This is a genomic window from Candidatus Bathyarchaeota archaeon A05DMB-5, assembly GCA_019685655.1.
GTDB lineage: Archaea > Thermoproteota > Bathyarchaeia > Bathyarchaeales > Bathycorpusculaceae > DSLH01.
The window spans coordinates 114,285-169,363 of the sequence record JABFQP010000002.1 but is presented as its reverse complement, the minus strand read 5'-3'; the positions used below and the strand labels follow the sequence as shown (position 1 = coordinate 169,363).

The following is a 55,079-nucleotide window of genomic DNA, read 5'->3' as shown; positions in this document are numbered from 1 at the left end:
CGGGTTCAAAAATGTCTCTTTTGGATGCAAAAGCTGAAGGCGCTGATGTGCGCGTTGTTTATAGTGTCAGTGATGCTGTAAGATTAGCTGAAAAGGAGCCGAATCGAGAATTCACGTTTTTTGCTGTAGGCTTCGAAACCACAGCGCCTTCAACAGCTGTGGAAATCCAAGGCAAGCCGTCCAAAAACCTTTCTTTTCTGGTTTCTCATCGTGTAATTCCGCCAGCCATGAAGCTCTTGGCTGAAATGGAAGACTTAAACTTGGACGGGTTTATTGCGCCGGGTCACGTGAGCACCATAATTGGACTGAAATCCTACGAGGTTTTCCCGCAAAAATATGGCATGCCAACAGTTGTGGCTGGCTTTGAGCCGCTTGATGTTTTGTTTGGCGTTTACATGATTCTGAAACAGTTAAAAGAGCGCACTCCACGCTTAGAAAATGAATATACACGCGCAGTGACTTGGGAAGGCAACACGAAAGCGCAAGAGTTAATGCAGAAAGTTTTTGGTGTTGTGGATGGTAACTGGCGTGGACTTGGCACGATTCCCTCTTCAAAATGCGTGTTTAACAGCGAGTATGCTTTTTGCGATGCCCATTTGAAGCATGACGTGAAGGTTGAGCATGGCGTGGACATACAGCGCGGGTGTAAATGCCATCTTGTCATTATCGGCAAAATCAAGCCTACGGAGTGTCCGCTATTTCTGAAGGCGTGTATTCCGCAAAAACCAGTTGGCGCTTGCATGGTGAGCATAGAAGGAACATGCAGAATATGGGCAAGAGAAATGGCTACTGAATCAGCAAGTTAGCATATTCTTGGCACGGGGTCTCCAACAGGTCTAGCGATTATTCTTTTTCCTCCGACGATTGTTTGCATGGCTACACCCTTGAAGTCTTTTGTGGCTTCACCGATGATTTCCGCTTCTTTCCCTTCCTTAGTCTTTTTCAGAAGCTCCAGCATCTCTTCAGCCTTCTCTTTCACAATCCCTATGATTATTTTTCCTTCGTTTCCAATTTCAAGCGGGTCCAACCCAAGCATTTCACAAGCTGCACGCACATCTTCTCTTATTGGAATTTTATCCTCTTGAACAAGTATGCCCACATGAGATTTTTCGCTGAACTCGTTTAAAGCGTCGGCTAATCCGCCTCTCGTTGGGTCTTTCATGGCTACGACACCGCCGACATTGCTGAGCAAGCGCTGAATCAAACGGTTTAAGGGTTTAACATCCGATTTTATGTCACTTCCGAAGCTTAGCCCTTCTTGCGCTGACAAAACAGCCAAACCATGGTCGCCAATTGTTCCAGACAATATTAACTTGTCTTCAGCTCTAAGGTTTGAGTCGAGAATCCACCGCGCTTCAAAATCATTTCTGAATTGCTTAACAACTTTGAGATTTTTCTCTAAAGCGTTGTTTCTTCTACCAATCCCTGAAACATTTATTACGCAACCGCCTAAACTTCCCTTTTCAACGACCTTAGTGTCGCCCGTCACAATGTTTACGCCCGCTTCTTTACATGTCTCTTGCATACTAGCTAGGATTTTCTCAAAATCGTTTAAGGCTAAACCTTCTTCGAGAACAAAACCGCAAGTTAACGCGTAAGGCTCAGCACCCAAAACTGCAATATCGTTGACTGTGCCAGAAACCGCGAGGCGTCCGATGTCTCCACCTGGAAAGAATATGGGCTTAACAGCGTGGGAGTCGCTTTTCAAAACCACGTCGCCAACAACCGCCGCGTCATCAAGTGCCTCAAGCGGGACATCAATATTGTTAGCTCCGCCAAAATACTTCACAATATAATTCTTGACTAGGTCGTGCATGACTGTTCCGCCAGCACCATGTAACATAGTAATATGTCCGTTCTTAACCGTCAACAATTTCCACTCTCGCCTTAAACTCTGAATACTTTACAATACAAGTTGAACATAAACACATCGTAAATGTGCCTAAAACTTCACCATTCAATTTTTAAAGTTAGAATAAACTTTCTAATAAGTCATGCAACAAACAAAAGGGTATCTTCTCATAGTCGCTGCTTCAGTCATATGGGGAACTATGGGAATTTTTGGAAAACTCGCTTTCGCTTATGGAATCGACCCGATAACATTAACTGCCTTGAGAATCGTAATTTCCTCTTCAACAATGCTGCTTGCGCTACTCTTGTTTAGGAGAAGTCTTCTCAAAATCGAGAAGAAAGACCTTCCACAACTAATAATATTTGGCGTTTTAGCCGTGGCTCTTCAGAGAGTCGCCTATTTCTACACTGTCGACTTGACAACCGCGACGATAGCGGCAGTAATGTTTTACACGTATCCCGTTTTCGTCACAGTCCACGCATCAATATTCCTAAAAGAAAAAATAACTTCCACGGTAATACTTGCGATAGTCTTGGCGTTCTCGGGCGTTGCGCTTGTCGTTAAGGCTTATGAAGTCGCGTGGTTAAACACAAACCTTTTGGGTCTAGCTTTTGGCATACTTACAAGCCTATTATTTGCGTTATACTTTTTAATGTGCAGAACATTACGAACCCGCTACACAAACTGGACCCTACTACTATATGGCGACGGAATAGGCGCAATCGCTCTAATCCCAACACTCTTCCTTTCTTCATCCCAAATCGTCAATTATCCCCCACAACTTTGGACGCTAATAATCATAATCGGACTTTTTCCCTCTCTCACAGCCTATCTTCTTTTTTCCTACGCTTTAAAATACGTTGAATCCGCAAAAGGAAGCATACTATCCGTCATAGAGCCTCTTTCAGCTGCTGCCTTCTCAATAACAATTCTCGGAGAAAAATTTGAAATATGGCAAGCGGCAGGCGTGGCACTCGCGTTAACTGGAATAATCCTACTCTTCTACAAGCCGAAACCCAAAAATTGAATATGCACTTCCTTCTATACCATCAAAGGCGCTACCTCTTGCAAGCCAAAATTATCGATATCACCCGAAACAAAAACTACGAAAACTATCTTTATAGATGCTTGGCGCCGATGCCGTTCAGAAAATATAAATCAAGAAATGAATACTTGGAGAAAGCAATCGCTAAGGGTTTCCATAAGAAACTTTTAACGTTCAACAATAGAATAGTAGGACAGATAGAGTATGCATCGCCAGAAGCGTCTGGTTATCCCATAATGGGCGATGACATAATAGTATTAAATTGCGTCTGGGTTCTGCGAAAAGCAAAAGGACACAGCTTTGGCAAAGTCCTCATTGAAGATATGGTGGATAACGAAAAATGCGCTGCTGGCTTCGCTACCATAAGCTTAGAAAATCATTGGAGCCCATGGTTTATGAAGTGGCAAATGGAAAAGTTTGGCTTCAGACCGGTTGATTCAATTAAGGTTTCGCACAAACTAAAGCGTAAGGAACAAAGTTTCGGCATATATCTTATGTGGATGCCGATAAAAGAAAAAGCAAAACTTCCTGCATGGGATAAACAAAAGATTCTGGAAGGACTAACCTTTTGTCTTGCACATCCGCTTTATCGCCCGCAAACATTCAAAGGAAACATTTTTGAAGAAAAAACATGTTTTAGAAGACGTAAGTTAGTCTGAAAATCGTTTACGTTAAAGGAAAACCATATAAATCGCCATGTAGCTGTTCAATTGCACAGTTGGAGAGAACACAAATTGCCAAAATGGGGATACTCAATAACAGAAGAAGCATTAGACCCAGAAAAAACCGCGAAAGCAAGCGGGCGAGAAGTTAGAGTATCCCATAAATCCGCTCGCGAAATCTGCAGAACAATCAAAGGAATGATGCTCACAAAAGCAAAACAATACCTTAAGGACGTAATAGCCAAAAAACAAGCAGTCCCCTTCAGAAGATTCAAGAAGAAAGCGGGTCACCACCACGGACTAACAAAGGCCTACGCAGGCAAATACCCAGTAAAAGCAGCAAAATACGTGCTAAAAATACTTGAAGGCGCAGAAGCAAACGCTGAATACAAAGGTTTAGACACCGACAGACTACGCATAATAAATGCATCCGCGTTTCCAGGAATTAAAGTAAAACGGTACATGCCACGCGCTTCTGGAAGAGCAACGCCGGACTTTGAAACTCTATGCCACATTGAAATAGCTTTAGAAGAACAACCAGAAACAGGGGTAGAAACGTAATATGGCAGTCGTTAAACATTTTGTAACAGAATCCATAAAGAAAACAGAAATTGACGAGTTTTTACAGAAAAAGCTCGAGAGAGCCGGATACGGCGGAGTAACAATTTCAAAAACTCCGCTTGGGACACACGTAGTAATTTATGTGATGCGTCCTGGGCTGGTCATAGGACGTGGTGGAGAAACAATAAGGGAACTCGCGGCAATTTTGGAAGAAAAATTCAAAATTTCCAACCCGCAAATTTCTGTTTCTGAAATTGAGATTCCAGAATTAAACGCTTATGTTGTCGCTTCTCGTGTGGCTTCCGCCCTACAAAGAGGCGTGCATTTCAGACGCGCCGGATTCTGGGCTCTAAACCAAGTCATGGACGCTGGAGCTTTAGGCGCGGAAATAATCATAAGCGGAAAATTAAGAACCGAAAGAGCAAGATTTGAGAAATTCCGAACTGGATACTTACCCAAGACTGGAGACGCAGCACTGAAATACATGCGCAAAGCCGAAGTTCACGTTCAATTGAAACCCGGCATTTTCGGCGTGAGAGTAAGAATAATGCCCCCCGACGCAAAGTTTCCAGACAAAATCCAAATAGTGGAGGAGGCTCCACCGTCAACCGAAGAAGAGATTCCAGAGGAGACCATTGAAGCCGCTACAGAAGAAAAAACAGAAGAGCCGACAGCAGAAGCTACAGCAGCAGAAGAAGAAAGCAAAGAAGAAGCAAGTGAAGAAAAGGAGGAAACAAAGTAAAATGCCAATACTGCGGGTCAAAGAGATAAGGGGCATGTCCAGCGAGCAAAGAATGGAAAAACTTGACGAGCTTAAAACAGAACTTGTTAGGCTAAAAACGATGGTTAAAGCAGGCGGCACAATAGAAAACCCCGCGAGAATCCGAGAACTACGCAGAACAATCGCTCGGATACTAACAATAGAAAACGAGCAAAAACTCGGACTTAACAAAGAAAGGAAAGAGGAGAAAAAGAAACAATGAAAGTAACGCCTGACATAATCCGCTGCGAATTTATAGGAAACGAAGCCAAAGTTGCCAAAAGCACACATCCGGGGTATTTGGGGATTTCTGGAAAAATAGTAGATGAGACACGTAACACTTTTACGATTTTACATAAAGGCGAAAAGAAAATAGTCATTAAGAACATGGCGGTTTTCCACTTTAAATTTCCCGATGGCGCAATCGTGGAGATTGACGGCAAAATTCTCTCTGGAAGACCGGAAGACCGCCTTAAAAAGCATGTAAGGAGGCTGTGGTGATGTCGCTAGTTTTTAAGAAGCCTAAGAAAACTTGTAAGGACCGAAATTGTCCTTTTCACGGTGAACTCCCAGTTAGAGGTCGCGTGTTAGACGGCGTTGTTGTTAGCGCAAAAATGGATAAAACGGTCATAGTGAAACGTGAATATCTCCATTATGTTCCTAAGTTTCTAAGATATGAAAGAAGACACAGTTGCATTCCGTCCCACGCTCCGCCATGCATAGACGTGAAAGAAGGCGATAGAGTAGTAATAGCTGAGTGCCGCCCAATAAGCAAAACCGTCTCGTTTGTCGTGGTTGAAAAGATGGAGGAGAAGTAAAAATGGCGGCGAAAGCGAAACAAAGAGCATTAGTCGCTAAGGGAATGCTCGGGCATGGACCCAAAATTTCAAGAGGATTACAACCTCCCGCAATATTGAGATGTGCTGACAACAGCGGAGCCAGAGACCTAAGATTAGTTCAAGTTATGGGTTACAAAGGAAGGCTGCGGCGTTATCCATCAGCTGCAGTCGGCGACAAAATAACCGTTTCCGTTAGACATGGAACGCCCGACATGAGAAAGAAAATCTTTCAAGCAGTAATTGTTAGACAAAGAAAACCCTACCGCAGAGCCGACGGCGTCTGGGTTCAATTCGAAGACAACGCGGCAGTAATAATAACGCCCGATGGCGAGATGAAAGGCTCCGAAATTCGCGGTCCAGTGGCAAAAGAGGCAGCGGAAAGATGGCCAAGAATAGCGAGCGCCGCCAGCATCATAGTGTAGAGGGAAGAACATGCAAGCCATAAAGCCAGTAACAAAACCGTCGAAACAAAGAAAAATGGTGTTTCAAGCCCCACCCCACATACGCTACAAACTTTTCGCTGCGCCTTTATCGTCTGAATTACAAGCTTCACAAAAAGTTAAAACTTTGCCAGTTAGAAGCGGCGACACAGTCCGCATAATGCGTGGAGACCATAAGGGATTCGAGGGGAAAATAACCAGCGTGGACCGAAAAAAATACAGAATTTACGTTGAAGGCTTAACAAGAGAAAAAGTTGACGGAACTACAATATTTGTTCCCATACATCCTTCCAAAGTCATGATAACCCGTTTAAGTCTCGACGACAAATGGCGAAAGAAAATCTTGGAAAGAAAAAGGGCAACACGCGAAAAAATTGAAGAAGTAGTGGAAAAACCTCCGAAAAAAGTCGCCGAAGTAAAGGAAAAGGTCATCGAAGAAAAACCGCCAGAAAAGAAACCGCCAAGAAGAAAGAAAAAGGTAGCTGAGAAAGCAAAAGAGGAAAAAACTGAAGAGAAGACAGAAAAACCCGAGAAAAAGGAAAAACCCAAAGCAAAGAAACCAAGAGCCAAACGTAAAACAACAGAAAAAACTGAAGGAGGAAAATAGCTTGGGAAGAAAAGGAGGCTCAACAGGACTAAAACGCAAACCAGCACCGGGATTTTGGCCAATCCATAAAAAAGAGAAAGTGTGGGTTGTAAAACCGTCGCCTGGACCGCATTCGCTTGACAAATGTGTGCCTTTGACCGTGGTTCTCCGTGACATTCTAGGTCTCGCAGAGACTAGGAAAGAGGCTAAAACAATAGTTTCGCAAGGAAAAATGCTTGTTGATGGAAAAGTTAGGCGTGAAGACGACTTCCCAGCTGGTTTGATGGATGTTATTTCTTTACCAGACGCTGAAAAGTACTTTCGTGTTTTGCCTTCAAGAAAAGGTTTGATTCTTCACCCAATCAGTAAGGATGAAGCAAACTTCAAACTATGCAGGATAGAAAACAAAACCGTTGTTAAAAATGGGCACGTGCAAATTAATCTTCATGATGGCTCAAACGTTCTCGTTAAAGTTGCTGACCCTAAAAACCCACAAGAAGACGTTTACGAAACCTTCGGCACACTAAAGATAGGTTTTCCAGAAAGACAAATTCTTGAGCATGTAAAACTGAAAGAAAACGTTCTAGCCATAATAACAGGCGGAAAAAACATTGGAAAATACGGTAAAATAGTTGAAATCGAAAAAGTGAAAGGTAAAAAACGTAAGAACGCTCTCGTAATAATTGAAGATGAGAAGGGCAATCGATATCAGACAATTTTGGATTTCGTTTTTGCAATAGGCGAGGCTCAGTCGCTCATATCATTACCGGAGGCAACCTAAAATTGTCTGAGGACGAAATTCGCAAAGCATGGATTGAGCATCCTTCTCTTAAGCCGAAAATAGAGAAAGTTGTCGTTAACATCAGTGTTGGCAAGTCTGGCGAGCCATTGGAAAAAGCCACGAAAGTTCTGAAAGAATTAACAGGTCAGACTCCTTGCAAAAGAAAAGCCAAGAAAACCGTAAGAGATTTTGGCATTCGAAAAGGAGAACCCATAGCGTGCATCGTGACCCTCAGAAAACAAAAAGCAATAGAATTTTTGAAGAAAGTTCTACCAGTAATCGATAACAAACTCTCCAAAGGATGCTTTGACCAGTATGGCAACTTTTCCTTCGGCATAAAAGAACACATCGAAATTCCCGGCGTAAGATATGACCCAGACATAGGCATATACGGCATGGATGTTTGTGTTTCTCTCATTCGCCCCGGATACCGCGTCAAAAATCGGCGCAGAGAAAAGTCGAAAATTGGTTCAAAACACATTTTAAAACCAGAAGAGGCCATGATGTTTGTTAAAGAAACTTTAGGAGTTGAAATCGTCTAGGTGAGGAAATTAAATGGGTAAGCAGAAACCGAAGAAAGAAAGAAAATATGGGAAAGGAGCAAGACCTTGCAGTAGATGTGGATCTTACGGACCGGTTATTCGACGTTACAATTTATATTTGTGTCGGCATTGTTTTAGAGAAGTAGCCAAAAAACTTGGATTTAAAAAATATGAGTGATGAGGAAAAACACGATGGACACAGTGGCTAATGGTTTGGTAACAATCATAAACAACGAGATGCGTAATAAGCGCGAATGTGTAATTAGTCCAGCGTCTAAACTCTTGGGTCGAATTTTAAGAATTATACAATTAAATGGTTACATTGGGGAATTCGAATTTATAGATGACGGCCGCGCTGGGAAGTTTAAGGTTCAGCTTTTGGGAAGAATAAACAAGTGCGGCGCTATCAAACCACGCTTCTCAGTTAAAGTGGAAGAGTTTGAAGAATGGGAGAAAAAGTTCCTTCCTTCTAGGGGCGTTGGCATATTGATAGTGTCAACACCTAAAGGTGTTCTTTCTCATACAGAAGCAAAGGAAAAACGCTTGGGAGGCAAACTGGTAGCTTTTGTGTATTAGAAGAAAGGTGTCTTGAAATGCGGATGGTCGAAGTCTCAAGAACTATTCAAATTCCGGATGACGTGGAAGCTACAGTGGAAGGTAGGAAGGTCACACTCAAGGGTGCAAAAGGAACATTAACCTCTGACTTTTCACATGCACCAATATCAATTGAACTGGATGGCAAAACCATCCGCGTTTGGGCTAAATGGCCACGCAAAAAGGAAACAGCCCTTGTAGGCACCGTTTACTCGCACATTCAAAACATGATAACTGGGGTTAGAAAAGGCTTCACATACAAGCTCAAAATAGTTTTCTCGCACTTTCCTATATCAGTCAAAGTTCAAGGAAAAACCGTACTAATCGAGAATTTCACGGGAGAAAGAGGCTCGAGAAAAGTCAAAATTGTTGGCGGCGCTCAAGTTAAAGTTCAAAGTGAAGACATAATTGTTCAAGGTATAAACCTTGAAGACGTAAGCCAAACAGCAGCAAACATAGAACAAGCAACCAAAGTGAAAAGGAAAGACCCACGAGTTTTCTTAGATGGCATATACGTGTATGAACGAAGCGAGGGAATGTAAAAATGGCGGCATCAGAAAAAACCTTGAAACTTAGAGAACGCATAAAAAAGAAGAAGCCTGCCTTTGTAAGACAAGAAAGTTGGCGTTACATACGCCTAAAGAAAAACTGGCGCAAACCAAAAGGCATTGATAACAAAATGCGGAAAAAAGTCAAAGGGTGGCCAGCAACTGTAAACGTTGGATATAGAGGACCAAAAGCGGCACGGGGACTTCATCCCTCCGGCTACAAGGAAGTCCTAGTTTACAATACAGAAGATCTTAAAGAAATCGACCCAAAAATGCAAGCCATTAGGATTGCGCACACGGTGGGTAAAAGAAAACGCGCAAGAATTCTTGTTGAAGCAAGAAAAAAGAAGATAACAATTTTGAACCTTAAAGAAGCCAAAGAAGAAGTTAAAGAGGAAAAAATGACAGAAGAAGCGGAAGAAAAGGAAGAAATGGAAAAAGAGGAGGCTCTTGAGGAAGAGAAAGAAGCTGAAGAAAAGAAAAAGGCTGAGAAGCCGAAGCGCAAGCGAGAAAAAACGCGTAAAAGCAAAAGGACGGTAGAAAAACAATGAGTCTCAAAAGTCAACGGCGTCTAGCTGCTCAAATACTGAAAATTGGACAAAACCGCGTCTGGATAGACCCTGAAAGAATAGACGATGTGGAAGCTGCAATAACACGCGAAGAAATTCGAAAACTAGTCCACGAAGGAGTTATCCAACCTCTTCCAGAAAAAGGTGTAAGCCGTGCAAGAGCACGAGTTCTGCATGAAAAGAAAAAGAAGGGACGACGCCGTGGACCAGGCAGCACTACGGGCTCGGCATACGCTAAAATCTCAAGAAAAGAAGCTTGGATGAACAAGATTAGGGCTTTGAGAAAAAGACTTCGTGAATTAAAGGAGAAAAAGATCATCACTGAAGATACCTATCGAAAACTCTACAGAATGGCAAGCAGCGGAAGATTTGAGTCAGCTGCTGAGTTAGAACGCTATCTAAAAGCGCAAGAACTTTGGAGGAAACGTTAATGGCTAAAAACTCACGCTATTGCGTTCCATTTAGACGAAGAAGAGAAGGAAAAACGGAATACAAAACAAGAAAAGCTCTAATCCTTTCTGGAAAGCCTCGGCTGGTCGCCCGTGGCGCTCTCCAAAATATGGTTGCGCAGATAATCGTAGCTAAACCTAAGGGTGATGAAGTTCTAGTTTCAGCCCACAGTAGGGAACTAACCAAAAACTACGGGTGGGCAGCTCCGAGAGGAAATCTGCCCGCAGCTTATCTAACCGGACTTCTCTGCGGACTGAAAGCCAAAGCACAAGGCATAGAAGAGACAATTTTAGACATAGGACTGCACACGCCTTCTAAGGGCGCAAGAATTTTCGCTGTTCTAAAAGGAGCTCTAGACGCTGGAATAACCATTCCCCACGAGGAAGAAAAATTGCCAGACGACAAAAGATTAAAAGGCGCACACATTGCAGAATACGCAGAAAGTTTAACATCCAACTCAGAAATTTACCAAGCTAAATTCTCAAAATATCTGGAACATAAACTTTCACCCGAAAAACTTCCTGAACATTTTGCGAAAGTTAAAGCGGACATAATTGCCGCGTTTAAAAGCGGAGGTAAAAAGACTTGACACAACGACAAAGAGAAAGGCATCAGTCAGGAAATCTTGAACAATGGGTTCCTAAAACTCGCCTTGGAAAAATGATTCAAGAAGGCAGAATAGCGTCCATCGAAGAAGTTTTTATGGGCGGCTTACAAATCCGCGAGCCACAAATTGTAGATGCATTACTTCCAGACTTGCAAGAAGAAGTCATCAACATAAACCTAGTTCAAAAACAAACAGACGCTGGTGAAAAATCAAGATTTAAAGCCATAGTCGCCGTTGGAAACAGAGATGGCTACATAGGTTTAGGCTCTGGAAAAGCAAGCCAAGTTCGAACTGCCATAGAAAAAGCCGCATCTCAAGCTCGCTTAAACCTCGTTCCAGTTAGGAGAGGATGTGGAAGCTGGGAATGCGGATGTGGAAAACCGCATTCAATACCTTTTCAGGTTAAAGGAAAAACTGGAGCAGTAACCATAGTTATTGTTCCTGGTCCTCGAGGCTTAGGACTAGTGGCAAGTGAAGTTGCGAAAACAGTTCTCAGTCTAGCGGGAATAAAAGACTGTTGGACCAGAAGTTACGGTGCAACAAGAACTATTCCCTCTTTTGCCTATGCTGTTTTTGATGCATTGAAGAAAACTTACAGCCTAATAACTCCGATGGATTGGGTGAAATAAGTGGTGGAAGAAAAAAATGGACAAAAATGCATCGTAGCTGTGAGAATTCGCGGAACAATCAGTGCACCACGAGAAGTTAGGGAAACCCTTCAAATGTTGCACTTAACAAGAAATAATTATGCAGTTTTAATTGATGACCGCCCATCCTTTCTCGGAATGCTCACCACCGCGCAAAACTTCATAACATGGGGCGAAGCCACACAAGAAACTGTGAACATGCTGATGAAAGAGAAAGGAAAGCTTCTCGGAAACAAAAAACTAACGGATGAATATGCGAAAAAGACTGGTTACAAGTCTCTTGAAGGACTTGCAGAAGCAGTTTTCGATTGTCGCGTTGAATATTGGAAGCTGCAAAATATACAACCAGTATTTAAGCTGCACCCACCAACGAAGGGCTTCAAAGGAAAAATAAAAAGAAGCTATGGGGTAAGTGGCGAGCTAGGCTACCGCGGAGAAAAAATCAACGAACTGATAAAGAGAATGATATAAGCCTTTTGCGATACATTTTATAGATACTTTAGAGCTACTTTTGGGATGCGTTCCGTTGAGGAGAAAGTGAGATTGAGCGCGAAATGGCGAAGAAGCAAAAAACATTCAAAATGGCTGGACATTCTTAAAAATGCAAATCAAACCAGAAGCAAGAAACCCCGTCAACTACTTCCAATTAGAAACTTGGAGGTTAAAAGACAAGCTCATCTCTACACATTTCGAATACCTAAGGTGCACATGGAAAGAACATGGAGAGAACCTAAACCTCTCATAGACATCCTTGAAGAAAACGACGAAATAATCGTCATCACCGAATTCACAGGATTCAACAAAGAAAACTTGAAAATTCACGTGAAAAACCAAAAATTAACCTTATCCGCAGAAAGTCCAGAACGCAAATACTATAAAAGTTTAAATCTTCCTAAAAGAGTGATTCCAAACAAAATACACACGAAATATAAGAACGGCGTGCTCGAAATACGACTGAAGAAAGATGTTGAAGAAAAAACCATAGACAAGCTGGCTGGTTAAAGAAAATGCCGCATAAACTCAGGAAAATCAGGAAAAAACGCGGTTCCAGAACTCAAGGCTACGGCAGAGTAGGACAACATAGAAAATCTGGGTCTAAAGGCTACCGCAAAGCTGGACGACACAAACATGGTTGGTCATATGTTATACGATACGAACCAGACTATTTCGAGAAAAAAGGGTTCACTTCTCCTAAGAGTCTCAGACAAAAAGGAAGTATAATAAACGTTGGAAAACTCGACGAAATAGCTGAGAGAATCTCTATTGGTAAAGAAAAAGACAAAATTTTGATAGATTTAGAAAAACTAGGCTACACTAAACTTCTCGGCACCGGCAAAGTCACAAAGCCACTCATTATTAAAGTATCATCTTGCTCCAAATCTGCCGCAGAAAAAATAAAGAAAGCAGGCGGAGAGGTTCAAATGGAGGCTGTAGAGCTACAGGAGTAGTTGTTAGTACATGGCGGGCAGATTTCTAAACCTTTTTAAACCAATTGCAAGGATTATTCCAGAAATTAAGGCCCCGGAGCGAAAGGTGCGTTTTAATGAGAAACTTTTCTGGACAGCGCTTGTTCTAATAGTATACCTAGTCATGTCCGAAATTCCATTGTATGGTATTCCCTCTGGACAAGCACCAGAACTTGCAGCTCTCCGTGTAATCTTTGCTTCTCATAGTGGTACTCTTATGGAGCTCGGTATAGGTCCCATAGTCACGGCGGGTTTGATATTGCAACTTCTAGTAGGCTCTGCCATGATAGAATGTGACATGTCAAATCCAGAAGACAGAGGCTTGTTTACCACGGCCAGCAAAGTGTTTTCTATTGTTCTTACGGGCGTTCAAGCTTCCGCATATATAATTGGTGGAATGTATGGTCATTTGGAAGGACCCGTGGCTATAGTAGTTTTTCTGCAGCTTATAGCAGCAGGAATAATTGTTCTACTTTTAGATGAGCTTCTACAAAAAGGCTGGGGATTCGGCAGCGGAATAAGCCTTTTCATAATGGCCGGGGTGGCCCAGCAAATATTCTGGGACAGCTTTGCGTTAACACAATTTGACCAATTTGGTGCTCGCGGTTTCTTCGTAGCCCTCACACAAACTTTGGCAAGCGGACAATCAGTAGAAGGTCTCTTAATTAGGGGAGGAAATCCCTCCATAATCGGTTTCATAGCTACAATTGCGGCTTTTCTAGTCATAATTTATATGGAAGGAGTAAGAGTTGAGCTTCCTTTATCGTACGCTGGCTATCGTGGCTTCCGTAGCCGATATCCAATAAAACTGCTCTACGTATCTAACCTTCCAGTAATTTTTGCATCCGCCCTTTTCGCAAACATATATCTGTTTTCGCAGATCTTTTATAGCATGCTTAATCCGTACAACCTCAACCCCGTGATTAATCTCTTGGGAACGTTTACTAGAGATGCAAATGGCAGACCTCAACCATCCGGCGGTCTTGTATATTATGTTACTGCGCCTCGCAGTTTAGATCAAGTCATGGCAGACCCCCTCAGGGCTATGGGGTATCTTGGGATTCTTGTTGCTTTTTGTATTATCTTCTCGCTTACGTGGCTTGAAGTTGGCGGGTTAGGGCCATCCACTGTGTCTAAGCAGCTTGTTGATGCGGGCATGCAGATTCCTGGATACAGACGCTCGGGAAAAGCTGTAGAGTCTATTCTTAAGCGCTATATTCCAACAGTAACTGTTCTGGGTGGAATAATTGTAGGATTAATCGCCGGCATTACAGACTTCTTTGGAGTTTTTGGTTCTGGAATGGGTATTCTGCTTTCAGTGGGCATAATCTACCAGTATTATGAAATATTGATGCAGGAAAGAGCTTCAGAAATGTATCCTGCCTTTAGACGAATCTTTGGTGAATAAATCGGCTAGTGGCATGATGACTCTAATGTTTCTTTTAAGCGATTTGATAAAAATAGTTATTAACGAAAAAGACGAACAAAAGAAGTGACTGCGGAATCTAATGAATGTGGAGGGTGACGGATGAACTTCATTGAGTGGTTGTTGATGCCGGAAGCGCCTGGAGCCACAATAATAATTATGTTTGTTTGTGTAACCATTTCACTTCTCAGCTCATCCGTTAACCGTCTTCTCATAGCCAAACTTGTTGGTTGGGAACAATATCGAATGATGCAGAAAGAAATAGCGGAGCATCGTGCTTTGAGCACGCAAGCATTCCGAACAAAGGATAAGAAATTACTTGAGAAATTGAAAAAGAAAGAATCAGAAATCCTTAGCATGCAGAAAAAAATGGCCAGACCTCAGCTGATCCTTTTTCTTCTTTCATTCTCTTACATCTTCATTTGGTTGTTCGTGCTAGGTCCGGCATATGCTGGTAATGCCATCGCAATAATCCCCGGCATTGGTAAGATAGATCTGTTTTGGTGGTACTTTATATGTTCCTTTGCTTTTGGAACTATTTTTTCGCGTGTTCTAGGCATCATGCCTATAGAATAGAGAGTGACGAGTTATGCCTCAACCTCATTTGCGTACGAGAGGCGAAAAGCAATTCAAGGTGACGTTACCTGGTGGTAAAAGTAGAATTCACTACAAAAAGAGGGTTCCTTCTGTAGCATTATGCTTTATATGTAGCCGACCTTTAGATGGAATATCACGGATGACAACTGTGGAAATAAGAAAACTTAACAGAAGCAAAAGAAGAATCTGGCGGTTCTACGGCGGACAAGTATGCGCTAACTGTGTAAAAAAGGCTATAAGACAATTTGCAAGAACTGTCTAACACAATTTCTGGAGAATAACAATGACCGCAAACAAAAAACTAAAGAAGAAAAGCGGGAAATCCATAGTTCTTTGCATTAGCGGAATGGCTGGAAGCGGAAAAAGCACATTAGCAAAAAAGCTTGCTGAAAAATATGGACTAAAATATTATTCTGGCGGGGACGCACTAAAAATTCTTGCAGAGGAAGAAGGCTACCGAATTTTGAAACATGGTTGGTGGGAAAGTAGAGAGGGATTGCGCTTTTTAGAAAGAAGAGAGAAAAATTTGAAGTTTGACAAGGCGGTTGACGAGAAACTTTTGGAACTAGCAAAACAAGGGAATGTAATTTTGGATAGTTGGACGATGCCTTGGCTTGTTAAGAAAGGTTTTAAAATATGGTTAGAGGCTTCTCCTGAAAAGCGCGCGGAAAGAATAGCGAAAAGAGACCAGATAAGTGTTAAGGAAGCCTTAAAGGCGTTGCGAATTAAAGAGAGAGGTACAAAGGCTATTTATGAAAAGCTTTATGGTTTTAAACTTGGAGACGATTTTCGTCCTTTCCATGTAATTTTGGATACTGAACACCTGGATGCGGATGAAGTGTTTGAAGTCTTGTGTATGGTAATTGACAATCTCTGGCAATTAGAGAACAACAAGAGTTTCTGATACTCCATTTTTGTCGTAGGTAAAAGCAAAGGTTTTGTCCTATTATTTTCTGGTTGGCGGGTTTTTGCGCAAATTTTAAAAAGGTTCTAGAATTATCTTCTAGATTATTTTTCTATAATTAACTTTCAATTTGCCCGTGCAAAAGTGAGTAAGGATGAGCGAAAGCAAATTGAGGCTAAATCACGTTGTCTTCGGAATTTTAGCAAGTGCAATAGTTTCTTGTCTATTTTTCTTTTCTTCGTGCATTAATGCCGAATCTGCTTTTACCTTGGCGATATTCAATTTTCTTTTTGTCTCCCTGATTTTTCCATTATCTGGGACATTGGAAAGAAAATTTTGTATTCTTGCAATCGGTAATGTCATTTGCTTCGTCTGGAACTATATTTTCTTTTTACTCGTCACAGTCTCTGCTTTTTGCTTTGGTGATTTCCTTAAAAGTCTATACATCATTTTGAATCCTTTTTTGAACGCGTTATGGATGGTTTCATTTTGGTCAATGAGCTTGACGTTTCTAAGCACTTCTAAGCAAGAGGTTTAAACTTTGATAATCGCAATTGTAGACTCATTTTTTCTTCTGTTGGCAGCTATAATGGTAACTTACCTTATTCGACATTATATTTTCACCTTTGCAGTTCTCAAGAGTGCTCAAAAACCAAGAAACTCCACTACTATAGAAAACATCGCGCACCAGCCTAGCGTGTCGATTCTAATCCCTGCACGCAATGAAGAAAAAGTGATTGGAAGGCTACTTCAGAGAGTAACTGAACTAACCTATCCAAAAGATAAGATGCAAGTAATAGTTATTGATGATGCCTCAGCAGACAAAACTGGAAGAATAGCGGATGATTACTCAAAAGCCTATAGCTACATTGAAGTTATACATCGAAAAAAAGAGGAAGGAGGACGTGGAAAACCGTCAGCTCTAAACGTTGGGCTTAAGCATGCAAAAAACGAAATTGTACTTTGCTTCGATGCAGACTACTATCCACAAAGAGACATCATAGAAAAACTTGCAAGCGTTTTCTCTGACCCAAAAGTTGGAGCAGTGCAAGGCAGAGTCACAGTGTTGAACGAGCCCCAAAATCTGGTAACAAGACTCGTGGCTTTAGAAAGAATAGGTGGATACCGCATAGACCAACAAGCCCGCCACAACCTTGGACTAATACCACAATTCGGAGGCACAGTAGGCGGTTTCCGCCGTAGCCTCTTAGAACGTTTAGGCGGGTGGGACGAATCCGTCTTAGCTGAAGACACAGATTTGACTTTTTGCGCTTATCTTTCCGGCTACAAAGTTTACTATGTGAATGACGCTGAATGTTACGAAGAAGCAGTTGAAAACTGGCGTGATTACTGGAAGCAGAGGTATAGATGGGCAAAGGGGCACATGCAGTGTTTTTTCAAACATTGGCTTAGCGTGTTAAGAAGCGATAAATTAAGGGTTAGAGAGAAGATTGATGGTTTACTTTTGTTGAATGTTTATTTCATGCCAGTTTGGGTTTTGCTTTCGTGGGTCATAGGAATTCCGCTTTTCTTCGTTAAATGTTCCCAAGGACTTAGCGTGCAATGGGCGCTTATGCCAATCGCACTTTATAGCTTGGGCGGAAATTTCGCGCCATTTTTTGAGGTAGGCGCCGGCGCATATTTGGATGGTAGAACAAGAGCCAACCGATTGATTCCGCTACTGATTTTCACTTTTCTGTATAACATCCTCATATGCACGAAAGCTTTCATCGACTTGCTAATATCAAAAATCACTAGGAAAAACACTAATCACTGGGAAAGAACAAACCACACAGGAAATGGCGATTGCTACCTCATAAAGTAATCACTTCAAAGAAACTGGCAAACAAAAACTGTAATGCATACATTTTCTCTTGATTCTGTTCCGCAACTCTTTTAAATTGAACGTATGTAACAACATCATCAGCATGGAAATTTTCAACATCGAGGATGACAGCGTTAAAGAAAAGCAAGTTTCTGAAGCATTGAGACTCTTATGGAAAGAATGTTTTTTAGAAGACATTGAAGCATTTTCTTAAAAGCAAACATGACAAAGGATTCAAGTAACGATAATCTGCAATTTTGAAAAGATTTTAATACAAACTGCGAGGATTAGTTTTAGAGGTAACAATGATTCTGAATCAGACTTCGATCACATTTATCTTATTGTTTTCCGGAGTTATCATTTTCATAATTATCATGCTATTACCTGCGCTTTTTGAACTGAAAAAACCAAAAGATGCGGGACCAAGAATAATAATGAATGACATAATCATTATGCAGTATCTACCGAAAAAGAAGATTCTTCCTTTACAAAGCATGGAAGAAGAAAAATTCGGATTAGATCAAGCAATTGCCAAGAAAATAACTGAAATTATCGCTATTTTGCCAAATTTAGAGACATAAGATTACTTTTTCTTTAAGAAGCGACCGGCGTTTTTCCATTGCTCCTTAACAATTCGGAGGTTACCCGCAACGCTTCCGTGGATAGAATAGAAAATATAGCACATATAAGTGCAGCTATTGCAGTTGCTGTATATTCTCCGTAGGTTCTCAAATTTTGGGCTGTTCCATGCGTCTGGCAAGTCAAATATGGACGCCACTGGATTATGCAAGTGACATCCGGCAACTCTGCCAAGATGATCTATCACAAAAAAATTCTGTAGTGCACGACACTTCCATGTTCTTTCTCCTGTCAAGTAAAGATTCTTTATAGCGGCCAGCAATTTAGAGGTCATAAAAACTCTGCTGTTTTTCTTCTTCAATGCCAAAAGAGAATCGCAAAGGTCAACCATTGCTTTGTTGTCAACAATTGCGAATTCATCGTTTTTCTTGCCTATTTTAAAGATTTGGTCAGGGTCGATGGAGAAATCGTAGGAGTACAAGCAATACCAAACTGGAATATTTCTGTTGAGAAAGTAGTTTGTGAAATCTAAAATTTCGTATAAATTAAATTGTGAAATAGTTGGCGAAACACTGACGGAAATGCCTTCTTCTTGAAGTTTTTCAACGGCTTCCACCGCATTTTTCCACGCATTTCTTACGCCTCTGACATAGTCGTTTTTTTCTGGGTGTAAGCTGTCAATTGAGATTGCAACGAAATCAGCATGTCGCAAAGCGTCAATTTTTTTTGCAGCCATGCTTCCATTATCGTAAACTGTTGTGATGAAGAATTTGGAGGCGTATTCTATGATTTCGTCTATGTCTTCCCGTAAAAGTGGGTTTCCGCCAGATAACACAACTTCCATTACTCCAAGTTTGCGGAGAATGTCTAATCCCGCTTTTACTTTTTCAGTCGGCAATTCTCTATTGTCTTGTTCTCGCCAAACATTGCATCCTTTACAGCGGTAATTACATTTTCTCGTGATCATCCATTGCACATGATATGGTCTGTTAGGTGTTAGAGAACGGACCATAATGCTAGTAGCTTTTTCTAAAGTCATCACCGATTATGCACGCCACGCGTTATATTTGAGCAAGTCAAGCAATAAAATCAAAGAAACTATTTAAGAATATAAGGTTAAGCCGCATGGAATCCGTGATAGATGTTGCTACAAGCCATTTTTGCTATTAGATCTAATAGTTAAAGATAAATCACTGTCTTTTTAAATAATCTAAAATACAAGCAATGATCTAAATATCCAAATCTTGGTAGAAGCCGAGGACAACTTCATGAAGTCAATAGACGTTGTAATGCTTACAAAAAACAGCGAACATATACTGAACAGATGCTTAGCGTCAATTTATGAAAACGTCCCTGTCAAACGTTTGATAATTATTGACGGTTCTTCAACAGATAACACGTTAAGCATCATCAATAAGTTGAATAAGAAATATGGAAATATTAAGATTATCACTGAAAACGGTTCAAGGGCTAAAGCGAGAGAGAGGGGAATAAAAGAAGTAGAGACAGAATGGTTCATGTTTGCAGACAGCGACGTAATACTCTGCAAGGACTGGTTTGCAAAGGCTGAAAAATGTATTGCGGATGATGTTGGTGCAATTTGGGGATTAAACATTGATGTAATACAAATGGTGAAAAACAAATTTTTGCTACATTCTCTTATGCTGGTTGCGAGAGATTGTTTTAATCTCAGAGGAGGAATGCATGACACGCTCATTCGGCGCGAACTTGTAGAAGACATTAAGATTCCTGAGAAACTGCACGCTTATGAAGATGCGTATATTGTGAATTGGATTAAGAAGAAAGGCTACAAGGTCGTCATAGGAGATGATATTTACTGTTTGCATTATAGGCCATATGAAGATTGGAATTTGAAAGAAAGTATTTCGTTAGCTACATTAGAAATAAAATGCGGCTTAGCATATAGCCATATTTTTAGATACGCTTTCTACTATCCATTCTTCTTGTTTTACTGGTTTTTGCAGTTGTTAAATAAGCAATCAGGAAATTTTTCATCTCTGAATGGCGGCCCAAAGGTGATCAGATAAAGGTCTTGGTAAAGCACTGATTTTGCTATCTTTCCTTATGATTATACGCTTTTGTGAGTTCTTTGAGAATTCGCCAATAATAGATGCACGAATCTGTTGTTCTTCTAAGCGTTTAGTTATTTTTGTTGCAAATTCTGGTTTGGCAGAGATTAGTAAGGCTCCAGAACTGATTAATTGAAAAGGATCAATTTTAAAGAATCTGCATATTTCCAAAGTTTCCTTACTTACGGGGATTTTTTCTTCGAAGATTTTGAAACCTAGGTTTGAGGCATCTGCTATTTCGTGTATTCCTCCCGCTATGCCTCCTTCTGTTGGGTCGTGCATGGCATTGACGCCGCCTGTTTTGTAGGCGGTTATGGCTTCTTTGACGACGCTTATTTGGTAGAAAAACTGTTTGGCTTTTTTCAATAGTGATGCATTAACGGCTTTTTTTAATTGTTGTTCTTTATCTGAAGCAAGTATGGCGGTGCCTTCGATTCCCGCGGTTTTAGTCATTATTAATTTGTCTCTGGGTTTAGCGCCGCCAGCTGTTACATATTTTCCTTTTTCTGTTACGCCCATTGCGCAACCCACAACTATTGGGTATGATAGTCCAGGAGTTACTTCGCAATGTCCGCCAGCGATTGTCATTCCTAACTGTTTTGCGGCTTTATCCATTTGGACGCATATGGTTTCAATGGTTTTTTTGTCTGCTTTTTCTGAAAGCAGTATGCATGAGAAGAAAAATGCTGGTTCTACACCAAATGTTGAGATGTCGTTTGCGTTGATGTTTACTGCGAGCCAGCCTATGCGTTCTAATGCTCCAGTGATGGGGTCCATTGAAACAATCAGCGATTTATCTCCAGCATCTATCACGGCGCCATCAATTCCAACGGATGGACCTAGAACGACTTCTTTGCGTTTTACGCCTAAATTTTTGAAAACGACTTCTCTTAGGATGTCTATGGAGATTTTACCAAATAGTAGTTCCATATTAACCCTCCGTGGACATTATTGTGGTTTTAGCTTTTAAGTTGTGGTAGACGCTGCAAAACAATTTTCGCTACAGGTATTGCGATGATTAACCCAATAAGCATCTGCCCAATATTTACTGGAATCTCAGTTATAGCTACTACTTCGATTTTGAAAAGTGGATAAATTAGGAACATTTGGTAAAGGAAATACCCCAAAACCATGACGAAGCCGCCGACGATTACGGAAAAAATTGTCCATCCAAACTCCGGGTCGCTTAAACGGCCTAAGGCAGCTATGGCTAGGGCTGTTATTATTCCGAGCGTTATCCATACTTCTGGAGGGACATAAAAGGCGAATGTTCCCCAGCCTAGTGTTAGTTCTACGTCGCCACTGTAGCGGGTAGTGCCAACCCAACCGAGCAAGAAACCAGCAACGATACCTAAAGCTAAAGTTAAAAACTTCCATTGAATCTTGGTGCAGAACTTCGGATTTTTGCTTTTAAGTGTTCCTACAACAGCGCCTTCACAAGCCTTAATTATAAGCGTGGCTGGCGCGTAGTGTGGATAACCTAAGATTAGGTCAGCTAACATGGAGCCTACTCCGCCGGCGAAGGCTCCCACGAAAGGTCCGAAAAGAAGAGCGGAAAGAAAAACCATAGACTCGCCTATGTTAAAGAATCCCTCTGTTGCAGGTACGTATATGGAAAAAAGTATTGTTACAACGCAAACAAGCGCTGTGAAGACCGCTGTGACCGCCAAACTACGTGTTGAAATCGTTTTCTCCGTTAGCATCGCCATCACATTTTAGTATAGTTGTAACTATACTATATTAGTTTTTCGAGTCAAAGCAGAAGTTTCACAGCATCTATTACATGTAAAACTTTTTTGCCTCGTTGCGTTATTTTAAAAAATCTCTTCCTTTCTTTTTCGTAGCCAGTTATTAATCCTTTTTCGGAAAGCTCGTTGAGGTGTTGATAGATTGCTGCTCTTGTCATTGTTTTGCCTAACTTTTTCCACAAATCATAACCGTACGTGTCTTTCTCGTAAAGGGCTCGCAATATTTTCTCCTTTGTGCTCAGTTCTAAGCCGAGGACCGCTGTTTTTTGTTTTTTGGTCAATGCTTGGAGCACGTCTGTGGCTTTGAGTCCGCTTCCTGTAATTAAGGATACAACATTGTCTGTTTTGCTTATTTTTCCTTCTTCAACGAGTTTTTTCAATGCTGCGATTGTAGTGGAGCTTGCTGGTTCTGCAAAAATTCCTTCTAATTTGGCTATTTGAAGCTCTGCTGCAAAAATTTCTGCGTCCGAAACGGTCAAGGCTAAACCATTCGATTCCCTTAAGGCTTTTATTGCTAATTCTCCTTGCAACGGTTCTGCTACTAAAATAGCTAGTGCACGAGTGGATGGATTTCGTGCTTTCTCAACTTTGGCACGCTTTTCTGTTAATGTTTTAACTATAGATGCGCAACCTTCTGGTTGGACGCCGACCATTTTAGGCAAGGATTTTATTATTCCAAGTTGTTTAAGCTCTTTAAACCCTTTCCAGAGTGAGTAGATGGTTCCACCACTTCCTATAGATACAATGAGCCAATCTGGAACGCCCAACTGCTCAGATATTTCATAGGAAATTGTTTTCTGAGCTTCAATTGAAAGAGGATTCAGCTCCGCTGTAGCTTGATACCAACCGGTCTCCTTGGCTAAAGCTTGGGCTTTGCGTATGGAATCGTCAAGGAGTTCGCCGAATTCTTCAATAACTGCGTCGTAAGCAAGCATTTGGGCTAGTTTTCCGACATCAACTAGCTTAGGTACTATCACATGGCATGTTAATCCTGCCTTTGCAGAGTAAGCAGATAGAGAGGCGCCCATGTTTCCGTTGGATGCGCAGACTACCGCTGTATGATGGAGGTCTATGGCGTTGGATATGAGGAGAGCGGCTGCACGGTCTCTGTAGGAGTTTGTTGGGTTGCGGGTTTCATCTTTCAAATATAACTCTTTCAATCCTATGCTTTTGGCAAGTCTCTCTGCTTTGTGCAGCGGTGTTCCGCCCTCGCCGAGGCTTACCATGTGCCGTACTGGTGGAAGCAGAGGCTTGTATCTCCAAAAACGTAATTGCCCGGAAAATTTGACTTTACTATTTCTAGATAAGCCACCGTCGTATTCTAATGGTCCTTCGCATTTGTCGCACTTAATTTTTGATGGGTAGAGTGGGAATTTTGAACCACACTGGACGCATCGGAGGCTCATGATTTTGCTCCACTAAATTGGTGTCAATAGTTATTCTGGTCTGAATGCTTTTTAATGTTTACAATTTTCTCTTGTGAGACTGTAGAATGGGAAAACCTAAATGTGAGTGTTATGTTGATAGATAGCAACTTGCGAGTTGACCATCATGAGTGAAGGAAAAGTGAAAGAAGATCCGGTTAAGATGCATAAGGACGCGAACACGCTTTATGAGACTGGCAAATACAAAGAAGCTATGGAGCTTTTCCTGCGAACCGCTGAGCTGTATCATAAGGTGCAGAACTATTTTGATTCCACCTCTATGCTTTACAAGGCTGGTGAGTGCGCTTATGCATTAAAAGATTATGAGGCTGCTGTAGAACATTTCCTTAAATCCGCAGACTTGTCTTTTCAAAAAGGATTTGACAGGTTCGGAGTAAGCGCGTTGGAATACGCCCGAGACTGTTATACAGCGATGAACAAGAAAGCGAAAGTCAAAGAAATCGAGAAAAAAATAAAGGAAGTTAAAGCAAAGCTGGAAGCAACATTCTAAAAGACATCCGCTCAACTATCAACTTCTTTTTTCACGGCTTATCTAAAACAACTTTTATCTCTTAAGTTAACAAATGAAGAATTAGAGATGTTTTAAAGGTAAATATTATGTCTACCTCCTTCAAGGCTTTGGCTGAATTGGGCGAAAAACTAGAAGCCACAACCAAAAGGCTTGAAATGATAGACCTTGTCTCGGATTTTCTGAAGAATCTCGAGCCACAAGAAGTTGAGCCTGCGATATCTATGCTTTTGGGCAGGGCTTTTCCGAAATGGAGTCCGCGGACACCGGAGGTTAGCTGGGCAACTTTGAGCGGTATAATAAAGCGCATCGCCGGCATTGAATGGAGTGTTTTTTCTGAAGCTTTCCGTAAGACTGGCGATGTAGGTTCAGCTACGAAAATTGTTTTTGAAGAGAGTAAGGTTAAGAGGCAAGCGACTCTTTTTGAAAGAACATTAACTATTTTAGAGGTTAGGCGCAGTTTAGAATCCATTGCTGAAGTTTCTGGGTATGGTTCAAGAGAGAAGAAGGAACGCTTAATAGAATCGTTGCTGAGTTTAGCTTCGCCTCTGGAAGCTAAATATTTGATTAGAATCTTCATAAGTGGAATGCGGACTGGCTTTTATGAAGGGTTAATGGAGCAGGCAGTTTCGAAGGCTTTTCAGATTCCGCTTGAGGCTGTGCAGAAGGCAAGCATGACTTTGGGCGATATTGGAGAAGTTGCTGCAATAGCCAAGACTGAAGGGAAAGAAGGTTTAACGAAAATTAGCTTTAAAGTTTTCAGACCCGTAAGCTTAATGTTGGCTCAGATGGCGAAGGACATTGCTGAGGCTTTGAAGGAGCATGGTGGCAAAACAGCTTTTGAGTACAAGTTGGACGGCGCCAGAGTGCAGATTCACAAGCTTGGTGATGATGTAAGAATTTTTAGTCGTAGATTAACAGACGTAACCGAAAGCTTGCCCGAAATAGTTGAAATGACGAGAAAGAACGTTAGCACAAAAGAAGTGATATTGGAGGGTGAAGTGATTGCTGTTGATGCAAGTGGCAATCCTATTCCTTTTCAACATTTAATGCGAAGGTTCAGGCGAGTCCACGCGGTTGAGGATATGACTGAAAAGCTTCCAGTCAAACTTTACCTCTTTGACATTCTATATCTCAATGGAGAAAGCTTAATCACTCTTCCTTATCTGCGACGAAGACAAATTTTAACCGAAAACGCTGGCGAAATACCATTAACAAAACAGTTAATCACCGACAAAACTGAAGAAGCTGAACGTTTTCTTAAAGAGGCAATAGACGCTGGACATGAAGGGTTGATGGCAAAGAAACCCGACAGCCCCTACACGCCTGGGATTCGTGGAAAACGGTGGCTAAAGATAAAGCCTGTTCTTGAACCTTTAGATTTGGCTATTGTTGCGGCTGAGTATGGTTATGGCAGAAGGCGTGAGTGGCTTTCAGATTATTATTTGGCGGCGCGGGATACTGAAAGTGGCGAGTTTTTGACTGTGGGTAAAACGTTTAAGGGCTTGACGGACGAGGAGTTTGCTGAAATAACTAGGCGACTTAAGGAGTTAGCCGTGAAGAAAGAGCGTGGTAGAGTGGTTGTTGTTCCAAAGATAGTTGTTGAAGTAACATATAATGAGATTCAGAAAAGTCCAAAGTACAAGTGTGGCATGGCTTTGCGTTTTGCGCGGATAAACCGCATAAGATATGACAAGGCTCCAGAAGAAGCAGACACAATACAGAAAGTTAGAGAAATTTATGAGAGGCAGTTTTTGAAAAAAGGCAGATATAAGGCTGAATGACGCAATAGTAAGCGAGGAGAGCAAAACAGATGCCTAAAATTCGAAAGATTCCTAAGTTTGAAGAGTTTTACAGTCGCCAAATAGTATTGAAAGAGTTTGGCAAGAAGGGGCAAGAAACGCTTGCACGATCGAAGGTTGCAGTGGTCGGGCTTGGCGGTTTAGGCACTGCTTCATCGCTTTATTTGGCTCTTGCTGGTGTTGGGCACTTGCGTTTGATAGACCAGGACACTGTGGAATTGCATAATCTGCACAGGCAAGTCTTGTATAGTGTTGATGATTTGAGTTATCCGAAGGTTGAGGTTTCTGCTAAAAGATTGAAGAAGATTAATCCGCTGGTGAATGTGGAGGCTGTTCCTGAAAACTTGAATACAAGCAATGTTGAAAGGCTTCTGTATGATGTTGATTGTGTTGTTGACGGTTTGGATAACATGCGAACGCGCTATATGATTAATCGTGCATGTGCAAAATTTAAGATTCCCTACGTTTTTGGAGCCGCGATTGGAGTTGAAGGGAATCTTTCGGTTTTTGCTCCACCTGAAACGCCATGTTTAGAGTGTGTTTTTCCAAGCGTCAGCGATGAGGAGTTGCTGACATGCGATGTGCGCGGGGTGCTTGGCGCAACGCCTGGAATCATTGGGACAATGCAAGCGATGGAAACCATAAAAGTTTTGGCTGGGATGGGTTCTCCTTTGAAGAGCAAGTTTATGATTTGCGATTTTAACGACATGTATTTTACAACAATTGACATTTTCAAAAGAGACGGCTGTCCAGCATGTCAAGGCGCCATTACTTTAGGAGTTAAGGATAAGCTTGTTTGGTTGTGCGGGCGGGAAACAGTTAACGTGAATCCAGAAAAGCCGTCAAAACTGAATCTTAACGAAGTCTACGAAATGGTTAAGCAGCATTTTAGGGTTCGCGTAAAATCTCACTTTGCAATTATTTTTGATTATAAAAATTTTGAAATTAGCCTTTTCAACAGTGGACGCATGTTAATAAAGAATGTTAAAGACGAGAAGTCAGCTTTGGAAGTTTACAATGAAGTCAATAAGAAGCTTGGGATAAGCTAAACAAACATTTATAGGTGTTAATTCAGAGTTTTATGATGCCGGGGTGGCCGAACGGTTCAGGCGGCGGCCTGCAGAGCCGCTATATGTGGGTTCAACTCCCACCCCCGGCTTTTTAAGCTTGCTTGCACAGAGTTGCATAAACAGCGAAAGTGTTATTTTTGGAATTAAACTATTTATAAATGAGGGAGAGGAGGACGGCGTAAGAATGCACAAGAAGGTTACGTTTTTATCTATGCGTGGAATTCTGTTGCTTTTACTCCTTCTTACAATAGTATTTTGCTTGACAGTTTACATTTCACAGAGTAATGCACAACCGCCCAATTCCTATCCAGTGGCATCCTTCACTTATTCACCGAGCCGACCACAAGTTAACGAGACCGTGACCTTCTATGCAAACACAAGCTACGACCTTGACGGCTATATCGTATCCTACTATTGGAATTTCGGAGACGATTCCTACTTCCAGTATTATTATCCAACCGTTTCACATGTTTACCAATCTCCGGGTAGATACACCGTCACCTTAACCGTCTACGATAACACTGGACTAAATGGAACTCACACGGAAACTGTTGTAATTGGCGAATTCTTGCGAGAACCTCGACCCTTATACATCGTCGCCGTAGTTGGAACTGGGCTAACCGCAATAACATCTCTGTTAACAAATTTCAGTGAGCTGGGGCAATCCTTCAACTCAGCAGTCTCAAGACTACCAGTACCTGAACAACTTAAGGAATTTCTTAAATTCTATAGCGAAAAACTGTTTGAGACAGTTGACTGGGTAGAGCTCGAAGCACTCAGAAAAATGCCCTTTTACACAGTAAACGAGCTAGCAACATTTGGTATATCAGCTTTAACTGTAACGATTGTTTATAGTTTTGTTGAGACAAACGGCTTTCCTGGATTCTTAGACCCGGCCATTCTTGCTGTTGTCATACCATCAACCCTACTTTCTGTATGCTTAGTCTTCATTATGAGCGAGTTTTTCGAGGCTGTTTGTGCACGAGCCTTTGGAGTTTATCGACAATTTAAGCTTTGGTTGTTTGGGCTTGCCGCCTTTCTGATTTCTGGTTTTCTATTTTTGTTTCCGTTTGCATCTCCAAGTATAACAAGATATCGAAGCGGAGAAATCTCAAACAAAACTAAAGCGTTAATTGTACTGTCAAAGATGCTTTTGTTGTTAACGTTGTTGATTCCGTTCACCGTTCTTTCAATGACAGGTTTCCATATAATTGGTGACGCTGGTTTACTGCTTACTCTGATGATGGTTTGCTACTCTCTTGTGCCCTTGAAACCGTTACCAGGCGCAGCAGTTTTCGATTATAGGAAAGAAGTTTCTTTGGTTGTGTTTAGTTCAGCCGCATTGCTTTTCTTGGGGCATACATTCTATTTTCTTCCTCAATTAACATACTTGATAATAGGGGCGGTTTCCGCGCTTCTGGTGACAATCATTATTGGTCAAATAGCATACACGCGAAAGACAGAAAATGAAGAATTTCCTCCTCCACCTCCTCCTCCAGAGTATCTTCCACCCCCTCCTCCACCACCTTAGCTCATCTCAGTTCAAAAGCTATCCAAAATTCAGTCTTTTCTGTAATTTGCTGCGATTACCTTAAAAATAAGAGTAGAGAGATAACTTCAACCCTAAGGAGATTCTTTATGGTTGTTAAAGTTGCTGTGATGGAACTCGGTTCTGATGTTAGAGAATCCTTTAATCAAGCAATCCAGCTTATCGGAGGAATAGACGACCTAAACACACCTCAAAGATCGGTTATCGTTAAGGTTGGCGTTTTTGACCACAGAACAAATCATCACACAAGCGTAGATGTTGCAGACGCGATTATCAATAGCTTCGACAAAGCTCCCAAAATATTCTTGGCAGAGTCCGAAAATTACAAGGGAAAAGCATTGGAAAGACTTCAAAAATGGAATACACTTTTTAGTGAACGTGTTGTGCCCTTCGACCTTTCTGGAGATGCAGAAACCAAGCAGGTTAAGGTTGCAGATGAAATGATAGATTTATCTCACATACTTTTCAAGCCCAACGTGTTTGTTAGCACTCACGTTTTGCGCACTTATGAAAAAGGAAGCATTCTAAAGAACTTGTTAGGTTTAATTCCGGACAGGAAAAAGGTGAGGTTTCACAAGAAGTTGGAAGAGACGCTTCTAGACTTGTATGAGGCAGTCGGCGGAGTAGACCTTGCAGTTTTGGATGGCACATACCTATGCAGTGGTGTTGCACCGAGCGCTAACAGAACAAGCATGAACGTTCTCGTAGTCGGCAGAGACGCAGTTGCAGTTGAAGCAGTTGGTTACGCCCTTGTAGGTTTGAACCCAGAAAAGATACCAGTAATAAAAGAAGCCATGAAAAGAGGTTTCGGAGAAGGACGAATAGATAAGATTCGAGTTTTAGGCGGATCTTTCGAAAGTGCAAAAGAGAGAGTTGCTCAACTGCTTAAAGCTTCTAAAAAGAAAACCAAAAAATCCAAAACTGAGAAAAAAGCTAACTAATTTAGAATTTTAATGGTAGTAAGGTGATAAATGATGCCCAAAATTCTCGTACTCTATTATAGCCGAACTGGAAACACCGAAAAAATGGCAAGAGCAGTGGTTGATGGCGCCAAAAAGGTTCCCGGCGTTGACGTAGAACTAGCCTATAATGTGACGCCTGAAGCTTTAAGCGAATTTGACGCGGTAATTGTTGGCACGCCAACTTACCATCATGACATGACCCTTGACATGAAAATGCTCTTTGAAGAAGCAGCAGTGAAAGGCGTAAATTTGAAAGGCAAAATCGGCGCGGCTTTCGGGTCTTACGGATGGAGCGGTGAAGCCCCTAAACTTGTTCTTGAAATCTTGAAAAACAAGTTTGAAATGCAAGTAACCGACCAACCGCTCTTAATCAAGTATACGCCAGACCAGAATGGTCTGGAAAAGTGTAGAGAATTTGGAAGGAAAATTGCCGAAAGACTTATGCACAAAGCTTAACAACGTTAATGGTTGGAGGCAAACTCTTTGAAATCAAAAAACGAGTTAATAGGGTTTCTTAAAGCGCAAATTAAAATTGAAAACGAAATTGTAGACTCATTGAATGCTGGTTTAGTGGGAATAAAAAATCCGCCAGTAAAAGGCGTTCTGAAAGGAATATCGCTTGATTCCGTTAAACACGCGGAACTGTATGCTGCAGCCACCGAACTTCTCACCGGCGTAGCCCAAGCCTTGACGCAGGAACATCTTGACAAACAAAAAGCCTTAGTGGAAAAACACATCCGCATGGAAGCTGAGCTCATCAAGAAAATTGGAAAAGTATTGCCGAGCGTTGAGGACGAGAAAGTTAAGCTTTTGTTGAATGCAATTTTGGAAGACGAAAAAAGACATCACGAACTTTTGAAAATGGTTCTGGAAATTTTGGTTCGTGGAGAAACAATAACGGAAGAGGACTGGTGGGAACTGCTATGGAAGAATGTCCCGTTCCATGGCGCTCCTGGAGGATAGAATAGTAAAAACTAACGCGCGACTATTGTGTGCTTATAACTTCAACTGGACAAGAAGTTTTGGCGCTTTCAACGCACGCGCCTAAGCTGTCGTCAACTTCTCCTTCGCTCGGACTGCCTTTTCTATATTTTTCGACTATACTTGATTTTGTGTCTTCTAATAGTTTGAAGACTTCTGGGCATAGGGCTTCGCACACGCCGCATCCTATGCATCCTTCTCGGTTGATGGTGACTTTCAATTGTGTTCACCGATAGGTTTTTATGACATACGGCATATTTAAGACTTCAGCCACAAAACCATAAAAACCAACAAGACTCTAATAAAAAAAGAAGAGTAAGAAAATGTCTGGGCATCATCACCACGCTCACCACATGCAAGAATTCAAAAACAAATTTCTAATATCCTTAATCCTAACAATCCCAATACTGCTACTTTCAACAATGATTCAAGAATGGTTTCCACCGCTCCAAATCCTAAAAATACCCTACCAATCCTACATCCTACTAGCCCTATCCACTATTGTTTATGTTTATGGCGGAACGCCCTTTCTGAAAGGCTTAATTGAAGAAGTAAAAGCCAGACAGCCAGGAATGATGACGCTTATAGGAATGGCAATAACAGTCGCATTTTTCTATTCAGCCGGAACAGTCATCTTTCAATTAGGCATGGACTTTTTTTGGGAACTCGCCACATTAATCGACGTGATGCTTCTTGGACACTGGATAGAAGCAAAAAGCGTCATGGGCGCTTCAATGGCGCTGGAAGAACTCGTTAGAATAATGCCCACAACCGCTCACCTATTGAAAAATGGCGAAATAGTGGACGTTCCAGTCGCGCAATTGAAAACCAGCGACGTTGTTCTTGTTCGCCCCGGCGAGAAAATACCGTCTGACGGCGTGGTTGTTGAAGGCGAATCCTACGTTAACGAAGCTCTTTTAACCGGCGAATCAAAACCCGTCCACAAAGAATTCAAAGACAAAGTGATAGGCGGTGCCATAAACTCTGAAGGTGTTTTGAAAGTAAAAATAGAACGGGTAGGCGAAGAAACCTACTTAGCACAAGTAATCAAGCTAGTCAAGCAAGCGCAGGAAAGCAAATCTCGAACGCAGGATTTAGCAAACCGCGCTGCTGCATTGCTCTTTTACGTAGCACTTGCAGTGGGAATAGTAACGTATGCTGTTTGGTCTTTGATAGATAGTTCTTTCATGGCGCTTGAAAGAACAGTGACAGTGTTAGTAATTGCTTGCCCGCACGCACTAGGTTTGGCAATACCGCTGGTTGTTGCCCTTTCAACATCGATAACCGCGAAAAGCGGCGTTCTCATCCGTGACAGAAAAGCCTTCGAAATGGTTAAAGATGTAAACGCGGTTGTTTTTGACAAGACCGGAACGTTAACTTCTGGCAAATTCGGCGTCAGCGACGTAGTCTCGTTTATTCCAGAAAATGAACTGCTAGAATTAACCTCAAGTGTTGAGCTAAACTCTGAACACATCATAGCCAAAGCCGTAGTAGAATATGCTAAAGAAAAAGGCGTAGAAACCCCCCAAGCTAAGGAATTTAAGGCTTTACCAGGCAGAGGCGCCTACGGAAAAGTTGGCAAGAAAGAAGTTTACGTAGGAAGCGTAAACCTTCTCCAAGAAATGAAAATAGACGTGAACGACCCGAAAATAAAAGAATTGCAGGAACAAGGCAAAACCGTGGTTTTCACGGTTGTTAATGGAAAACTTGGCGGCGCATTTGCGCTCTCTGACAGGATACGTGAAGAATCCATTGAAGCCATCAAAAAGTTGAAGGAAAAAGGCATAAAAGTTTACATGTTAACTGGAGATTCTGAAGAGGTAGCCCGCTGGGTTGGAAAAGAACTAGGCATAGACGACTATTTTGCTCAAGTTCTGCCAGACAAAAAAGCAGAGAAAATCAAAGCATTAAGAGAAAAAGGCTTCAGGGTTGCCATGGTTGGTGATGGCATTAATGATGCTCCAGCGCTTGTCACAGCAGATGTCGGCATTGCCATAGGCGCCGGAACAGACGTTGCAATCGAAAGCGCAGACATAATCCTTGTAAGAAATGACCCGCGTGATGTCCCAAAAGTTATAGACCTTTCAAAAAAGACCTATTCCAAAATGGTTCAAAATTTATGGTGGGCTGCAGGCTACAACATTGTAACAATACCGTTAGCAGCTGGAATCTTGTCCAGTTTTGGCGTGGTGTTGCATCCAGCAATTGGCGCGGTGATTATGTCGCTTAGCACGGTGATAGTGGCATTTAACGCTCAAACTTTGAGGAAATATGAACCAAAGGGGGTGCATTTTATGGAGAAAAAACAGTTAGTTACTGACCCGGTGTGTGGAATGAAGATAGAGTCTGAAACAGCTTACAGCAAAATCGAGTATGAAGGACGCACTGTGTATTTCTGTTCTAAACACTGTGAAGAAGAATTCAAAAGAAACCCGAAAAAGTACGCTTCAAAAGTGAAAAAGTAGGAGACCTAAAACTTTATTCAGTGCATCTTCGGCGTTGGCTTAGATAATCTCAGCGAATTAGTAAGAAAGTTTTAATAGTTTCGGAAAGTTTACCAACAAAGGCGAAGTGCATGGCTAAAATAGTAATTGACTATTCAAAGTGTGTTGGAGACCGTGATAAAATCTGCGTAGAAATATGCCCCACTTCCGTTTTTAATAATGGAAAGTCGAAAAAACCAAAAATCGTGAATGAAGAAAACTGCATTTTATGCAGAACGTGTCAAGTGAACTGTCCCGGACAAGCCATAAAAATCTTAACTTAAAATCTTCAGCAATTTGCCTTCTTGGTTTCTTATCTCCACTTTCAAACCGTCGGTTACGTTTCTAGTGGCGCATTTTATACATGGGTCATAAGCTCGAACAACCATCTCTATTCTGTTCAAAAGTCCCGTTTTTATTTCGCCTTTTTGTATGAATTCCGTTGCAGCGTCTTTCACGTTAAGGTTTATAGCCGCGCTGTTCACTTGCGTCGGTATTATCAACTTTATGCTTTTCAATCGTCCATTACGGGTTAATGTGTATTCATGAGCGAGTGTTCCTCTTGGGGCCTCAACAACGCTTGTGCCTATGCCTCCTTTAGGCTTAACTTTGACTCTGGTGTCAGTTCGTGTTATGTTCTCGTCTTCTAATAGCTCTCGTGTTCTCTCACAAGCGTAAAGAAGGTCTATGAGGCGGGCGTAATCAAAAAGTAAAGTAGCGTGTGCTGGGCTTCCGAATTTTCGTTTAAACTCTTCCAATTCTTTGTTTGCAAATTCTGTTTTTGCCTTTCTGTTTACGTTGATTCGGGCGGTGGGTCCAACTTGAACTATTCCTTTTTGGCATCCCAAGGTTTTTAGGCAAGCAAACTTTGCATAGGTCCATTCATACCGTTTTTCTTCAATGTGTTTCATGTAATCTTGCGCTGTGAACTCTGAGTAGACAGCGCCTTCGGGGTTTATGATACGTATTTTGCCTTCGTAAAATTCTGTGGCGTCATCTTCTGTTAAAGCCATGTAATGTGTCTTGTAGTCCCCGGCTTTTCTGAACTCTTCCCAATTTTTCTCGAAAAGTTCCTTTCCTAAACTGACTGCTTCTTGCGTGATTGCGCATGCTTCTTTTGCTGCTTTCAGCAGTTCTTCTCGTTCTTTCTCCTTAAGCGGGCTTATTAAACCGCCAGGTATCGCTGATACTATGTGGACTTCACGTTTTCCAATGGTGTCCAAGATTTTAGTTGCAAAACTTCTTAAGGCAATGGCTTTTCTGCCTATTTCCGGGTTTTCACGCATTATTTGAAAGGCATTTCTTTTTGATGGGTCTTCTTCCTTTGAAAACCAGAAATCTGGCAATATCAAGAAAAAGAAGACAAGAGAGTGATTGCTGATTATCTGTCCCATGAGGAGAACTTCTCGAAGTTTTTTGGCAGTTTCTGTTATTTCTGTTCCGTAAATGTTTTCTATGGCTTTTACCGATGCGAGTACGTGGGCGGTTGAGCAAACGCCACATATTCTTGAGATTATAAATGGAAGTCTGTCCGCTTCCATGCCTCTTAAGAAGTAGTCGAAACCGCGAATTTCCGTGGCGTAAAAATATGCATCTGAAACGTTTCCAGCCTCGTCGAGGATTATTGTTACCTTTCCATGTCCCTCAATCCTCGTAGTCGGCGATATTGTTATTTCTCTTTGGCTGGTCAAATGATTCTCTCCCTTGCCTTGAAGCGTTCAAATTTTGAGAAAATGAAAGTGTGGAAGATGAAGGGGTTGCGGTATAACTCTTTCTTAACTTCTTCTTCTGGAATGCTTGTTCTTTTCGATATCACCTTAACAAGGAAAGAGTACAAGTCTCGTGAACGATACAGCAAAGAATCAGTGGGTCCCCTACATCCGAAGCACGTGAAGCCCGCTCTCGGGCATGGTGCACCGCAACCTTCACGTGTCAAGGACCCTAAACAAACGAAGCCTTGACTGACTAAACAAAGGTTTGGGTCTGCCTCTTTATCATATATTCCATAAAGGCGGTCAAGTTTTGCAGCGATTATTTTTCTGTTGCATTCTGTGCACACTACACTCTGGTGGCGGATAGGCGTTTTTCCGCTTACAATGCTTTTTAGACTGTGAACTATGAGGAAAGGCATGGGTGGGCATCCGGGAATATAATAGTCCACGTCAACAAAGTTGCATATTGGATACATCAAATCCTCAAGTTCTGGAAGCTTACTTGTTTCCAGAACGAAGTATTCTTTCTCTAAAAGTTTCTTTACCGAAATTATGTTGCCTAGACTTGTTACTCCGCCATGAGTTGCGCAGATTCCTAACGCAACAAGAACGCGTGATTTAGCGCGTACTTCTCTGATTAATTTCTCATCTGCTTCTGTTCTAACTCCACCTTCAACTATTGCCAAATCAACTTGCGGAACCTCTTTCAAATCAACAAATGTAGGCGAGTAAACTATGTCGAAATCTTGCGAAAGAATTTCCAGTAGAGCATCGCCTGCATTCAAAAAAGAGGAAACGCATCCAGCACAGCACGTCAGAGAAACTATGTTAACTTTCACGAACTCCGCCTCACCCTTAATTCTTATTCTTTAGAAGCCCTACCGTTTTTATGAGTTATGCACAGTATCATCGCGAGGCTTTAGCGAGCATGTTTCCTCTGTTCTTCTGCTTTAGAAATGTAAGAAGTGTCCGGTGTTGGTAGATAAGAAGTTTCTTTGTCATTGACAAAGTGTGATGTGGCTACTAAAGTTTCCTCGGTTAATTTGTGTATTTTCTCTAAAGCGGATGCTATTTGAACGCCTTTGGCTGTTAACGAGTAGATTTTGGGTTTCTTTCTGCTGAAAACCATCTTTTTTCCTTTAAGTTTTCGAAGATACTTGTATGTTCTTCTCAGCGAAATCATCGCTTTTTCCGCAAGTTTTTGTGCAGATATTCCATTCTCTGCAATGTTCTCGTAGATTTTTCTTTCTGTTAGAGAAAATCTTGTTTTTTCTGGCTCTCTTTTTGTTTTGAAATAGAAAACATAGTCCTTCTCTTTTGTAGCTTCTATTAACCCAGCTTTACGTAATCGGCTTAAGACTCTAGCAATACTCTTTGTTGGGATTACGGTTTTGAAATCGTCAAAAGTTTTCGGCGCGTCTAACAGCAAATGCAAGACTTTTTCTTCATGGCATTCGGAGTGAGGCGGCAAGACTTCTTCAAAATCGCAATTTTTAATCACGTCTAAGAGCTGGCGTCCGAATGATGTCATGTAGTAACGATTATCTCTTTCCTCGATCAATCCAACTTTCAGTAATGGAGTTACGTATTCGTCTTGTATTGTTTGTAAGCTGTGGTTGTGACCGATTTTTCTGAGTTCTTGTTGAAGATTACCTATGGAGTTGTATCCTTTTGAAATCAATCTTAAATTGTAAAGTCGTCGTGTGTTTTTCAGAGTGTTTAGCAATGCTGGAGTGAAGTTTGGGTTGCTTATTATCTTGTGTAGTCTTCTCAGCTCGTTTTTTGAGTTCCAAATTCTGCAGTTTGTCATGCAAACAATGGGCGTTGGTGGATGACAGTTTTTGCATGTTTCCTCCCATTCTCTCACATTTTCTGCTAGGCTTGCTTGAGTTTGTGCCCGTTCATTCGGGCTTGGGTGGGTTTCGGTCTTCATGGTTGACCGGACACTTCTGACGTATGTCATGGCGTTCTTGGGGAGAAAGGAGGGTTTTTGTAGAAGTTAGTTTTAGTTTGGTTTCGTCATGACATACGTCATAAACAATATGACATACGTCATCCTTATATACCTTTCCCCAAAAATATGTTAAACGGTGCAAAACACTTGATACTTCCCTGCGAAGTCGCAGCCAAATCAATAGTACCCGCCATAAAAGCGTTAATGGCAAAACAACTCGCCGAAAAATACAACCTCAAACAAGACAAGGTAGCTGAAATTTTAGGAATATCACAATCTGCCGTAAGCAAGTACACCCGAAACATCAGAGGACACGTAATAAAAATCGACAAAACACAAGAAATAGACCCTCTAATAAACCGAATGATTACCCTTCTCTTAAACGGAGCATATCCAAGAGAAGAACTCCTAAGAAACTTTTGCCAAACTTGCATAATCATAAGAAAAAAAGGTTTAATGTGCCAGTACTGTAAGAAGGCTGACCCAAAAATCAAAATAGAAGAATGCCATTTCTGTTCGACGTAAAATAGTCCAATAATAAACAAGAATAAGAGAAACATGCCTTAGGTCTATACATTCCTATATTTTACTTGAGAAGGCTTTTGCAGTTTCATATACAGACGTCACCGTCGCAATAAGAATCGTTGCTAAGGAGAACACGTACTCTCTAGTCAACGTATGAGGCTTAAGGAAAATTGCCAATATTACGAGAGCAGCCATAAAGAAAACCATGTAAAAGAAGTATCGAGGGATAAGAGCGCGTTTCAATCTAATAAAGTTCTCCAAAAGAACACGGTCTGCGACGTAACCATTCAAATGTTTCTTAACAAATCCGGCTTCTTCAAGTTTGTTTACATGGTAAAGTGCAAGAGTTGGACTGCTTAGTTTCAAAGCTCTCTGAATTTCACGTATCCCTACAGGCTTTCTATTCTTTAGAATGAATCGATAAACCTTTAACGTGAGACCCCTTAAAATGTCACGTTGTTCGCCCAAAACTTTTTCGCCTCAAGAGAAGTGAGTTTTGCCAATATTTTTGAATATCGTTGTTCAAAAAACTTGGACATCTGTTCAAACAATTTTGCATAGTGTCCAAAAACGTAGAATTAAATCCATGCGTGTTCCTTTCTTTTTTAGTGATATAAATGAACTCGCGAAGGGAAATAATAATTGCCGCAATCTTAGCAATCCTATTGGGCACTGGACTTGGCGCCATAAGTTACTCCTATTTCGCGGAAATGCCATCTTCTAAAGCTCCCATAACAATACTAGACGTTTACACGCAGAAGGGCGGATTAGGAGCAAACGAGTCTGGAGGAGTATTCGAACCTTTTGACACAATCAACCTGTATGCTCGTCTAGCTGATGAAAGCGCCGCTATAAAGAGTGCTCAAGTGACATTTTCTTTGAAGAATCCAGAAAACACAGAAATCTCAGAGAATAGTTTAACAGATGATTCAGGTATTGCTAAGATTAATTTTACATTGTCATCAGAACGCTTTATCAGTGGAATATGGCAAGTCTCAGCATATGCAAATGTTGATGGCGCAGTCGTCAAGGATTTCCTTAGTTTCAATTGTCAGCCTTTCAATACCCAAATAAATGTTTATGTAAAAAGAGAAGATGCGATCAACGCAGTTTTTCTGCCTAAAGACAATGTTGCCGTAGAAGCCGTGTTATCATACAGAGATAATCCCATTAATGATGCCCAAGTTATGTTTGAAGTCAGATTTCCAAACAACACAGTTCTTCTCTCGCAATTTTCTCTAACCAACAATCTTGGCATCGCGTCTGTCGCATTCCAGATACCGTGGCCTTCAGAAAACGCTCTGGGCACTTGGCATGTAACAGTTGAAAGCATCGTTTACCAGCAACCCATAACTGCCACAGTAGATTTTGAATGCCAACTTCTCCCTATGGTGTTAGACGTATACACTCAAAAAGGAGGACTTGGACAGAATGAACCCAGCGGATCTTTCATTCTGAATGAAACGGTGTATCTATACGCAGAGATCAGAAACCCACTGAATGAAACAGTACCTGGCAAGCTAGTTAGTTTCGAGGTTAGAGGACCCAATGGAACGATAACTTTGCTGTTTGTTGAGTCCACCAATTCGTCTGGAATTGCCACTGCACTCTTTCGAATACCGCCTGTTGAGGATTCCATTGGAATATGGGAAGTTTATGCAAGAGCAGAATTCGCTGACACGGTGGTCCTTGATACAGTCACCTTCAGATGCGACAATGCATAACTATAATACTCCCTTTCTTCATTTTCCAGTTTTCTCTTTGACGTGTTCAAAACGAGATTTAGTTATTAATTCAATAAACTTATTAGAGTAAAAGTAAAACAAGCTTTTGAGGTTTAGAAGTGGCTTCGTTTGATGAGAAGGCGGTTCTTGATATTCTCGAGAAAGTCAGCAAGAGCGTTGTTAACATAAGCACCATTAAGCTTGTCCACTCCATATTCTATCAAGTAGTGCCAGTAAAAGGAATGGGCTCAGGAACCATAATCGACCCAAAAGGCTACATACTAACCAACAATCACGTGGTCGGCGGCGCAGAAAAAATAGCGGTTACTCTCTGGAATGGCGAAATGGTTGAAGGGACTCTAGCCGGCACATGCACTGTACATGACATAGCAGTGGTCAAAGTTGACAAAGAAGATCTTCCCGCAGCAGAATTAGAAGACTCTGATACGCTGAGAGTGGGTCAAAGGGTCTACGCTATCGGAAATCCTTTCGGTTTGGCTGGTGGGCCTTCTGTAACTTCTGGCGTCATAAGCGCTGTAAACCGAACCATAGAATCTCAAAATGAAATGTTGGAGAATCTCGTGCAGACAGACGCTGCCATAAACCCTGGAAACAGTGGCGGACCGCTAGTGAATCTTGAGGGGAAGGTTGTTGCGATAAACACGGCTATAGTGCCTTTTGCTCACGGAATAGGCTTTGCGATTCCAATAAACTCTGCGAAGGAATGTACGGACGAAATAATAAGGGGCAGAGTTTATGCCAGACCGTGGCTTGGTATAATAGGCTTAAGCATCACTGATGAAATAGCGCGGTATTATGACTTGCCCATTGACCATGGCGTTTTGGTAACCAGAGTCTCAGAAGGAAGCCCCGCAGATAACGTTGGAATAGCGGTTGGCGACATAATTTTCAGAATGAACAACACCGAAATTAGTAGAATAGAGGAATTGGTTAGGGAAATTCACAAAAGAAAAGTTGGAGAAAAAGTGGAAATTCTTGTTCTTCGCAGAGGCAGAGAACATTACTTTGAAGTTGCCTTGGACAAGATGCCATAACGCCATAAAACGCGCATGACTCGTTTGAAAAAAATGTTCTTCCTTGAATTTGCTCAATCGAAATAATAAATAATGCTTAAGTAAACTTCAAAATCAGCCAGAAATTAGGAGCGCGACGGAGATATCTCCAGAAGAAAAGATAAAGACGAAGCCTAACCTTTCAGTAGTGGCTTTAACTTCTTTTATAGCCTCTTTCCTGATAGCCAGAGCATTTACTAGTTTTTACCCAAGGGTTGTCTGGGAACTCAGCGGTTTTCACATTCACCATTTCTGGTATGGTTTGATAATGCTGGCCGCTGGTGGTTGGATTGGCATCAGCGTGGAAAATGAGAGACTTAGCCGAGTTGCAGCGATTTTTTATGGTGCTGGAGGCGGACTTTTAGTGGATGAGGTTGGGCTGCTGCTTACGCTTAATGCACAGGCTTATTGGGCTGAATTCACTTACACGTTTGTAATTATTTTCTTAGCCGCGGTGTCCATGGTTGCTTTGGTAATTAGGTATAATAAAGCAATACGTGCGGAAGTTGCTCAGTTTTTGAGCAGTAATGGGAGTCTCTATTTTGGAGTTTTTCTCGCTGCAATTTCTGTGGCGTTTATTTTGGAGACCGACAACGCGATAGTCATCACTGTCTCAAGCGTATTGACTTTTATGGCTTTCATAATTATTCTGGCATATTTTGTTCAGAAAATCAGAAAAAGACGTTAGATGCTCGTAGTATCCATTATTCTTTGCTAAGCCGTTTAACCCATTCAACCAGACTCTTTAACAACTGCTCTATTTTCTTCCTGGTTTTCTCGTCTCTCAATTTGCCCTTTTCATTAATTTTCTCCTCAACAAATGCCACTATAACTTCTGGTCTGTTTATTGCATGCATGTTAAGAGCCACGAGAACCTGACGCAGATGATATTGTGCTCTTGCTCCACCTAAAGCTCCAGTAGAAGCGCTCATTATAGCCACTGGCTTGTCTTCAAAAGAGTTGTCTCCTGGCGGTCGTGAAGCCCAATCAATTGCGTTTTTGAGAACGCCGGGTATCGAATAATTATGTTCTGGCGTCGCAATAAGCAGCGCGTCTGCCGCTTTGATTTTTGCTTTAAATTCTTTAACTTTTTTGGGCATGTTGTTTTCTAAGTCTTGGTTGAAAGGCGGGATTCCTTCTAGGTCGTAGATTTCGAGTTTTGCATCTTTTGGTAAGAGCTGTGAGGCTGCGCGTAATAGTGCCTTATTGTAAGAATTTTTTCGTAGGCTTCCGGCAAAGCCTAGAATGGTTATTGGCTTGTCCATGATTGCGTTATTCGGTGGTGGATGTTTAAATCTGTTTTTATAACGGAAGAAACACGTGTAGTTTTTCTTTTGGCTGCTATGCTTTTGCTGGAATTATCAGGACTGAACATTTAGCCTTGTGGCTTACGTCGTCGCTTACGCTTCCAAGCAAAAACCGCCTTATAGTTCCTAAACCTCTGCTTCCCAGAACGATTAAGTCGTATTTGCCTTGCTCAGCAACCTCAACTATCTTGTCTGATGGAACGCCAAATTCTAGTTTCTCCTCAATTTTTATTTTTGTTTTGCCAACGTCTGCAAGGCTTTTTGAGAGAATTTTGTCGCCCATTTCCCTAGCGGTTTTTGGCGACGCCTTGTACAGTTTTTGGTCTTGCACATTTAACAAAATAACTTTTGCACGCAATTTTTCCGCGAGCCCAAGAGTGTATTTTAAGGCTTTAATTGAGTTTTTTGAGCCGTCAACGCAAACGAGTAAGTTTGAGAGTGGACTGAGTTTTTTTACGATTAATGTGGGGCAGACAGTGTACATTATGACTTTTTTGGTTACGCTGCCGAGGGCATACGGATCTTTCTCATTTTCTCCATGAGCCCCAATCACAAGTAAATCATAATATTCTTTTGCAAATTCTAATATGCTATTTGCGGGGTCACCGCTAAACATTTCCGTTTCTACCTTAACTTTCTCTTCTGCAAATAATGCGCGTGCACTGTTTATTATTGACTCTGCATGCTGTTGAACGCTACCTAAAAGTTCGTCTTGTATGTTTGCTGGGAGCCTATAACCCATTCTCATTTCTGGCATTACATGCAAGACTGTTACGGTTGCACCGGTCTTTTTGGCGATTGTTGCCGCTGTTTCTTCAGCCATGACGCTTGCGGCAGAACCATCTATGGAGACGAGAATTTTGTTCAAAAAAATCACCACTTATGATTTTCTCGATTTTATTTTGGATTACTAATTATATAATGTTTATGCAGTCGATCAAATGAACCAAATTCAGTCGAATGTAAAGGCTGATGGACAGAGTTTATTTAACACGCATTTTTCGCATTCTGGTTTCTTTGCCATGCACACTCTTCTGCCGTGAAATATTAATAAATCCGTGAATCGCATCCACTTTTCTTTCGGGACTAGCTGCATCAAATCTTCTTCTATTTTGGCTGCATCTTCATTTTCAGTCAGTCCAAGCCTTTTTGCGAGTCTGCGAACATGCGTGTCCACAGCTATTCCTTCAACTATGCCATAAGCGTTTGAAAGAACGATGTTAGCAGTTTTTCTTGCAACGCCCGGTAGCTCCAGCATTTCTTTCATTGTTTTTGGAACTTTCGAGTTGTATTTCTCAACAAGCATCTGGCAGCATTTTTTGAGGTTTCGAGCTTTGTTTCTGTAAAATCCCGTGCTCTTTATGTCTTGTTCAAGCGTCTTCAAATCTGCATTAGCGTAGTCTTCGGCTTTTCTGTATTTCTTGAACAGTTGTTTTGTGACTATGTTTACTCTTTCGTCGGTGCATTGGGCTGAAAGAATTGTGGCTACCAAAAGTTCGAGAGGATTAGAATAGTTTAGCGCTATTTTTGCGTCGGGATGTTCCTTCTCAAGCAGCTTAATTATTTTTTCAACTCTCGTTTTATTTTTAAGATTTACATTTGAAGGCTTTTTCCCCAAACGACGCGCCTCTTAACATTTACACGTTTGCTTAGAAGTGGCAGAAAACTTTTACCTTTCTGAAGCGATTTTAGTTTGAGGTGATATGTTTGGAAGCTAAGCTTTTGGTTGACGGAGAAGAAATCGCGCTTAACGAGTTTGTCACGAAAATTCTAAGCGGCACGGTCGCCGGTGCAGTGACATCTCTAAAAGGGATAAAGAAGGACTGGAAAACAATTGAGATAAAAGTGACAAGATAAACGAAGTTTACCCTTGCATGCTCACGCTTATCGTTATTTCAGCAAACATTTCCCTTTTTGCCTTACAAATCGGACAGATATAAGGGGGTTCTTCTCGGAAAACTACGTAACCACACTGTTTGCAATACCACAATTTCTGCTTAACCGCTGAAGGCGCTCTCGTTGTTGCAGAAACTATTCCAGCTTTCTTTTCTGCCGAGACCGAAACAGTTTCGTACGCTCTAACCTGCTTTTCCAGCGGTCTGCGTTCTGGAACAGGCTGCAGAGGAGTTTTTCCTTCAAAAACATCCTTTCTCACATACAAAGCACAGTAACACGCTCCAAATTCTTGAACATCCGGGTCTCGATAATCGCAAGGGCATATGATGTCTCTGTCAAAGTCAAAATTTCCAGAAGCAAGTCGGCATGGGCATGATGGATAACCGTAACGTTCTTCATTACGCTTTAGTCCTTCAAGAAGGTCTTTCAAGAAATCTTGGTTGGGGTTCAAGTAATAACCATACGTTTTTGCGTCAGCCTCTGCTCTTTGGCGGACTTGTTCAAGAGTTATCAAATTTCCAAAGTCTCCTTTAACTTGTCCTTGCGGAAACCTGTTATCAAAATTTTATCATCAATTATTATCGTTGGGTAGCTGAGGTATCCGCCTTTGTTCAAAATTTCTTTTTTGATTTTTTCTTTATCTTCTTCGTTGCACAAGTCAACATCAACGTACTCATATTCGATGTTGTTCTCTTTCAGAAATTGCTTTGTCATTTTACACCATGCGCATGTGCTTAATGCGTAGACGAGAACTTTGTGCTTATTGTTTTTACCTGCGATTTTTACAGTGTTCATTTTTTCTACTTCCGTGAATAGTTGTTTATTTGTGTGATAGGTTAAAAAAGGGTTTGGTGAAAGAACATTTCTGCCATTATGCTTTATTGTTTTAGCAATTCTTTGATTCTGTTGTTTACTTCGTTCCAGTTGACTATGTTCCAGAAGGCTTCAATGAATTTGGCTCTGTCATTCTTATAATCAATATAATATGCGTGCTCAAAGACATCCAAAACCATGAGAATCCTAAACATTGGGTAAACATTAGTGTTATGTTTCTCAATCTGCATTATTATAGGCCTATGCGTCTGCCTACAATATGACAATGCCGCCCAACCAGAACCCTCAACGCTCACAGCAGCCTGCGTAAACTCTTTCCTGAACCTTTCAAAACTTCCAAACTCTTTCTCTAATGCGTCGCCTATCATTCCGCCGGGTTTTCCGCCGCCTCTGCCGGGTGGCGCAAGGTTTTCCCAGAAAAGTGAGTGTAGCAAATGACCGCCTATGTTCCATGAGAGCTCTTTCAAGGTGGATTTAACGTCTATGTCTGTGTTTTCTTTGCGTGCTTTATCGAGTTTTTGAAGGATTGCGTTTGCGGCGTTAACGTATGCTTGATGATGCTTACTGTGGTGTATCGTTAATTGTTCTTCAGACATGTAGGGTGTTAAATCGCCATAGCCGTATGGCAGTTTTGGCAGTGCATAAAACTTGGTTGCTTCCATACTAGACACATCCAAATTATTTATTTACTCACAAAACGTTATTATCATTTTTGATTTTCGGAGGCTTAAATAATTGGATAAGTGGGAATGCACAGTTTGCGGCTACATATACGACCCAGAACAAGGAGACCCAGAGCACGGCGTGAAACCTGGAACACCCTTTGAAAAATTACCTGACGATTGGCTTTGTCCAGTTTGTGGCGCGCCTAAGGATCAGTTTGTCAAAAAAGAAGGGTAACATCGACTTTTTTTTATTCTTCTATAGCTTTTACCTTGTAGCTTAGCTTGACTCCTGCTTTTTCGAAGAGTTTTCCAACTGGACAGTTCTGCAAGGTTACCTCATGCATCCTTTGCATTCTATTTTTTGGAACACCTTTTGCTGTGATTTCGAATTTTGCTTCAGTAATTGTGCCTACCTCTTCAGATTTGACGGCTTCAACTTTAACCTCCAAATCTTTCAGTGAAATTCTCATTTTCTTGGCTGTTAAAACAAAAATGGTCGCATAGCAGCCTGCGTGGCTCATTACGCATAGTTCTAGCGCTGATGGTCCCATGTCTGTTCCGGTGTCTCGTGGCAAATCGAGGCATACTGCATGGTTTCTTCCGTCGTCAACGTCTATCCTATAGTCTTTAACGAGTTTTGCATTTGCGAAAAGCTTAGTCAACATTCGCCGCCTCCATAATGATGGTTGATTGAGTTTTCTTTGCGTTCTTTCTTTTATTCTTTTTCAATTTGGGAAAACAAATAAGCAGTGAGGCTATAAAAAAGAGTAGCATAATGCGTTAATAATTTGAGGGTGGTGGGATGAGTCTGATACCCGACGAGCATAAGGAACATCTTAAAGAAGAGCTTAATGAAAAACTGGAGAATCCCGTAAGAATCGTAATGTTCACACAAGCGGTTGAGTGCCAGTTCTGTTCGCAGACGCGTCAACTAATCACTGAGGTTGCGGCTTTAAACGATAAGATTAAGGTTGAAATTTACGATTTTGTGGCAGACGCGGAAAAGGCGAAACAGTACGGCGTTGACAAGGTTCCAGCGTTAATCGTTATGGGCGAGAAAGATTATGGGGTTCGATTTTACGGGTTGCCCTTCGGCTATGAGTTGGCTACGCTTTTGGAAGCCATAATAAACGTTTCGAGAAGAAAAACGGACCTTTCGGAAGAAACAAAAAACAAGCTTAAAGAAGTTAAAGTGCCCGTGCACATTCAGGTTTTTGTGACTTTGACGTGTCCTTACTGTCCGATAGTTGCGAGCATTGCGCACAAGTTTGCAATTGAAAGTGACTTGGTAAGGGCTGACGTGGTTGATTCTGGCGAGTTTCCTCATTTAGCTCAAAAATATGCGGTTATGGGTGTTCCGAAGACTGTCATTAATGAGAAAGTAGATTTTATGGGACCAGTTACGGAAGACTTATTCGCACAACAAGTGTTGCTTGCCGCGGGGCAGATGCCTGAATATATACGTTGACCTTTCTTTCTTACTAAGAAAAGATAAATAGAATTGAAACCATAGGCTTGACTTAAGGTGGCGTCTTTGGGAAAGACTAAAACTTTAGAGGTGATAATTCGCGGAGACTTAATTGAACGTAACATTTTGTTGAAGCTTGGTCAAGCGTTGGCTGATTCTAAGCTTAGAGCTGATTTTAGTGCTTCGATTATTGTGCCGCCTTTTCAGAAGGCTATGGTTAAACGTTATCCTTCTCTGGGCGTTTTGCATGTTGTGGTGGACATTGAAGACCGTTTTCAGTTTGAGGCTCTGCTTAAAGAGCTTTTATGCGTGGAAAAATGCGAGATAGCATCGATTCGTGAGTTGTGTGAGTAGGCGTTTTTGATGAAATTTTCGCCGTTGAGTAAGCGGCTGCTGAAGATTGCTGTTGTGTCTGTTGTTGTGGTTGTTGCTTACTTTGCGGCTAGTGGGTTAAGCGCAATTATGCAGTTAGCCTTTGTTGTTTTTGTTATGGCTGCTTCGCTTTGGGTTACTACTGCTATTCCGTTGGCTGCGACGTCGCTTTTGATTGCGGTTTCTCAACCGTTGCTTGGTATTCAATCGTTTGAGGCTGCGCTTAGACCTTTTTTTGACCCGATTGTGGTTCTTCTTTTGGGCGGTTTTCTTCTTGCGTTAGCCATAGAAAAGCATGATTTGGATGAGGTTTTTGCTCAGAGAATCGTAGCGCGTTTTGGTGTGGATTTGAAGATGGTTACTTTGGGGCTTATGGTTTCCACGGCTTTTCTTTCTATGTGGATAAGTAACACTGCGAGCACGGCAATTATGGTGACGCTTGCGTTGCGGTTAACTGCGGATGTTAAGGATGAGAGGGGGAATGCTTCGAAAATTATGGTTTTGGGAATAGCTTACTCTGCTACTGTCGGGGGGTTGGCGACGTTGATTGGAACGCCTTCTAACGCGTTGGCCGCTGCGATGCTAAAAAAGACTATTGGGTATAATCTTTCATTTTTCGAGTGGTTCCTTTATGGTTTGCCATTAACTGCCATCTTAGTCATTGTGATATGGTTGCTCTTGTTCAAGATTTTTCCTACAGACGTTAAAGAGCTTCCGAAGGTGGAAACGCAACGCAAAAAGCTGACTAAACAGCAAAAAATCACTTTTGCATTGTTTATGTTTGCGGTTGTTTTGTGGGTTACTGGGCAACTTCCTGAACCCTTAGTTGAGTTGACTGGTTGGAGTGGTCATGGCTTGTCTTCGGGCATCGTTGCGGCTATTGTTGCTGTCGCGCTTTTTCTAACCGGCTTATTGGATGAGAACGACCTGCCCAAAGTTAGTTGGAATACTCTGCTTCTTTTTGGTGGAGGCTTAAGTCTCGGCTCAGCCTTGGAAGTTTCCGGTCTGACCGGTTGGATTGGTCAAGGCATAACGCAAGCCACTGGTGGTGGCGGTATAAGTGCAATTTTTCTTTTAGCGTTTTCCGCCTTGGGCTTTAGCATAGTTGCCAGTAACACTGCAAGCTCCAGCGTTTTCATACCAATTGCGATATCGGTTGGCTTAGCGTCTGGGATGAATCCTGTTGTGCTTGCGGTGCTTGTTGCCATATGTTCTAGTCTCGATTTTATGCTTCCTGTTGGTACGCCGCCGAATGCGATTGCTTATAGTACTGGGAGGGTTAAGATGCAGGAGATGGTTAAGGCGGGTGTGCTTCTTGACATTTTGAGTGCGTTGATAACTGTTTTCTTGGCTCTTTTTCTTTGGAGTTTTCTCGTCTAATCCGCTGTTCTAGCATAGTTTTGCTTCGTTCAGCAAATCAATTAAAGCGGCGGCTGGTAAGTAAAAAGGTGAAAGTGGTCTGGTTTGAGTAAAGCCATGAAAGAGCAAATGTTAACAGTTGTTTTCGTTTACAGTGGAGAATTTGCAGAGCGGGTTATAAGGAATTTAATTAACGACCCCAGTTTCTGCAAGTCTTGCGGTTTGTACTGCGACTCATGCAAATATAATGTTTACAGTTATGTGCGTAACATTCGAGCTGCGATGCAGTTGCCAAGTCCGCTTGAGCTTCCTGCTTTTGTTGACAATCCCGAAAAGTACATGCCTAAGGTGGTGCCGAAGGCTGATTTGTGCGTTTCGTCGGGATTGCATAAGGACTTGTTGTTGGAGTTGCCGTATCACCTGCAAAAAGTTGGGATAAAAGGGTTGGTTGTGCCGATAGAAGATTTTGCCGAAGTGCCTTCTGGCTTGAGAAAGCAAGTGGAAGAAAAATGTCAAGAGTTGGGTTTAGAAAGTGCGTTTCCGAAGCCTTTCTGTTCGCTTGAGCCGGCAAAGGACAAGCCTGTAATTTCAGGATTTGTGAATGAGCTTCGAATTGGTAGGCCCTCTTTGGAGATTTTGACTGCGGAGAGAGGTAAGCGTGAAGTTGTTGAGGCGGCTGTTGTTAGGCGAAGTGCTCCATGCGGCTCCACGTGGTATGTTGCGAGAAAACTGGTAGGGGTGGAAACGAAAAGAGAAGTTCTTTATGATGCGATTGCAAAGGCTCATCATAGCTATCCGTGCACGGCAACGATGAATGTGGACCCAGAGGTTAAGGAGCCTATTCTTCACATTGGAGGCTACATTATACGGGAAGAAGTCGAGAAGGCGTTGAAGCAAGCTTTGGCGTAAATGATTGTTTGGTTGTTATTCCAATCGTTTTATGATGTGATATCCAAACTTTGTTTTCACGATGGGCGAGATTTCTCCCTTGTTAAGTTTAAACGCTGCGTTTTCGAATTCTTTGACCATTTTTCCTCTGCTGAAGGTTCCTAGGTCTCCGCCGCGTTTTCCAGAGGGGCATAATGAAACTTCTTTGGCGATGTTGGCGAATTTTTCGCCCTTGTTTAGGCGTTCTAACACTGCTTTGGCTTCTTGCTCCGTTTTGACGAGAATATGCGCACAATGCACTTTGTCTGGCATGAGCAGATAATATCTTCGTTTAGTTTATAATGTTTAACCTTTTTTTTGGGCACTATTTTTAAATTGTTTGGTTGTGTTAGGCTTTTTTATGCATGAGTGGGCTTTGGCTGAAGCAGTGATTGCTGCTGCTTCTGAAATTGCTGAAAAAGAAGGGCTAGAAACTGTTAGAGAAGTCACGGTAAAAGTTGGAGAACTGCAACAGTTAGAACTTGACATATTCGAATTTGCTTTGTCACAGCTTAAACCCGCCAAGTTTCAAAACGCAAAGTTCAAAATAGAAATTGCAGAGGCTGAGTTTAAATGCAGAGTCTGCGGGCATGAGTGGCTTTTCAAAAAAGAAAGGCTTAATGATAATGCCTCTGAAGCCATACACTTCATTCCAGAAGTCGCCCACACCTACATCAAATGTCCAAAATGTGGAAGTCCCGACTTTGAAATACTACGAGGACGCGGCGTCTGGCTTGAAAGCATTAAAGGAGTGAAGAAAGGCGATGGTTGACCCTCGTGTAAGCATCATAGACGAGAGAATGCGTGGAATACGCAATATAATAGCGGTTTCAAGCGGCAAGGGCGGAGTTGGCAAAAGCCTCGTTGCATCAACGCTTGCGCTGACTTTGGCAAAAGAAGGCTACAAAGTTGGACTGTTCGACTTGGACTTCACCAGTCCATCAACGCATCTGATTTTAGGCATTGAGGATTTGCAGCCGAAAGAAGAGAAGGGAATTGTTCCACCAATTGTTCACGGCTTAAAGTACATGTCAATAATTTACTATTCCGGCGAACATGCTGCTCCACTGCGTGGCGCAGACGTTTCAAACGCTTTGATTGAGCTGCTTTCAATCACGAAGTGGGAAAAGCTGGATTATCTCGTAGTAGACATGCCGCCTGGAATAGGAGACGCAACACTCGACCTTATACGTTTGATTAAACGCATCAACTTTCTCATCGTAACGACGCCTTCACAACTTGCCTTCGAAACAGTTCGAAAACTCGTAGGCTTACTTAAGGAACTGAAAATTCCAGTGATAGGCGTTATTGAAAACATGAAAATGGAAAATTCAAACATTATCCAAAAACAAACCCAAAAGTTAGGCGTGAAGTTTCTCAGCGAAATCCCCTACGACTCAAATGTAGAAGAAGCAATAGGCAACACAAATAAACTCCTAAACACCAAACTCGCCCAAAAAATGAAAGAAATAGCCACTTCTCCAACATTAAAAATCAACCAATAACACAAAACTTCAAAGACCTAACGCTACACTAAAAGTGAAGGCAAACTTCAACCTATTTATAAGGGGGTATACTTTCCGCAGAGACTAAAAATAGCCGGTCAAGAATTCAATTTTCCTTCCTCAACTTCCTGCTTTAACAATACTACCGCATCAGCCTTCACATCACGGCTAACCACAACGTTTGGACCAATCCAACTGTTACATCCAACCTTAACGCCAGGCATGAAAAGCGCATTTATCCCAGTCTTCACATTGTCACCCAAAACCACACCAAGCTTTGTTCTTCCACTATCCACAACCCTATCCTTAACCACCATCTTCACCGTTCCAGCATCAAATCTATAATTCGCCGTTACTGTGCCAGCCCCCAAATTACATTTCTCACCCAAAATACTGTCGCCAACATAAGACAGATGTCCAACATGCACACCATCCATAACTATACTATTCTTCACTTCACAAGCATTACCAATCCGAACCTTCTTACCAATACTAGTGTATGGACGAATGTAACAATTAGGTCCAATATCACTCTCCTCATCAATAAACGCTGGGCCTTCAACATAAGCTCCTGAACGTATCCGCGCACTTTCCGCGACACTAACAGGCCCAACCAAATGCGCACCGCTTTCCACAATCCCACAAACCTTATGCTCTTTCCTCATCAACGCCCAACGATTCGCCTCAAGCAAATCCCAAGGTCTCCCAATATCAATCCAATCCTCCCTCGAAATCTTAACAGCCAAAACCGTCTTATCTTTAGCCAAAAGCGAAATAGCATCCGTTACTTCCCATTCACCCCTAGCCGATTTCGATGTCGCCTTCAGCTTTTCAAAAATTTCAGTTGAAAACACGTAAATGCCCGCATTCGCCAAGTTTGTTGGCGCTTCACCACGGTTTGGCTTCTCCACTATACGCTTAACAGTTTTCTCATTCTCAAGCTCCACCACACCATAATTCTCCGGATTCTCAACCAGAACCACAGCCATCGTTGCCGCAGGTTTTTCTTCCCTATGCAGATTAACAACATTCTTCACGGCTTCTGCAGAAAACAGCAAGTCACCATAAACCAGCAGAAAATCATCCTCTACATAAGGCTCAGCAACACTCACAGCATCGCCAGTACCAAGCACATTCTTCTGCTCAGCATAATCGATTTTCAACCCAAACTTTCTGCCATCACCAAAAAACTCGCGAATCGCATCTCCCATATAATGAACAACAATTAAAACCTCGTCAACCCCGCAACTTTTCACAGCACTTAAGCAATGTCCCAATATCGTTTTTCCGCCAACCTTTATCAAATGCTTCGGTCTAGTCGACGTGATTGGTTGAAGCCTAACTCCTTCACCAGCAGCCAAAACCACTGCTTTCACTTTTCCATCTCCTTAACAAGTTTCCTAACAAACACCACACTCTTACCCATTATCTCCTTTGCTGCTTTTAATGATTCACCCTCAACCGTCAACCTAATAAGCGGTTCAGTGCCAGAAGCCCTAACCAAAACCCACCCATCCTTAAAAGCCAAACGCATACCATCAACCGTAGATGACTCTATAAACTTTGGAAAAACAGTTTTCAAGCCCTTCTCAACTTTCTCCACGACCTTACATTTCACACCATCCTCACAGTGAACATTTTCTCTAAGCGTCACAAATTTAGGCGCCTCAGCAACAAATTCTGAAAGCTTTTCACCTTTTTCTTCCAACGCCTTAAGCAGCAACACAGAAGAAAGTATCCCATCTGGACAATAATGAATTTGAGGATGTATCCATGCTCCACACGGTTCTCCACCAAAAACCGCCTTATACCGCTCCATTGCTTCAGCAACATAAACATCACCAACCCTTGTCCTAACAACCTTCCCACGATGCGCCTCAACCATTTTCTCAAAACACATAGACGCCTCAACATTCGTCACCACAACACCACCCTTTTTCTTCCCCACCACGTATGCTGCATACGCAGCTAACACACGGTCAAAATCCACAAAACCACCCTTCTCATCAATGAAACTCACTCTATCACCATCGCCATCATAAGCTATTCCAACATCAGCACCAAACTCCCGAACAATCCTAGCTAAAGACCTTAAAACCTCAGCATTTGGTTCAGGGCTTCTGGCAGAGAAAAACCCATCAGCATGCGCATTGACAGCAGTTACTTTGCATCCTAACCTTTCAAAAATTAAAGGCGCAAGACTGTGCGTGGCGCCACATCCAGGGTCAACTATTACATGCCATTTTTTGCGTAATTTGACACTTTTCTTTATTGTATCAATATACAACGCATTTTTGTCAACAGATGACGCTTCACCAAAATCACGCCAATCCACAAACCTAAAACGTCCACCCTCAATAATTCCTTCAATTGCCTCCTGTTCCTTTTCACCATAAGCCATACTATCGCTACCAAAAATTTTAATACCATTATATTGTGGCGGATTATGCGAAGCAGTAATCATCACACCAGCATCAGCATTTAACTGCTTCGTTAAAAATGCCAAAACAGAAGTCGGCGCAACACCCAAACAACTAACATCCGTTCCTCCAGCCAACAAACCAGAAACCAACGCGTTTTCAATCATCAAACCAGAAACTCTAGTATCACGCGCCACAAGCGCTTTCTTCGCCTTACAAAAAGTCGCCACAGCCAAACCCACTTTAACCGCCAAAGTAGGCGTTAAATCAATGTTCACTAAGCCTCGCACGCCTGAACTACCAAACAACCTTGACTTCAACCTTTCCAAGCATCCCTAAATGGGCTAATTCACCTTTATGGTTTAAATAAATTTAGGCACTTGCTATAGAGCTGCTTTTCCGCTTAAACCTTTCAAGAAATTCTATCAACTTTTCTCTCGTTGGATGCAAACCATTCGAACTTGAAATGTAATAGGCTGCAACAGCATTAGCCAACAACAAACGACAACCATCCGAAAGCCCACAAGCATCTCCAACAATATTCCCCGCATTCCAAGCATCTCCCGCACCAGTCACCCTCAAAACTGGAACCTTGAAAGCAGGAACAACTGTTTCGCCTTTTTTGGTAAATGTTACCGAGAAGCTTGTTGTGTGCAAGTCAACTCGCGCAGACAGGTGCGACCTCAAGATTTTAGCGGCTTCCTTTGCTAATTCGTTAAATTTCAAGCGTTTTCCAATTTTTTTCAGTTCATTGCTCACTTGGGATACATAACATACTGCTTCGTTCTCATTTACGCTTAAAATATCCAAAAATTTGCTCTGCAAAACTTTCCTCGTCAATTCAGAAACTTTTTCGTTGTTAGGAGTTGGGTCTGCCGTGTCACAGTAAGTCTTGCCTTTCCCCTTTGTTTTAACATGTCTAAAAACGGTCTCAGCTAACTCTGTTCCAAAACGCCTAGTCCCAGCCCAGTTAAAAACACATGCGTAATCAGCCTTCTCAATTGCTTCAAAATCTTCACTGCTTAGATTATTGGGTCCAAAATTAGCAAGCGAACCCACATCTCTGAGCATAACATTAGCCTTTCCTTTTTCCGTTTTGAATTCCATAGCGGTTGTTATTGATGGTTTTTCAAGAATCTTTACACGAGAAAGGTTAACCATGCTGGATTTAAGGTAAAATCTGATAAACTCTAGTCCTAGTTTACTCGTGCAAACTATTGGAGTAACATTCACACCCAAAGCAGCCAAAGCTGATGCTGTGTTAATCGCGTTTCCGCCTCTAAACTCTGCTTGTTCAATACCATCTATGCTTCCGCCTTTCCGTTCAATAACATCCATGAGCGCGTCACAGAAACTCTCTGCATCAAAGCTTATGCTCAAAAAACGGTCAAAGAAAAAATCTGGCATAACAACTACGCTAAATTCTCTAATTCCGTTTTTCAAGAAATCTAACAATTCTTCAAGAAAATCAGAAGACACGCCTTGCTTCACCATAAAGCAGAGTAACCAGCGAATCCAGATAACGTTTTTCATAATTCCTTATGGCTTTAACCAAGCAAGAAGCGAATGCAAACCCAAATAATATCGCCGAAAAATAAGGCTACGATTAAACCTGCAGTTATGAAGATGAGCATTGGAAGACCAGGCGTTGCCCAAACGTTGTTTTGAATTTTCCCAGCGTCCGCTGCCTTACTTAACCGCTCAATTATGGCGTTTCTCCCTTCATCCTTAGGAATGATGACCAATTTCTGTTTGAAAGTTTCTTCCTCCACATCTTCCAAAGGATACAAATGCCATTTTTGCTTTAACTTGTCAATAGGAACCTTGTAACCAGTTATCAAAACCAAAATTTTCCTCCCAAAAGATTCGCTCTCATAACCCTTTCCAAAAAGTTCCTTCCCCGTTCTCCAACGCCAAAACACGTTACGCAAAAGAATGTAAACAGCCGCTGCTGCCGCAAACAAGACAGCGTTACTGAAAACACTTATTGGAAAAAGCATTTGTGAAATTGGCGAATTCTGTCCTGATAACGGAGTGAATAGTCTTTCTGGATAAAAGGGCAATGCAAGCGCTAGGCACATCAAAGCTTTCGCGTCAGCACCTCCAAAACCTCCAGAATAGAAAAGGATTATTGCGAAGGCTGATGTCAAACCGAAACTTAAGCCATAAAAAGGCAGTTGAGATTGCTCAACAAGAATCAGCTCCATAAATGTCAATGCAAACGCTGGAGGCGCAAACAGTATCCACACACTATTGCTTACTTCGCGAGTTTTGTAATCAGAAAAGGAGGCATATACTAAAAATGCGAGAGCAAGCGAAGTTCTTGCTAATGCCAGTATTGTCTGCAACCTTGAACACCACTCAACAACGACGAACTTTCTATTTTAATGATTGCCTATTATAACTGTTAGGCTGCTTTA

Annotated in this window: 72 protein-coding genes and 1 tRNA gene (1 of these 73 only partly in view); 51 read left to right on the top strand and 22 right to left on the bottom strand. The window is 41.7% G+C overall.

Annotated elements, in window-relative coordinates; genetic code table 11:
* Positions 1-806, top strand: the 3' portion of a protein-coding gene (gene hypD / locus HM003_03770; GenBank protein MBX5328456.1) for a hydrogenase formation protein HypD. Its footprint begins 289 nt before the window's first position; only the last 806 of its 1,095 coding nucleotides appear in the window; its start codon lies beyond the left edge, outside the window; its stop codon occupies positions 804-806.
* Here hypD and hypE read toward each other — a convergent pair.
* Positions 803-1,843, bottom strand: coding sequence for a hydrogenase expression/formation protein HypE (gene hypE, locus HM003_03765; GenBank protein MBX5328455.1), 1,041 nt, complete (start codon positions 1,841-1,843; stop codon positions 803-805). The two genes, hypD and hypE, sit on opposite strands and share 4 nt — an antisense overlap.
* Positions 1,844-1,994: 151 nt before the next feature.
* On the opposite strand from hypE, the gene HM003_03760 reads away from it, so the two are divergent.
* The 27 genes from HM003_03760 (at position 1,995) to HM003_03630 (ending at position 18,282) form a co-directional block, all read left to right on the top strand.
* Complete coding sequence (locus tag HM003_03760) at positions 1,995-2,879, top strand: EamA family transporter (GenBank protein ID MBX5328454.1); 885 nt, start codon at positions 1,995-1,997, stop codon at positions 2,877-2,879.
* 38 nt (positions 2,880-2,917) lie between these two features.
* Positions 2,918-3,556 carry a hypothetical protein gene (locus HM003_03755; protein MBX5328453.1) on the top strand — a complete coding sequence of 213 codons (639 nt, stop codon included), beginning with the start codon at positions 2,918-2,920 and terminating at the stop codon, positions 3,554-3,556.
* A gap of 75 nt (positions 3,557-3,631) precedes the next feature.
* A complete protein-coding gene (rplV, locus tag HM003_03750; protein MBX5328452.1) occupies positions 3,632-4,120 on the top strand; it encodes a 50S ribosomal protein L22 in 489 nt (162 codons plus the stop codon).
* A gap of 1 nt (position 4,121) precedes the next feature.
* Positions 4,122-4,862: a 30S ribosomal protein S3 gene (locus HM003_03745; protein MBX5328451.1), complete on the top strand. Its 741-nt coding sequence runs from the start codon at positions 4,122-4,124 to the stop codon at positions 4,860-4,862.
* A gap of 1 nt (position 4,863) precedes the next feature.
* Positions 4,864-5,103: a 50S ribosomal protein L29 gene (rpmC, locus tag HM003_03740; protein MBX5328450.1), complete on the top strand. Its 240-nt coding sequence runs from the start codon at positions 4,864-4,866 to the stop codon at positions 5,101-5,103.
* Positions 5,100-5,381, top strand: a complete 282-nt coding sequence (locus tag HM003_03735) for a ribonuclease P protein component 1 (protein ID MBX5328449.1) — start codon at positions 5,100-5,102, stop codon at positions 5,379-5,381. Before rpmC ends, HM003_03735 begins: the two co-directional genes overlap by 4 nt.
* Positions 5,381-5,698 carry a 30S ribosomal protein S17 gene (locus HM003_03730; protein MBX5328448.1) on the top strand — a complete coding sequence of 106 codons (318 nt, stop codon included), beginning with the start codon at positions 5,381-5,383 and terminating at the stop codon, positions 5,696-5,698. Before HM003_03735 ends, HM003_03730 begins: the two co-directional genes overlap by 1 nt.
* Positions 5,699-5,742: 44 nt before the next feature.
* Positions 5,743-6,141 carry a 50S ribosomal protein L14 gene (locus HM003_03725; GenBank protein MBX5328447.1) on the top strand — a complete coding sequence of 133 codons (399 nt, stop codon included), beginning with the start codon at positions 5,743-5,745 and terminating at the stop codon, positions 6,139-6,141.
* A 19-nt stretch (positions 6,142-6,160) separates the two neighbouring features.
* Positions 6,161-6,766 carry a 50S ribosomal protein L24 gene (gene rplX / locus HM003_03720; GenBank protein MBX5328446.1) on the top strand — a complete coding sequence of 202 codons (606 nt, stop codon included), beginning with the start codon at positions 6,161-6,163 and terminating at the stop codon, positions 6,764-6,766.
* Between the two features lies 1 nt (position 6,767).
* Positions 6,768-7,526 carry a 30S ribosomal protein S4e gene (locus HM003_03715; GenBank protein ID MBX5328445.1) on the top strand — a complete coding sequence of 253 codons (759 nt, stop codon included), beginning with the start codon at positions 6,768-6,770 and terminating at the stop codon, positions 7,524-7,526.
* On the top strand, positions 7,505-8,068 hold the full coding sequence (locus tag HM003_03710; protein ID MBX5328444.1) for a 50S ribosomal protein L5: 564 nt from the start codon (positions 7,505-7,507) through the stop codon (positions 8,066-8,068). Before HM003_03715 ends, HM003_03710 begins: the two co-directional genes overlap by 22 nt.
* 13 nt (positions 8,069-8,081) lie before the next feature.
* Positions 8,082-8,246, top strand: a complete 165-nt coding sequence (locus HM003_03705; GenBank protein MBX5328443.1) for a 30S ribosomal protein S14 — start codon at positions 8,082-8,084, stop codon at positions 8,244-8,246.
* Between the two features lie 14 nt (positions 8,247-8,260).
* The gene (locus HM003_03700; GenBank protein ID MBX5328442.1) at positions 8,261-8,644 is read left to right on the top strand and encodes a 30S ribosomal protein S8; all 384 of its coding nucleotides are present in this window, start codon (positions 8,261-8,263) and stop codon (positions 8,642-8,644) included.
* Between the two features lie 17 nt (positions 8,645-8,661).
* Complete coding sequence (locus tag HM003_03695; GenBank protein ID MBX5328441.1) at positions 8,662-9,204, top strand: 50S ribosomal protein L6; 543 nt, start codon at positions 8,662-8,664, stop codon at positions 9,202-9,204.
* 2 nt (positions 9,205-9,206) lie between these two features.
* Entirely contained in the window at positions 9,207-9,761 is a 555-nt protein-coding gene (locus HM003_03690; GenBank protein MBX5328440.1) for a 50S ribosomal protein L32e, read from the top strand.
* Positions 9,758-10,210: a 50S ribosomal protein L19e gene (locus tag HM003_03685; protein MBX5328439.1), complete on the top strand. Its 453-nt coding sequence runs from the start codon at positions 9,758-9,760 to the stop codon at positions 10,208-10,210. Before HM003_03690 ends, HM003_03685 begins: the two co-directional genes overlap by 4 nt.
* Positions 10,210-10,818: a 50S ribosomal protein L18 gene (locus HM003_03680; protein ID MBX5328438.1), complete on the top strand. Its 609-nt coding sequence runs from the start codon at positions 10,210-10,212 to the stop codon at positions 10,816-10,818. Before HM003_03685 ends, HM003_03680 begins: the two co-directional genes overlap by 1 nt.
* A gap of 71 nt (positions 10,819-10,889) precedes the next feature.
* On the top strand, positions 10,890-11,465 hold the full coding sequence (locus tag HM003_03675; protein ID MBX5328437.1) for a 30S ribosomal protein S5: 576 nt from the start codon (positions 10,890-10,892) through the stop codon (positions 11,463-11,465).
* A gap of 30 nt (positions 11,466-11,495) precedes the next feature.
* A complete protein-coding gene (locus HM003_03670; protein MBX5328436.1) occupies positions 11,496-11,954 on the top strand; it encodes a 50S ribosomal protein L30 in 459 nt (152 codons plus the stop codon).
* A 72-nt stretch (positions 11,955-12,026) separates the two neighbouring features.
* Positions 12,027-12,485, top strand: a complete 459-nt coding sequence (locus tag HM003_03665) for an Hsp20/alpha crystallin family protein (GenBank protein MBX5328435.1) — start codon at positions 12,027-12,029, stop codon at positions 12,483-12,485.
* Between the two features lie 5 nt (positions 12,486-12,490).
* Positions 12,491-12,931 (top strand): 50S ribosomal protein L15, encoded by a 441-nt coding sequence (locus HM003_03660; GenBank protein MBX5328434.1) that lies wholly within the window; start codon positions 12,491-12,493, stop codon positions 12,929-12,931.
* A 10-nt stretch (positions 12,932-12,941) separates the two neighbouring features.
* Positions 12,942-14,357, top strand: coding sequence for a preprotein translocase subunit SecY (secY, locus tag HM003_03655; protein MBX5328433.1), 1,416 nt, complete (start codon positions 12,942-12,944; stop codon positions 14,355-14,357).
* A 120-nt stretch (positions 14,358-14,477) separates the two neighbouring features.
* Positions 14,478-14,951 (top strand): DUF106 domain-containing protein, encoded by a 474-nt coding sequence (locus tag HM003_03650; protein ID MBX5328432.1) that lies wholly within the window; start codon positions 14,478-14,480, stop codon positions 14,949-14,951.
* A gap of 13 nt (positions 14,952-14,964) precedes the next feature.
* Positions 14,965-15,234 carry a 50S ribosomal protein L34e gene (rpl34e, locus tag HM003_03645; GenBank protein MBX5328431.1) on the top strand — a complete coding sequence of 90 codons (270 nt, stop codon included), beginning with the start codon at positions 14,965-14,967 and terminating at the stop codon, positions 15,232-15,234.
* A gap of 21 nt (positions 15,235-15,255) precedes the next feature.
* Complete coding sequence (locus tag HM003_03640; GenBank protein ID MBX5328430.1) at positions 15,256-15,876, top strand: AAA family ATPase; 621 nt, start codon at positions 15,256-15,258, stop codon at positions 15,874-15,876.
* 589 nt (positions 15,877-16,465) lie between these two features.
* Positions 16,466-17,701: a glycosyltransferase family 2 protein gene (locus HM003_03635; GenBank protein ID MBX5328429.1), complete on the top strand. Its 1,236-nt coding sequence runs from the start codon at positions 16,466-16,468 to the stop codon at positions 17,699-17,701.
* A gap of 305 nt (positions 17,702-18,006) precedes the next feature.
* Complete coding sequence (locus HM003_03630; protein MBX5328428.1) at positions 18,007-18,282, top strand: hypothetical protein; 276 nt, start codon at positions 18,007-18,009, stop codon at positions 18,280-18,282.
* Positions 18,283-18,284: 2 nt separating this feature from the next.
* Here the strand turns inward: HM003_03630 and HM003_03625 are convergent, their stop codons facing one another.
* Positions 18,285-19,319, bottom strand: coding sequence for a radical SAM protein (locus tag HM003_03625; protein ID MBX5328427.1), 1,035 nt, complete (start codon positions 19,317-19,319; stop codon positions 18,285-18,287).
* 229 nt (positions 19,320-19,548) lie between these two features.
* Between HM003_03625 and HM003_03620 the strand changes: the two genes are divergently transcribed.
* A complete protein-coding gene (locus HM003_03620) occupies positions 19,549-20,328 on the top strand; it encodes a glycosyltransferase family 2 protein (protein MBX5328426.1) in 780 nt (259 codons plus the stop codon).
* Here the strand turns inward: HM003_03620 and HM003_03615 are convergent.
* The 3 genes from HM003_03615 to thrC are packed head-to-tail and all read right to left on the bottom strand — an operon-like array spanning position 20,293 to position 23,524.
* On the bottom strand, positions 20,293-21,300 hold the full coding sequence (locus tag HM003_03615; GenBank protein ID MBX5328425.1) for a hydrogenase: 1,008 nt from the start codon (positions 21,298-21,300) through the stop codon (positions 20,293-20,295). The two genes, HM003_03620 and HM003_03615, sit on opposite strands and share 36 nt — an antisense overlap.
* 29 nt (positions 21,301-21,329) lie before the next feature.
* Positions 21,330-22,073 carry an ECF transporter S component gene (locus HM003_03610; protein MBX5328424.1) on the bottom strand — a complete coding sequence of 248 codons (744 nt, stop codon included), beginning with the start codon at positions 22,071-22,073 and terminating at the stop codon, positions 21,330-21,332.
* 50 nt (positions 22,074-22,123) lie between these two features.
* Positions 22,124-23,524, bottom strand: coding sequence for a threonine synthase (gene thrC / locus HM003_03605; protein MBX5328423.1), 1,401 nt, complete (start codon positions 23,522-23,524; stop codon positions 22,124-22,126).
* A 145-nt stretch (positions 23,525-23,669) separates the two neighbouring features.
* On the opposite strand from thrC, the gene HM003_03600 reads away from it, so the two are divergent.
* From HM003_03600 to HM003_03565, 8 genes are all read left to right on the top strand, one after another.
* Positions 23,670-24,053 carry a hypothetical protein gene (locus tag HM003_03600; protein ID MBX5328422.1) on the top strand — a complete coding sequence of 128 codons (384 nt, stop codon included), beginning with the start codon at positions 23,670-23,672 and terminating at the stop codon, positions 24,051-24,053.
* Positions 24,054-24,160: 107 nt separating this feature from the next.
* Entirely contained in the window at positions 24,161-25,855 is a 1,695-nt protein-coding gene (locus HM003_03595) for an ATP-dependent DNA ligase (GenBank protein MBX5328421.1), read from the top strand.
* 29 nt (positions 25,856-25,884) lie between these two features.
* Positions 25,885-26,922 (top strand): HesA/MoeB/ThiF family protein, encoded by a 1,038-nt coding sequence (locus tag HM003_03590; protein ID MBX5328420.1) that lies wholly within the window; start codon positions 25,885-25,887, stop codon positions 26,920-26,922.
* Positions 26,923-26,959: 37 nt separating this feature from the next.
* Positions 26,960-27,032, top strand: a tRNA-Cys gene (locus HM003_03585).
* A 170-nt stretch (positions 27,033-27,202) separates the two neighbouring features.
* Complete coding sequence (locus HM003_03580) at positions 27,203-28,474, top strand: PKD domain-containing protein (protein MBX5328419.1); 1,272 nt, start codon at positions 27,203-27,205, stop codon at positions 28,472-28,474.
* A 107-nt stretch (positions 28,475-28,581) separates the two neighbouring features.
* Positions 28,582-29,433: a DUF362 domain-containing protein gene (locus HM003_03575; GenBank protein ID MBX5328418.1), complete on the top strand. Its 852-nt coding sequence runs from the start codon at positions 28,582-28,584 to the stop codon at positions 29,431-29,433.
* A gap of 30 nt (positions 29,434-29,463) precedes the next feature.
* Positions 29,464-29,910: an FprA family A-type flavoprotein gene (locus HM003_03570; protein MBX5328417.1), complete on the top strand. Its 447-nt coding sequence runs from the start codon at positions 29,464-29,466 to the stop codon at positions 29,908-29,910.
* 27 nt (positions 29,911-29,937) lie between these two features.
* Entirely contained in the window at positions 29,938-30,417 is a 480-nt protein-coding gene (locus HM003_03565; protein MBX5328416.1) for a hypothetical protein, read from the top strand.
* A 22-nt stretch (positions 30,418-30,439) separates the two neighbouring features.
* On the opposite strand, the gene HM003_03560 is transcribed toward HM003_03565, so the two are convergent.
* A complete protein-coding gene (locus HM003_03560; GenBank protein ID MBX5328415.1) occupies positions 30,440-30,655 on the bottom strand; it encodes a ferredoxin in 216 nt (71 codons plus the stop codon).
* A gap of 103 nt (positions 30,656-30,758) precedes the next feature.
* Here HM003_03560 and HM003_03555 point away from each other — a divergent pair, with 103 nt between their 5' ends.
* Positions 30,759-32,900, top strand: coding sequence for a copper-translocating P-type ATPase (locus tag HM003_03555; GenBank protein MBX5328414.1), 2,142 nt, complete (start codon positions 30,759-30,761; stop codon positions 32,898-32,900).
* A 110-nt stretch (positions 32,901-33,010) separates the two neighbouring features.
* Positions 33,011-33,202 (top strand): 4Fe-4S binding protein, encoded by a 192-nt coding sequence (locus tag HM003_03550; protein ID MBX5328413.1) that lies wholly within the window; start codon positions 33,011-33,013, stop codon positions 33,200-33,202.
* Here HM003_03550 and HM003_03545 read toward each other — a convergent pair.
* From HM003_03545 to HM003_03535, 3 genes are all read right to left on the bottom strand, one after another.
* Entirely contained in the window at positions 33,194-34,609 is a 1,416-nt protein-coding gene (locus tag HM003_03545) for a Ni/Fe hydrogenase subunit alpha (GenBank protein ID MBX5328412.1), read from the bottom strand. The two genes, HM003_03550 and HM003_03545, sit on opposite strands and share 9 nt — an antisense overlap.
* On the bottom strand, positions 34,606-35,469 hold the full coding sequence (locus tag HM003_03540; protein ID MBX5328411.1) for a F420-nonreducing hydrogenase: 864 nt from the start codon (positions 35,467-35,469) through the stop codon (positions 34,606-34,608). The genes HM003_03545 and HM003_03540 overlap by 4 nt, the downstream gene beginning before the upstream one ends.
* A gap of 80 nt (positions 35,470-35,549) precedes the next feature.
* Complete coding sequence (locus tag HM003_03535; protein MBX5328410.1) at positions 35,550-36,563, bottom strand: hypothetical protein; 1,014 nt, start codon at positions 36,561-36,563, stop codon at positions 35,550-35,552.
* 168 nt (positions 36,564-36,731) lie between these two features.
* Between HM003_03535 and HM003_03530 the strand changes: the two genes are divergently transcribed.
* Positions 36,732-37,109, top strand: coding sequence for a helix-turn-helix domain-containing protein (locus tag HM003_03530; protein ID MBX5328409.1), 378 nt, complete (start codon positions 36,732-36,734; stop codon positions 37,107-37,109).
* A gap of 54 nt (positions 37,110-37,163) precedes the next feature.
* On the opposite strand, the gene HM003_03525 is transcribed toward HM003_03530, so the two are convergent.
* Entirely contained in the window at positions 37,164-37,577 is a 414-nt protein-coding gene (locus HM003_03525; GenBank protein MBX5328408.1) for an ArsR family transcriptional regulator, read from the bottom strand.
* Between the two features lie 149 nt (positions 37,578-37,726).
* On the opposite strand from HM003_03525, the gene HM003_03520 reads away from it, so the two are divergent.
* From HM003_03520 to HM003_03510, 3 genes are all read left to right on the top strand, one after another.
* Positions 37,727-38,833 carry a hypothetical protein gene (locus HM003_03520; protein MBX5328407.1) on the top strand — a complete coding sequence of 369 codons (1,107 nt, stop codon included), beginning with the start codon at positions 37,727-37,729 and terminating at the stop codon, positions 38,831-38,833.
* Positions 38,834-38,952: 119 nt separating this feature from the next.
* Complete coding sequence (locus HM003_03515; GenBank protein ID MBX5328406.1) at positions 38,953-39,888, top strand: PDZ domain-containing protein; 936 nt, start codon at positions 38,953-38,955, stop codon at positions 39,886-39,888.
* A 286-nt stretch (positions 39,889-40,174) separates the two neighbouring features.
* Complete coding sequence (locus HM003_03510; GenBank protein MBX5328405.1) at positions 40,175-40,594, top strand: hypothetical protein; 420 nt, start codon at positions 40,175-40,177, stop codon at positions 40,592-40,594.
* 16 nt (positions 40,595-40,610) lie between these two features.
* Here the strand turns inward: HM003_03510 and HM003_03505 are convergent, their stop codons facing one another.
* The 3 genes from HM003_03505 to nth all read right to left on the bottom strand — a co-directional run bounded on the left by HM003_03505 (position 40,611) and on the right by nth (position 42,831).
* The gene (locus HM003_03505; GenBank protein ID MBX5328404.1) at positions 40,611-41,171 is read right to left on the bottom strand and encodes an NAD(P)H-dependent oxidoreductase; all 561 of its coding nucleotides are present in this window, start codon (positions 41,169-41,171) and stop codon (positions 40,611-40,613) included.
* 76 nt (positions 41,172-41,247) lie between these two features.
* On the bottom strand, positions 41,248-42,081 hold the full coding sequence (locus tag HM003_03500; GenBank protein ID MBX5328403.1) for a universal stress protein: 834 nt from the start codon (positions 42,079-42,081) through the stop codon (positions 41,248-41,250).
* 84 nt (positions 42,082-42,165) lie between these two features.
* Positions 42,166-42,831 (bottom strand): endonuclease III, encoded by a 666-nt coding sequence (gene nth / locus HM003_03495; GenBank protein ID MBX5328402.1) that lies wholly within the window; start codon positions 42,829-42,831, stop codon positions 42,166-42,168.
* A gap of 89 nt (positions 42,832-42,920) precedes the next feature.
* On the opposite strand from nth, the gene HM003_03490 reads away from it, so the two are divergent.
* Positions 42,921-43,070 carry a hypothetical protein gene (locus tag HM003_03490; protein ID MBX5328401.1) on the top strand — a complete coding sequence of 50 codons (150 nt, stop codon included), beginning with the start codon at positions 42,921-42,923 and terminating at the stop codon, positions 43,068-43,070.
* 7 nt (positions 43,071-43,077) lie between these two features.
* Here the strand turns inward: HM003_03490 and HM003_03485 are convergent, their stop codons facing one another.
* The 3 genes from HM003_03485 to HM003_03475 all read right to left on the bottom strand — a co-directional run bounded on the left by HM003_03485 (position 43,078) and on the right by HM003_03475 (position 44,605).
* On the bottom strand, positions 43,078-43,623 hold the full coding sequence (locus HM003_03485) for a ferredoxin:glutaredoxin reductase (GenBank protein MBX5328400.1): 546 nt from the start codon (positions 43,621-43,623) through the stop codon (positions 43,078-43,080).
* Positions 43,620-43,904, bottom strand: a complete 285-nt coding sequence (locus HM003_03480; GenBank protein ID MBX5328399.1) for a glutaredoxin family protein — start codon at positions 43,902-43,904, stop codon at positions 43,620-43,622. The genes HM003_03485 and HM003_03480 overlap by 4 nt, the downstream gene beginning before the upstream one ends.
* An 83-nt stretch (positions 43,905-43,987) precedes the next feature.
* Entirely contained in the window at positions 43,988-44,605 is a 618-nt protein-coding gene (locus HM003_03475) for a superoxide dismutase (GenBank protein ID MBX5328398.1), read from the bottom strand.
* Between the two features lie 73 nt (positions 44,606-44,678).
* Here HM003_03475 and HM003_03470 point away from each other — a divergent pair, with 73 nt between their 5' ends.
* Entirely contained in the window at positions 44,679-44,843 is a 165-nt protein-coding gene (locus HM003_03470; protein MBX5328397.1) for a rubredoxin, read from the top strand.
* Between the two features lie 13 nt (positions 44,844-44,856).
* Here HM003_03470 and HM003_03465 read toward each other — a convergent pair whose 3' ends face one another.
* Positions 44,857-45,273 (bottom strand): OsmC family protein, encoded by a 417-nt coding sequence (locus HM003_03465; protein MBX5328396.1) that lies wholly within the window; start codon positions 45,271-45,273, stop codon positions 44,857-44,859.
* A 137-nt stretch (positions 45,274-45,410) separates the two neighbouring features.
* Here HM003_03465 and HM003_03460 point away from each other — a divergent pair, with 137 nt between their 5' ends.
* The 4 genes from HM003_03460 (at position 45,411) to HM003_03445 (ending at position 48,716) form a co-directional block, all read left to right on the top strand.
* Complete coding sequence (locus HM003_03460) at positions 45,411-46,076, top strand: glutaredoxin (GenBank protein ID MBX5328395.1); 666 nt, start codon at positions 45,411-45,413, stop codon at positions 46,074-46,076.
* Positions 46,077-46,142: 66 nt separating this feature from the next.
* Positions 46,143-46,430: a hypothetical protein gene (locus HM003_03455; GenBank protein ID MBX5328394.1), complete on the top strand. Its 288-nt coding sequence runs from the start codon at positions 46,143-46,145 to the stop codon at positions 46,428-46,430.
* 9 nt (positions 46,431-46,439) lie between these two features.
* Positions 46,440-47,828, top strand: a complete 1,389-nt coding sequence (locus HM003_03450) for a DASS family sodium-coupled anion symporter (protein ID MBX5328393.1) — start codon at positions 46,440-46,442, stop codon at positions 47,826-47,828.
* Positions 47,829-47,912: 84 nt separating this feature from the next.
* Positions 47,913-48,716 carry a thymidylate synthase gene (locus HM003_03445; protein ID MBX5328392.1) on the top strand — a complete coding sequence of 268 codons (804 nt, stop codon included), beginning with the start codon at positions 47,913-47,915 and terminating at the stop codon, positions 48,714-48,716.
* A gap of 15 nt (positions 48,717-48,731) precedes the next feature.
* Here HM003_03445 and HM003_03440 read toward each other — a convergent pair whose 3' ends face one another.
* Positions 48,732-49,007, bottom strand: coding sequence for a peptidylprolyl isomerase (locus HM003_03440; GenBank protein ID MBX5328391.1), 276 nt, complete (start codon positions 49,005-49,007; stop codon positions 48,732-48,734).
* An 88-nt stretch (positions 49,008-49,095) separates the two neighbouring features.
* On the opposite strand from HM003_03440, the gene hypA reads away from it, so the two are divergent.
* The gene (hypA, locus tag HM003_03435; GenBank protein ID MBX5328390.1) at positions 49,096-49,506 is read left to right on the top strand and encodes a hydrogenase nickel incorporation protein HypA; all 411 of its coding nucleotides are present in this window, start codon (positions 49,096-49,098) and stop codon (positions 49,504-49,506) included.
* Positions 49,499-50,239, top strand: a complete 741-nt coding sequence (locus tag HM003_03430; protein ID MBX5328389.1) for a P-loop NTPase — start codon at positions 49,499-49,501, stop codon at positions 50,237-50,239. Before hypA ends, HM003_03430 begins: the two co-directional genes overlap by 8 nt.
* Positions 50,240-50,337: 98 nt before the next feature.
* Here the strand turns inward: HM003_03430 and HM003_03425 are convergent, their stop codons facing one another.
* The 4 genes from HM003_03425 to HM003_03410 are packed head-to-tail and all read right to left on the bottom strand — an operon-like array spanning position 50,338 to position 55,007.
* Positions 50,338-51,615, bottom strand: coding sequence for an NTP transferase domain-containing protein (locus HM003_03425; protein ID MBX5328388.1), 1,278 nt, complete (start codon positions 51,613-51,615; stop codon positions 50,338-50,340).
* A complete protein-coding gene (glmM, locus tag HM003_03420; protein ID MBX5328387.1) occupies positions 51,612-52,979 on the bottom strand; it encodes a phosphoglucosamine mutase in 1,368 nt (455 codons plus the stop codon). The genes HM003_03425 and glmM overlap by 4 nt, the downstream gene beginning before the upstream one ends.
* 52 nt (positions 52,980-53,031) lie before the next feature.
* Positions 53,032-54,153, bottom strand: coding sequence for a carbohydrate kinase family protein (locus HM003_03415; protein MBX5328386.1), 1,122 nt, complete (start codon positions 54,151-54,153; stop codon positions 53,032-53,034).
* A 53-nt stretch (positions 54,154-54,206) separates the two neighbouring features.
* The gene (locus tag HM003_03410; protein MBX5328385.1) at positions 54,207-55,007 is read right to left on the bottom strand and encodes a hypothetical protein; all 801 of its coding nucleotides are present in this window, start codon (positions 55,005-55,007) and stop codon (positions 54,207-54,209) included.
* Positions 55,008-55,079: the final 72 nt, after the last annotated feature.

What these genes read in the sequence shown, in the direction of transcription:
- rpl34e (MBX5328431.1), top strand. Translation starts at nt 14,965, where the DNA reads ATGCCTCAACCTCATTTGCGTACGAGAGGCGAAAAGCAATTCAAGGTG.
- HM003_03450 (MBX5328393.1), top strand. Translation starts at nt 46,440, where the DNA reads ATGAAATTTTCGCCGTTGAGTAAGCGGCTGCTGAAGATTGCTGTTGTG.
- HM003_03700 (MBX5328442.1), top strand. Translation starts at nt 8,261, where the DNA reads ATGGACACAGTGGCTAATGGTTTGGTAACAATCATAAACAACGAGATG.
- HM003_03690 (MBX5328440.1), top strand. Translation starts at nt 9,207, where the DNA reads ATGGCGGCATCAGAAAAAACCTTGAAACTTAGAGAACGCATAAAAAAG.
- HM003_03570 (MBX5328417.1), top strand. Translation starts at nt 29,464, where the DNA reads ATGATGCCCAAAATTCTCGTACTCTATTATAGCCGAACTGGAAACACC.
- HM003_03595 (MBX5328421.1), top strand. Translation starts at nt 24,161, where the DNA reads ATGTCTACCTCCTTCAAGGCTTTGGCTGAATTGGGCGAAAAACTAGAA.
- HM003_03695 (MBX5328441.1), top strand. Translation starts at nt 8,662, where the DNA reads ATGCGGATGGTCGAAGTCTCAAGAACTATTCAAATTCCGGATGACGTG.
- thrC (MBX5328423.1), bottom strand. Translation starts at nt 23,524, where the DNA reads ATGAGCCTCCGATGCGTCCAGTGTGGTTCAAAATTCCCACTCTACCCA.
- HM003_03600 (MBX5328422.1), top strand. Translation starts at nt 23,670, where the DNA reads ATGAGTGAAGGAAAAGTGAAAGAAGATCCGGTTAAGATGCATAAGGAC.
- HM003_03685 (MBX5328439.1), top strand. Translation starts at nt 9,758, where the DNA reads ATGAGTCTCAAAAGTCAACGGCGTCTAGCTGCTCAAATACTGAAAATT.
- HM003_03505 (MBX5328404.1), bottom strand. Translation starts at nt 41,171, where the DNA reads ATGGACAAGCCAATAACCATTCTAGGCTTTGCCGGAAGCCTACGAAAA.
- HM003_03725 (MBX5328447.1), top strand. Translation starts at nt 5,743, where the DNA reads ATGCTCGGGCATGGACCCAAAATTTCAAGAGGATTACAACCTCCCGCA.
- HM003_03760 (MBX5328454.1), top strand. Translation starts at nt 1,995, where the DNA reads ATGCAACAAACAAAAGGGTATCTTCTCATAGTCGCTGCTTCAGTCATA.
- HM003_03620 (MBX5328426.1), top strand. Translation starts at nt 19,549, where the DNA reads ATGAAGTCAATAGACGTTGTAATGCTTACAAAAAACAGCGAACATATA.
- HM003_03415 (MBX5328386.1), bottom strand. Translation starts at nt 54,153, where the DNA reads ATGGTGAAGCAAGGCGTGTCTTCTGATTTTCTTGAAGAATTGTTAGAT.
- HM003_03675 (MBX5328437.1), top strand. Translation starts at nt 10,890, where the DNA reads ATGATTCAAGAAGGCAGAATAGCGTCCATCGAAGAAGTTTTTATGGGC.
- HM003_03575 (MBX5328418.1), top strand. Translation starts at nt 28,582, where the DNA reads ATGGTTGTTAAAGTTGCTGTGATGGAACTCGGTTCTGATGTTAGAGAA.
- secY (MBX5328433.1), top strand. Translation starts at nt 12,942, where the DNA reads ATGGCGGGCAGATTTCTAAACCTTTTTAAACCAATTGCAAGGATTATT.
- HM003_03615 (MBX5328425.1), bottom strand. Translation starts at nt 21,300, where the DNA reads ATGGAACTACTATTTGGTAAAATCTCCATAGACATCCTAAGAGAAGTC.
- HM003_03735 (MBX5328449.1), top strand. Translation starts at nt 5,100, where the DNA reads ATGAAAGTAACGCCTGACATAATCCGCTGCGAATTTATAGGAAACGAA.
- HM003_03730 (MBX5328448.1), top strand. Translation starts at nt 5,381, where the DNA reads ATGTCGCTAGTTTTTAAGAAGCCTAAGAAAACTTGTAAGGACCGAAAT.
- HM003_03465 (MBX5328396.1), bottom strand. Translation starts at nt 45,273, where the DNA reads ATGTTGACTAAGCTTTTCGCAAATGCAAAACTCGTTAAAGACTATAGG.
- HM003_03475 (MBX5328398.1), bottom strand. Translation starts at nt 44,605, where the DNA reads ATGGAAGCAACCAAGTTTTATGCACTGCCAAAACTGCCATACGGCTAT.
- HM003_03660 (MBX5328434.1), top strand. Translation starts at nt 12,491, where the DNA reads ATGCCGCATAAACTCAGGAAAATCAGGAAAAAACGCGGTTCCAGAACT.
- hypE (MBX5328455.1), bottom strand. Translation starts at nt 1,843, where the DNA reads ATGTTACATGGTGCTGGCGGAACAGTCATGCACGACCTAGTCAAGAAT.
- HM003_03510 (MBX5328405.1), top strand. Translation starts at nt 40,175, where the DNA reads ATGCTGGCCGCTGGTGGTTGGATTGGCATCAGCGTGGAAAATGAGAGA.
- HM003_03635 (MBX5328429.1), top strand. Translation starts at nt 16,466, where the DNA reads ATGGTAACTTACCTTATTCGACATTATATTTTCACCTTTGCAGTTCTC.
- HM003_03460 (MBX5328395.1), top strand. Translation starts at nt 45,411, where the DNA reads ATGAGTCTGATACCCGACGAGCATAAGGAACATCTTAAAGAAGAGCTT.
- HM003_03745 (MBX5328451.1), top strand. Translation starts at nt 4,122, where the DNA reads ATGGCAGTCGTTAAACATTTTGTAACAGAATCCATAAAGAAAACAGAA.
- HM003_03630 (MBX5328428.1), top strand. Translation starts at nt 18,007, where the DNA reads ATGATTCTGAATCAGACTTCGATCACATTTATCTTATTGTTTTCCGGA.
- hypA (MBX5328390.1), top strand. Translation starts at nt 49,096, where the DNA reads ATGCATGAGTGGGCTTTGGCTGAAGCAGTGATTGCTGCTGCTTCTGAA.
- HM003_03610 (MBX5328424.1), bottom strand. Translation starts at nt 22,073, where the DNA reads ATGCTAACGGAGAAAACGATTTCAACACGTAGTTTGGCGGTCACAGCG.
- HM003_03550 (MBX5328413.1), top strand. Translation starts at nt 33,011, where the DNA reads ATGGCTAAAATAGTAATTGACTATTCAAAGTGTGTTGGAGACCGTGAT.
- rpmC (MBX5328450.1), top strand. Translation starts at nt 4,864, where the DNA reads ATGCCAATACTGCGGGTCAAAGAGATAAGGGGCATGTCCAGCGAGCAA.
- HM003_03555 (MBX5328414.1), top strand. Translation starts at nt 30,759, where the DNA reads ATGTCTGGGCATCATCACCACGCTCACCACATGCAAGAATTCAAAAAC.
- HM003_03520 (MBX5328407.1), top strand. Translation starts at nt 37,727, where the DNA reads ATGAACTCGCGAAGGGAAATAATAATTGCCGCAATCTTAGCAATCCTA.
- HM003_03640 (MBX5328430.1), top strand. Translation starts at nt 15,256, where the DNA reads ATGACCGCAAACAAAAAACTAAAGAAGAAAAGCGGGAAATCCATAGTT.
- HM003_03590 (MBX5328420.1), top strand. Translation starts at nt 25,885, where the DNA reads ATGCCTAAAATTCGAAAGATTCCTAAGTTTGAAGAGTTTTACAGTCGC.
- HM003_03650 (MBX5328432.1), top strand. Translation starts at nt 14,478, where the DNA reads ATGAACTTCATTGAGTGGTTGTTGATGCCGGAAGCGCCTGGAGCCACA.
- HM003_03535 (MBX5328410.1), bottom strand. Translation starts at nt 36,563, where the DNA reads ATGAAGACCGAAACCCACCCAAGCCCGAATGAACGGGCACAAACTCAA.
- HM003_03430 (MBX5328389.1), top strand. Translation starts at nt 49,499, where the DNA reads ATGGTTGACCCTCGTGTAAGCATCATAGACGAGAGAATGCGTGGAATA.
- HM003_03680 (MBX5328438.1), top strand. Translation starts at nt 10,210, where the DNA reads ATGGCTAAAAACTCACGCTATTGCGTTCCATTTAGACGAAGAAGAGAA.
- HM003_03625 (MBX5328427.1), bottom strand. Translation starts at nt 19,319, where the DNA reads ATGACTTTAGAAAAAGCTACTAGCATTATGGTCCGTTCTCTAACACCT.
- HM003_03480 (MBX5328399.1), bottom strand. Translation starts at nt 43,904, where the DNA reads ATGAACACTGTAAAAATCGCAGGTAAAAACAATAAGCACAAAGTTCTC.
- HM003_03705 (MBX5328443.1), top strand. Translation starts at nt 8,082, where the DNA reads ATGGGTAAGCAGAAACCGAAGAAAGAAAGAAAATATGGGAAAGGAGCA.
- HM003_03440 (MBX5328391.1), bottom strand. Translation starts at nt 49,007, where the DNA reads ATGCCAGACAAAGTGCATTGTGCGCATATTCTCGTCAAAACGGAGCAA.